Origin of the sequence: Nocardiopsis sp. MG754419, assembly GCF_018207095.1 — a bacterium.
Taxonomy (GTDB): Bacteria; Actinomycetota; Actinomycetes; order Streptosporangiales; family Streptosporangiaceae; genus Nocardiopsis.
On sequence record NZ_QOCZ01000003.1, the window covers coordinates 1 to 57,671 of the forward strand.

Consider the following 57,671-nt stretch of genomic DNA (forward strand, 5'->3'; position numbering starts at 1 on the left):
TCGCTGAAACGTCGCAGCGTCGGATACTCGAACAGCGTGGTGGGCACCAGGTCCAGACCCAGTTCCTCGTTCACCTGCGCGACCAGTTGGCTGATGATGAGCGAGTCCAGACCGTACTCGGTGAGCTCCACATCCGCTTCGAGGTCGGAGGGGTCGACCTTGAGCAGGGCGCACACGCGGTCGAGCACCACCCCCCGCACGGTCTCCACCAGGTCGGCCGTGCCGTGGACGGGTTCCATGGCCGTGGTGGGCGGCTCCGCCGCTCCCCCGGCCGCCGACGGCTCGGTCGGCTCCCCGTCGGCGCCCCGTGCCCGGAGATCCTGGAGCAGGCCCAGGGCCTCGTCCTGCTCCACGCGCCCCTCCCTGATCAGCCGGTGGAGTTCGTCCAGGGATTCGATGCGGTCACTCATGACAGGCTCCTCTTGAACTCTGCGGCGCTCAGGTCGCCCGCGCCGACGGCTTCGAAGAGCTGCAGCAGGCGGGCCTCGTCGTCGTCCTCCTCCGGTGCCAGCGGCTCACCGACCGTGCGCAGGGTCAGTCCGCGCAGTCGGACGCACACCGTGCCGTCATCGGCGCAGACGTCGACGTCGGTCCGGCGCAGGGCACCGGGGTTGTCGTCGGCGTTGAACCGGACCACGGCCCACGCGGTCCTCGGGATCGCGCTCAGTATCCGGACCTCGGCGACCGTGTAGGGCAGAGCCGCCCCGGTGGTCGTCTCCTGGTCGAGGAACAGTCCGGTGGTCGCCTGCAACGCGGCGTCCAGGACGGACGGGTTGAGCACCACCGTGTCGGGCTGTTCGGCCGCGGCCGGGGTGCGCAGCCGCGCCATCGCCATGCGGGAGCCGGTGTACAGACGCTCCACGCCGCGCAGCGCCGGGCCGTAGCTCATGCCGAACCCGGTGAAGCGGGCGTAGCAGTCGGCGCCGTCCAGCTCGATCCCGTCGCACGCCGCGCGGGCCGCCTCGAGGTCCCACCGTTCGGGCGTCGTGGTGCGCCGACGGAGCTGACCTCGGGCGATCTCCGTCCGCTCGCCGTCGTGCTCGGTGTAGACCGAGTAGTTCATGCCGTCGTCCTCACGGGCGCGCAGGGCCACGTGGACGTCGGTCTCCGTGTCGACCACGAGCGGGCGTCGCCAGGAGGCGAGGCGCACCGACCACTCCGCGGCCTCGCCCCCGGCGGCCAGGACGGCCGCCGCCCGGGCCAACTCCAGGGAGGCCACCGCGGGCAGCACCGGAACGCCGGTCCCCCCGGAGGCCGTGTACCCGGGGCCGGGCCGCCAGTCGGCCACCACGGACATCACGCCGTCCTGCACCCGGTGGTCGGTCAGGAACGGCTCACGACCGGTGAAGCGGACGGTGAACCTGGTCTCCTCCAGGTCGGAGGTGTTGCGGTGCAGCATCGGGTGGAGCGGACGCTGACCGGTGACCGGCGTGGTGGTGTCGACCCAGTAACGGCGCAGACGGAACGGGTAGGTCGGCAGCGGGAGCCGGCGGTGCGCACGCCCCTCGTGGAGCCCGCTCCAGTCCACGTCGGCCCCGCGGACCCACGCCTCCAGCAGCGCGTGGAGGGATTCCGGGGAGGTCGGCTCCGCCTCGGGGGCCGCGGGGGGTTCGGTGTCCCGCGCCACCCGACCGGTGATGACCCGCGCGGCGTCGCCTCGCAGCCAGGAGTCCAGGGCCCCCCGAAGATCGGTGACGTCCCGGGCGAGCACCGCGAGGCGTTCGGCCATCGGCGTGCGTCCGGTCTGGGTCGTGCGGGCGATGTCCGCCAGGTCGGTGTCGCCGAGTTCGCCCCGGTCGAGGGTGTCCACCCAGTGCCGGACGAGTTCCCGCAGCACCTCGGGGTGGGCCGCCGAGAGGACCACCGGCACCGGATCCGTCACCGGATCCCCCGGGGTCGGGCGCGGGACGTACTCCTCCAGCACGACGTGGGCGTTCACGCCGCCGAAGCCGAACGAGCTCACCCCCGCGCGCCGCGGCAGCTCGCGGCCGTCCGCGTCCCGCGGCGCCCGCCAGTCCTGCAACTCCCGGACCAGGTACAGGGGGCTGCCGGTGAGGTCGATGTAGGGGTTGACGGTGTCACAGTGCAGGCTCGGCACCAGCTTCCGGTGCTTCATCTGCAACAGCACCTTGATCACACCGGCCACGCCCGCGGCCAACTCCAGATGTCCGATGTTGGTCTTCACCGAACCGACGCCGACATGAGCCGTCTCGACCTCGGCGCCGACCTCCGCGTACATCTCCGCGAAGGCCTTCTTCAACCCGTTGATCTCCACCGGGTCACCGAGCCTGGTTCCGGTACCGTGCGCCTCGACGTAGCCGACGGTGCGCGGGTCCACACCGGCCTGTGTGTAGGCGTCGCGCAGCAGGGACGCCTGGGCCTTGGGGTTGGGCGCGGTGAGCGAGCTCGCGCGCCCACCGTGGTTCTCCGAGGTCCCACGGATCAGACCGTAGACGTGGTCGCCGTCGCGCTCGGCGTCGGCGAGCCGCTTGAGCACGACCACTCCGACCCCCTCACCCCGGGCGTAACCGTCGGCGCCGTCGGAGAAGGTCTTGCACTTGCCCTCGGGGCTGAGCATCCCCGCCTTGGAGATACTGATGTGCCCGTCGACGCTGACGATCGTGTTGACCCCGGCGGCGATCGCCATGTCCGAGGCCCCCGAGCGCAGCAGGTGCACGGCCCGGTGCATCGCCACCAGGGCGCTGGAGCAGGCGGTGTCCACCGGTTCGCTCGGTCCGTGCAGGTCCAGGAAGAAGCTGGTGCGGTTGGGCCCCATCGCCGGGGACGCCCCGGTGATGTCATAACCCTCGATCGCCGGGCTGTAGCGGGTGACGAGGGTGCTGTACCCGGTGCTGGTGGTGCCGGCGATCAGGGCGGTGTCGGTGCCCGCCACGTCCTCGGCCGCGTAACCGGCGTCCTCCAGCGCCTTCCACGTGTGCAGCATGAGCAGGCGCTGCTGCGGATCCATCAGTTCCGCTTCCTTGGGCGAGAGGTCGAAGAACTTCGGGTCGAAGTCTCCGACACCGTCCATGAACCCGCCCGCGATGACGTTCGAGGCGTTGCGGTCCTTGACCGGGTCCCCGTAGTACGCCCGCCAGTCCCAGCGGTCGGCCGGGACCTGCCGCGTGCAGTCGCGGCCGTCGCGGAGGTGACCCCAGTACTCGTCGAGACCGTCGGCCTGGGGGAAGCGGGCGCTGATACCGACGATGGCGATCGGCTCGCCGCCGGAGGAGGACGGCGCGGCGCCGAGGGACGACTCGGAGGCCTCCGAGGCCTCCGGCTCCCGGCCGGGCACGGTCGTCTCGGCCGTGGGGCGGGGCTCCTGCCGCGGGGCGGCGGCGGCGGCGGAGACACCGTACTCGTCCAACAACAGGTCCGCGATCTCGCCGAGGGTCGGGTGTTCGAAGAACACCGTCGGCACCAACCGCAGCCCGTACAGGGTGTTGAGTTCGTCGGCGAACCCTGTCAGCGACAGCGAGTCGAACCCGTAGCGGGTGAACTCGGCCGCGGCGGTGATCCGCGACGCTGGCACGTCCAGGAGCGTGGAGACGCGGCCGGTCAGTTCGGCCAACAGTGCCCTACGGCGGTCCTCCCTGGACGGGCCGGGGTCCGTCTCCGCGGTGTCCGCGGTCTCCGGTCCGGGTGTGGGGCGTGCCGCCGCCGACCCGGACTCCGGTCGAGAGGGTATGAGGTGGTCCATGGCCTCTTCAAGGGTCGGGTGATGGGTGAAGGTGAACGGGGAGAGGTCCCTGCCGAACTCGGCGCCGACGGCATCGGCGAGGGCGGTCAGGGAGGGGAGGTCGAAGCCGTACTCGGTGAGCTCCACGGCCGGGTCGATCTCCGCGGTCGGAACACCGCACACGGCGGCGGCGTGCTCACGGACCCGCCACAGCAGGGACGCCCGGTCGTGCGCGGACATCGGATCGGGCCGACCCGGATCCGTGCCCGTCGCTTCCGTGGGGTCCGGCGACGGACCGACAGGCCGGACCGGTCGTGACTCCGCGTCCTCCGGTGTCGTGTCCCCCGGTCGGGTCCCGTCCGCCGTGGACAGCAGGGTCGAGGTGACGCGGGCGCGGTCGCCGTAGATCACGGACACACGCGTCTCACCGGTGGCGTAGGCCCGCAGCAGGGCCTCGACGCCGATCCCATCGGGCATCGGCACCATGCCGACGGACCGGTGCATGCGCTCACCGGTGGCGGTGTCCACGCCCATGCCGCCGCTCTCCCACAACGGCCAGGCGATCTCCAGCGTGCGGCCGCTGCGTCGCCCGGCGCGCACCGCCTCCGCGCGGTACTCCGCGTAGTCGCCGAGGAACGCGTGGGCCGCCGCGTAGTCGGCCTGGCCCGGGTTGCCGAGAGCGGACAGCGAGGAGAACGCGAGGAAGCAGTCCAGGTCGAGATCGGCCGTGGCCTCGTCGAGGTGGATCGTGCCGGCGACCTTGGCCGCGAAGACCGCCCTCAGGTCGGCCGCGGTCTTGGTGGCGAGATAACCGTCGCGAAGCGTCCCGGCCGCGTGCACGACACCGTCCAGGCGGCCGTGCCGCTCGACGATCGTGCGCACGGTGTCCTCGACGTCGGCGCGCACGCTCACGTCCAGTACGCGGTACGTCGCCGACGCACCGGCCCGGGTCAGTTCCGCCAACAGCGCGCGATGCTCGTCGGACTCGTCCGACCGGCCGCACAGCACCAGCGTCGCGCCCGGGGCTCGGGAGGCGATATGGCGGGCGAAGACGGCCCCGAGGCCGCCCGCTCCCCCGGTGACGAGATAGACGCCGCCGGACCGCCAGGGCTCCTCCTGCTCCCGGGGATCCGTCGCGACCTCGGTCCGTTCCGGAACGAGTCGGCGTCCCCCCTCGTGGCGGACGAACGCGTCGTCGTGGCTCGCGGCGTCGTAGCGCAGCCAGGTGTCCAACCGCGCGACGTCCGTCCCGGGTTCGACCTCGACCAGCTGGGTCACCAGCTTCGGGTGTTCCATCCGGGCGGTGCGCAGCAGTCCGCTCAGCCCGGAGAACGGCCGCTCGCACACGACCTGCACGAGGACCCGACCGTCGCGTGTGGCCCGGACGGCGCCCTGGATGTGGGCCAGCAGTGCCTCGGCGGCGGCCGTGAACCGCTCGCCGGGTCCGTCGCCCCGGTCCTGGAGCACAGAGCACGGCACGCCGAGCGCCGCGGCCAGCGCGTCGGGGTCCACGCCGGTCACACCGGCGAGCAGCACGTCGTGCCGGACGGGGGTCCCGGGGCGCACGACCGGTTCCGCCTCGCGCAGGCCGTTCCGGGCGAGCACGAGTTCCGGGCCGGCCTCCAGCACCCTGGCGCTGAGGCCGAGCAACCTCACGCACACCGTCCCCTCGTCGTCACAGAGGTCGATGTCGGTGCGCCGTACCCGACCGCCGGGGTCCTGGGACGAGGGCCGGGCCACCGCCCACCCCGTGGCCGGGGCCGGGGCGAAGAACCGGAGTTCCTCCAACACGAACGGCAGCGCCGCGGCGGTCTCGCCGGACGAGAGTCCGAGCGTGGTCTGCACCGCCGCGTCGAGCATCGCCGGGTGCAACCTCCACTCGGCTCCGTCGCGCGCGGCGTCCGGCAGCTCCAGTCGGGCGACGGCGAGGCCGTCACCGACGAAGAGCTCCGCGACACCGCGCATAGCCGGGCCGTAGTGGACGCCCATACGGTCGAAGTCCCGGTAGAGCCGCCGATGGTCGACCGTCCGGTCGCAGGCGGCGCGCAGCGCGGCGAGGTCCCGGGGCTCCGGTCGTTGCGCGGGCGTGGGATCGATCCGGCCGTGCGCGTGCACGCCGACCTCGGAAGCGATCTCATAGCGTGTGCCGTCGTCCTGCCGCACCAGGACGGCCTCCAACGCGGTGCGCTCGTGGACGCGCGCCGGCCGGGACCACACGACATCGCGCAGCCGCGCGCAGTCCCCCAGTGCCAGGGCCGTCTCCAGGTAGGCCACGCCCGGCAGCACGGCCTCGCCCCGCACCCGGTGGTCGTCGAGGAAGAACTCCCGACCGGTCAGCTCCACCCGCCTGCGGTCCTCGGCCACCGGGGTTCCGGACAGCACGGACGGCGACGGTGCCGACCAGTAACGCTCGTGCGCGAAGGCGTAACCGGGCAACGGGGTCACGCCGAACCCGGTGCCGAACAGCGGGACGAAGCGGATCTCGGTTCCGGCGGTGAAGAGCCCGGCCAGTTCCAGCAGGCCGTCCCGGTCCGGGGCACCGGCGACCAGGCCGGCGGCGCGGTCGGCCGCGACCGGATCGGGGCGGTGGTCCACGGACGCGCCGGTGACCACCAGCTCGGGCGCCTCTCCGCTCAGCGCGCGGATCAGTTCGGCGCGGTCGCGCACGACGCACGCGAACCGGTGCGAGCAGTGCCGCCGACCGGTGGCCAGCGTGAACGCGACGTCGCCCAGGTCCGTCTCCGGGTGTGCGCGCAGGTGGTCCAGCAGACGGCGCACCTGGGCCTCTCGGGAACGGTCGTCCTGCCCGGACACCACGATCAGCCACGCCTCCCTGGGCGCGTGCCCTCGGACGGGCGCGGGCGCCTGCTCGAACACGGCGTGCACGTTGGTGCCCGACGCGCCGAACGAGCTCACCGCGGCCCGCCGCGGAGCGGCGAAGGCCGGCCAGTCCCGCAGTTCGGTGTTGACGTAGAACGGGCCGTCGTCCAGCGCGATCGCCGGGTTCGCCGCCTCGAAGTGCAGCGACGGCGGCAGCTGTCCGTGCTCCAGCGCCAGCAGGACCTTGAGCACACTGGCCACGCCGGCCGCGAACTGCGTGTGCCCGATGTTCGTCTTGATCGAGCCCAACGCGGTCGTCCCGACCGGAGCGTCGCCGAAGGCCGTCCGCAACGCCGAGAACTCGATCGGGTCACCGAGCGCGGTCCCCGTGCCGTGCGCCTCGACGAGGCCGATCCCCGCGGGATCGATCCCCGCACGTTCATGGGTCCGCCGTAGCAACCGCGCCTGCGAGCGCGCGCTCGGTGCGGTGAGCCCGTTGGTCGTGCCGTCCTGGTTGGTGCCGGAGGCGCGCAGGACACCGTGGATGTGGTCACCGTCGCGCACCGCGTCGGCCACGCGCTTGAGCACCACGACCCCGGAGCCCTCTCCGGGCACGAAACCGTCCGCGGCGGCGTCGAACGTGTGGCAGCGACCGGTCGGCGAGAGCATGCCCGCGCGGTGCGCCGCCCGGTAGAACGCCGGGCTGGACTGCACGAAGACACCCCCCGCCAACGCCATGTCGGTCTCTCCGTCGCGCAGGTCCCGCGCGGCCTGGTGGATCGCCATCAACGAGCTGGAGCACGCCGTGTCCACCGAGAGGGCGGGGCCCTGGAGATCGAGGAAGTAGCTGATCCGGGAGGCGATGACCGAGGAGATGTTGCCCCACAGCGTCTGCGGCGGCGCGTCCTCACCCAGCAGCTGCTGATAGTCGCTCGGCGCCCCGGCCGCGTAGACCCCGACACCGCGGCCGTCGAGGCGTTCGCCGGCGTAGCCGGCGTCCTCCAGCGCGTGCCAGCATTCCTCCAGGAAGATCCGCTGCTGCGGGTCGGTGCAGGCGGCCTCCTTGCCGGACATCCGGAAGAACCAGGCGTCGAAGCGCGCGATGTCGTCCAGGAGACTGCCCTGCGGCCTCCTCTCCCCGAACGTGTCCGTGAGGTCCCAGCGGGTCACGTCGTCGACCAGGTCGTCGCCGTCGGCGAGGTGGCGCCACAGCGCACCCGCGTCCGGGGAGTCGGCGAAACGCGCCGCCAGACCGACGACGGCGATGGCGTCGTCCTCGCCGGCCCCGCCGGCGGGGTCGGCCGGGTCCGCGGCGGTGGGCGTCACGGGGTCGGTGGATCCGTCCGACGGTTCCTGCGTCCGCACCGGGGTGCGGTCGGTTCCCGTGGCGGCCTCAGTGACCGGTTCCGGACCGGCCGCATCCGTCGTGGCCGGGAGCACCTGCTCGCCGTACTCCTCCAGCAGGTGCGCGGTGATCCGGCGCAGGGTGCTGTGCTCGAACAGCGCCGTGTTCGCCAGCTCCACGCCCAAGGCCGTGTTGAGGGCCCCCACCAGACGCACGCTGAGGACGGAGTCGACGCCGAAGTCGGAGAACGAGGCCTCCGGGTCGATCTCGTCGGGTTCGATCATCAGGACCCGGGACAGCTCGTCGAGGACGCGCTCCTCCAGCCCGGCGCGCGAGGTGGCGTCGTCCACGGCCCGGTGGGCGGAGGGCGGGGCGACCGAGCCCGAATCGGTACTGGTCGCCGACCGCGGCTCACCCGACACGGGCGTCCGCGCCACGGGGGCGTCCGGGGTCGGGGCGGAGGCGCCCCAGCGGGGTCGTCCGGTGGGCCAGTACCTCTTGCGCTGGAAGGGAGTGGCCGGCAACGGCACCCGGCGCACGTCCCTTCCGGCGAACAACGGGGCGAAGTCCACGTTCTCCCCCGCCAGGTAGCGGGCCGCGATCCCGCCCGGCTCCGTGCCGTGGGCGGGCCACTCCTCCAGGCGCCGCACCAGTTCCTCGTGCGAGGAGGCCGTGACCACCGCGCGGTGGGCGTAGTGCTCCCGACCCACCGCGAGGGTGTGGCTCACGTCGGCGAGGGCGATCTCGGGTGTGCGCCGCAGGTGTTCGGCCAGGTCCGTGACGCGCTGTCGGAGGGCTTCGGGCCCTCGCGCGGACAACGGGAACACGTGCTCGGCCTCGGCGGTGTCGGGCCGGGTGCGGGCCGGTGGCCCCTCGACCACGAGGTGCGCGTTGGTCCCGCTGAACCCGAAGGCGCTCACCGCGGCGACCCTGCCACCGAGGTGGTTCGGTCGCCACTCGGCCAGACGCGTGTTCACCGTGAACGGGCTGCCCTCCAGGCGGATCGCCGGGTTCAACCGGTGGAAGTGCAACGACGGGGGGATCTGCTCGTGACGCAGGGACAGCACGGCCTTGAGCAGTCCCGCCACCCCGGCGGCGGAGGTGGTGTGCCCGAGGTTGGTCTTGATCGACCCCAACGCGCAGGATCCGGGCGGGCCCGCCTGCCCGAAGGCGGCGACGAGCGCCTGGCACTCGATCGGGTCGCCGAGCCGGGTGCCGGTTCCGTGCGCCTCGACCATGCCGATCTCGGCCGGGTCGATGTCGAAGTCCTCGTGGACCTGACGGATCAGGCGCTCCTGGGAGAGGGCGCTCGGGGCGGTGATGCCGTTGCTGGCGCCGTCCTGGTTGACCGCGCTGCCGCGGATGACCGCGTGCACGTGGTCCCCGTCGGCGATCGCGTCGGAGAGCCGCTTGAGCACCACGACGCCCACGCCCTCGCCGGGGACGAAACCGTCGGCGTCCGCGTCGAACGTGCGGCAGCGGCCGGTCGGCGACAGCATGCCGCCGCGGTCGGCCGCCAGGTGGGTCTCGGGGGTGGTCTGTACGCTCACCCCTCCCGCCAGGGCCAGCTCGGTCTCACCGCTCCTCAGGCTCTGGCAGGCCAGGTGCACCGCGACCAGCGAGCTGGAGCAGGCGGTGTCCACGGAGACCGCCGGCCCCTGGAGGTCGAGGTGGTAGGCGATGCGCGCGGGCACGACCGAGGGCGCGTTGCCCCAGGCGGCCTGGGCGGGCGGCGGCCCGTCGAACCAACGGTCGTAGTCGCCCCCGGTGCAACCGACGTACACGCCGCAGCGGCTTCCGCTCAGCGACGGCCCGGCGTGACCGGCGTTCTCCAACGCGCTCCAGGCCTGCTCCAGGAAGAGGCGCTGTTGCGGGTCGGTGTAGGTGGCCTCCAGCCCGGTGAGGTTGAACAGGCGGGCGTCGAACTCGTCGATGCCGTCGAGGAAGCTCCCGGAACGGCAGGACAGCTCGTCCTCACCGACCTCGGACAGGTCCCAGCGTTCGATCGGCCCGACCATGTCGTCACCGTCGGCCAGGTGGCGCCACAACGCGTCGAGGTCCGGCGAACCGGCGAAGCGGCCGCTCATCCCGATGATCGCGATCGGCTCGTCGCCGCCGCCGTCGCGCACCGGAGCGGACCCGGCCCCCGCCGCCGGCACGGGGTCCGATGCCCCGGCACCGGGTGCGGCCCCGCTCGACGGTTCCGCGGCGCGCGGCGCGCGGGCGCCGTGCGCGGCGACCAGGTGCTCGGCGAGCCGTCGGACGCTGCGGTGGTCGAAGATCACCGTGGTGAGCACGTCCACGCCGAGCACTGTGTTGAGGCGCTGCACGAACGACGCGCCCACGATGGAGTCGAGCCCGTAGTCGGCGAAGGCCTGTTCCGGATCGATGCGTCGGGGCGAGACGCGCAAGGCCGCGGCGAGCTCGGTCAGCACCACGTCCGCGACCGACGCCGCGGGGACCTCGTCCACGGTCTCCTCACGGACCGTGTCCACGGGGGCCTCCTCGGCCGGTACCCGCGGACCGCGCGCCAGGCCGTCACTGTGACCGGTCACGATCTGCTGCCCCAGCGCGAGGGCGTCGGCGGCCGGCTCCGTGATGTGGGTGAAGCCCTCCTGGCGGAGCACCCGCCGCCAGCTTCGTGGCGACAACGCGGGCGAGCCGGGCACACGTAGTTCGGGGTCGTCGTGGAGCCACCAGCCGTCCAGAAGACCGAAGGTGAGGTGGTTGATCAGGTAGAACCCGGTGATCTCGTTGAGGGCCAGCAGTCCTCCGCCCCCCAGCAGGGCCTTCGCCCCGCGCAGGGTCGGCCGGATGTTCTCCGTCGCGTGCAGCACGTTCGCCGCGATGACCACGTCGAAGGACCCCACGTCGAGCCCCTGGTCCTGCGGCGCCCGTGCGGCGTCGAAGACCCGGTAGGACAGGTACGGTCGCCGCTGCCCGAAGGTGTCCTGTGCGTTCTGGAGGAAGGCCTGGGACAGGTCGGTGAAGCAGTACTCCGCGACGTCGAGGCCCACTCTCTCCAACCGCTCCAGTACCGGCACGGTGGTACCGCCGGTACCCGCACCGATCTCCAGCACGCGCAGGGCGGCGTCGGGTGCGGCCTCGCGACGGGCGCGCAGGAAGGCGGTGACCTGTTCGGCGAGCACGGCGTTGAAGTGCTCGGCGACCCGGTTGGCGCGGTAGACGCCCTCGACACGCTCGAACGAGCCGTTCGGGAAGAGCACGTCGGTCGCCGTCACGCGTCCGCCGATCACCTCGCCGAGGACCGGCAGGGTGTGCCCGAGTAGGCGCAGCGGCTCGGTCAGGTCCGGGTCGGCCTCCTGCACGCGGGCCACCTGGTCGGCCCAGGCCGCGCGCAGGGGTTCGGGGTCGGCCGGGACGTCCGGACTCCACCGTCCGTTCTCGACGAGTCCGTGCTCGGTCAGTACCCGGAACGTGGTCGCGTGCCACTCCGTGAGGTGGGCCTCGGGTGCCTGGCCGGGGTCGATCCCGGCGGCGCGCAACTCGGCCGCCAGACGCCTGCACAGGAACGCCTCGACCTCGGCCGGGAGCGTGCCCTCGTGCACGGCGGCGAGCTCGGCGGGCACCGGGACCTCGACGGCGTTCACCGGAGCGGCCACGAGCTCCGCCCGCGGTTCCAGGACCTCCTCGGTGAGTGTGCCCTCGACCGGCAGGGGGCGACCGAGTCGCATGAACCCGACCTGGTCCAAAGGCCCGGCCAAGAGCCGTCGGATCGCGCCCATCGCGCCCGCCGGATCGATCGGGGCCAGACCCATCTCCGTGACGGCCTGGAGCAGGTCGTCGGGCACGTTGCCCCAATAGCCCCAGTTGACGACCTTCACCGGGATGTCGAGTTCGGCCGCCAGTTGCGCCGCACGGGCGTCCTCGAACGCGCAGGCCGCGGAATAGTGCGCCTGGTCGGCGTTGCGGATGAAGCTCACCAGCGACGACACCAACAGGATGAACCCGGGGGTGCTCCGGGCGAAGACGTCGGCGAAGTGCACGCAGGGATCGACCTTCGCGCCGAGCGTCGCCTCCACCTCCGTCTCGGTCATCTCCGCGAGGGGCGTGTGGCTGAAGACCATCGCGAGGTGGAAGACCCCGTCGATACGGCCGTGCCGACGGATCGTCTCGTCGCGCATCGCGGCGAGCGCGTCGGCGTCCGAGGCGTCGGCCGAGAGGTAGGCGGGAACGCGACCCGCGTCCGCGCACCCCGCCGCCTTCGCCCGGATGTGCTCGTCCTCGGGGCGACGACCGACCCACACCACGTGGGCGCCGACCTCGCGGATCAGGTACTCGGTGAGCATGACCCCGAGGTCCCCCGCACCGCCGATGAGGACGTAGACGCCGTCACGGCGCAGCACGGGCTCCGGCTCCGGAGTGGGCGCGACGGGGATCAGCCGCCGTCGCAGGTACTGCCCGCCGCGGCGCGCGAACGGGTGGACCCGGCGATCGGCGGGCAACGCGAAGAGCTCCCTCGGGACGAACGGTTCGCCGTCCGCGAGGTCGACGGCGCGCAGGCGCCAGTGCGGCTGTTCCTTGGCCAGGCCACCGATCAGACCGTGGAGTGAGGCCTGGACCGGGTCGACCGGCTCGTCCGGGTCCGGGGCGAAGGCACCGGAGGTCACCAACGTGATCCCCCACCGCTGTTCGCCGCCGCCGAGGGTGGTCAGCGCACGCAGCACGCGGAACATCCGGAGTGTGACCTCCCGCTGCGCGGCGATGCGGTCCGCCGCGCTCTCGGGCCAGTCACCGGGGAAGCGCAGGACCACGTGGTCGAACGGCGCGAGCGCGGCGAGTTCCTCACGGACCCGCTCGACCGAGGCGGCGTCCGTGCGCAGTTCCCGCGTGTTCGCGTGGCTCTCCCGCGTCGCGGCGAGCATCGCGTCGTCCAGCCCGATCGCCACGACACGGGCGTCCTCGGCCGGGAACGGGCGACCGCGCAACAGCTGCGCGGGCTCCCACACCGGGTGCAGTGTCACGTCGCCGGCCGGGATCTCGTGGGACGCGGCGGCCCGCGGCCCTCCGTCCCGAGGGGCCGGGCCGGACCGCTGCGGGGCGGCGTCACCGGGGCGCCGGTCCACGGTCACGACGGCGGGCGGGGTCTGCTCCGGGGTCCGGCGCGCCGCCGTCGAGGAGACGGCGGTCCCCGGTGTCGAGGTCGCACCGTCGTGGCCCACCACGGGGTCGGGGACCTCGTCGAGGAGGTCGGTGTACCAGTAGCGCTCACGGGCGAACGGGTACGTGGGAAGGGCGATCCGGCGCGGCCGGGGCCCGTCCTCGTGCGCCCGCGCCCAGTCGACGGTCGCGCCGCTCGTCCAGGCTTCGGCCACACCGGAGAGCTTGCCGCGTCGGAGCCACAGGACCAGCGTGTCCTGGAGGTCCGCGTCGGTGACGAAGGACCCCGCCGTGCTGCTCGTCACGGTGCCGCGGGAGGCGCCCGCGGGCAGGGCGCGCCCCTCCGCACACGCGTCCAGTGCCTCGATCGACGCGGCCAGGTCCCCGACGACCACAGCGAAACGTTCCCGCATCGGTTCCCGACCGACCTGGAGCGTGTGGGCGATGTCGGCCAGGTCGGCGTCGGAGAGGTCCCCGCCGCGCAGGTGGTCCCGCAACCGGGCCGCGTGTGCGCGCAGGCGGTCGGTGTCCAGGGCCGAAAGGACCAGGAGGAACGGTCCCTCCGGTCGGGCTGTGGCTTCCGGCTCGGTGTGCTCCTCGACCAGCAGGTGGGCGTTGGAACCGCCCGCTCCGAAGGCCGACAACGCGCCGACCCGGGGGCGACCGTCGACCCGGGGCCAGTCGCGGCCCTCGCGGTCGAGCACGAACGGCGTGTGCGCCCAGTCGATCTCCGGGTTGGACCGTTCGGCGTGCAACGACGGCACCACCCGCCCGTGGCGGATCTGGAGCAGCAGCTTGCTGAGGCCGGCGATGCCGGCGGCGGACTCCAGGTGGCCGAGGTTGGACTTGGCCGAACCGATCCCGCAGAATTCGCGCTCCTCGGTGAACGCTCCGAAGGCCTGGGTCAGGCCGGCGATCTCGATCGGGTCGCCGAGGGGGGTTCCGGTGCCGTGGGCCTCGACGTATCCGATGCGTCGGGGGTCCACGTCGGACCTGCGCCAGGCGGCGCGGATCACCGAGGCCTGGGCCTGCGGATGGGGCACGGTGAAGCCGTGGGTGCGTCCGCCGTGGTTGAGCGCGGTACCGCGGATCACTCCGAGGACGCGGTCCCCGTCGGCGAGGGCGTCGGACAGGGGTCGCAAGAGCACGGCGCCCACACCCTCGCCCGGCACGTACCCGTCTCCGTCCGCGCCGAAGCTGCGGCAGCGACCGTCGCTGGAGGCGAACCCGCTCTCCCCGATCATGAGGTACTTGCCCGGGTGCAGCGAGAGGTTCACGCCACCGGCCAGGGCCGCCCCGCACTCACCACGCTCGATCGCCGCGCAGGCGTGGTGGATCGCGGTCAGCGAGGACGCGCACATCGTGTCCACGGTGAGGCTCGGTCCCGTCGCGTCGAAGAAGTACGACACCTGATTGGCGATCGACGCGAGGCTTCCGGGAACGACGACGGGCCGACCGAGCGCGGTGCTCTCCGCGCCGTAGAGCTGGTACTCGGAGTACATCGCGCCCACGTACACCCCGATGTCGCCGGCGTCCTCGCCGACGCGGGCGCCGGCGGCCGACTTCAGTCCGTCACGGGTGTAGCCGGCGTCCTCCAACGTGGCGTGCGCGGTCTGGAGGAACAGCCGTTCCTGCGGGTCCATCTTGGACGCCGCGGCCGGCGAGATGCCGAAGAACAGCGGATCGAACTCGTCGACGCCGTCCAGGAACCCGCCCCACTTGCTGTAGGTCCGGCCCTTCACGCCGCGTCGCGGGTGGTAGAAGCGGTCGTGGTCCCAGCGGTCGGTGGGGATCTCGGTGACGCAGTCGCGCCCCCGGACCAGGTTGTCCCAGAACGCGTCGAGGTCGCGGGCGCCGGGGTAACGTCCGGCCATGCCGACGATCGCGATGGCCATGCCACCGTCGTCGGTCCGGGCCGCCGTGGACGGGTCCACGGCGTTCTCCGGCGCGCTCACGATGGGTTCCGCGCTCGGTCCGGTGCGCTCGGGCGCGGGCCGCCGCGGTTCCGCGACCGGGCCCACCACCGCGGCCAGGGTCTCCGGCTCGGTGTCCAGGAAGTGGCGCACGAGACCGGTGATGTCGCGCACTTGGAAGAACAGCGTGCCGCCCACGTTGTCGAACACCCGCCGCACGGCGTCGGTCAGCTGCACGACCAGGATCGAGTCGATGCCGTAGCGGTCGAACGACACGTCCGCCCGCACCTCGGCGACGGGCAGTTGCAGCACCTCGGCGACCATGGCGCGGAAGTAGTCACAGGCCGCGTCGAACAGACGTTCACCGCCGTCGGCGGTCGGGCCGTCGGTTCGCGGTGCCGCCGTGGGAGCGGGAGCGGTCTCCGCCGCGGACGTCTGGGTCGCGTCGGCCTCGGGCAGTGACCCTCGGAGCTTCGACGTCCCGTCCGGCCGCGGCTGTCGCACCACGCCGTCGCTCTCCGCGACGAACACCTGTTGGCCCAGGTCCTCGGCGCCCTCGGCGACGGCGAACCCGGAGCGGAACCCGACCTCCGACAGCGCCCGCAGCCAGTTCTGCGAGGTCAGACCGGGAGAACCGGCGATCCGCAGCGCGGGGTCGTCGTACAACCACCAGCCGTCGAGCAGGCCGAAGGTGAGGTGGCTGAACACGATGTTGTCGCTGAGCTCGTTGAGCAGCAGGAGGGCGTGCGGTTTCGCCGCGGCCTTCGCGTTGCGCAGCGTGCGACGGATGTTGCGGGTGGCGTGCAGGACGTTCGTGGCCACCACGACGTCGAACGAGCCGGGTTCGAGGTCCTGTTCGGCCAACGGCTTCTCGGCGTTGAACAGGCGCCCGTCGAGATACGGCGCGATGTCGGAGTACTCCCGACGTGCGTGGAGCAGGAAGGCCTTGGAGATGTCGGTGTAGGCGTAGGTCTCGATGTGCTCGGCCCACGGGGCCAGCCGCCGGAACAGCACCGCGCTGGTGCCTCCGGTCCCGGCACCGATCTCCAGGATGCGCAGGCGTGCGGCGGGGTCCTCGGTGAGACGCCGCCGCACGTGGTCGACCAACGTGTCCGCCAGGACCTCGTTGAAGTGGTCCGCGACCGGGTTGTTCTTGTAGACGCTCTCCACCAGGGCGGTCGAGGAGTTCGGGAACATCACGTCGGTGGCGGGGCGGTGGCCGGTGAGGATGTCCGGCAGGGCGCGCAGCGTCGTGTCGACCAGGTGCGCCTGGGCCTTCTTGGCCTCCTGGGCGTCCCACCTCGACCGTGCGCGTTCCCACTCCAGCCAGGCCTCCTCCAACGGAACCGGAGCGGTGTCCACGCTGCGGTAGTGACCGTCCTCCGCGACGAGGTGGCCGCCGTCGGCGAGCACCGACAGGGTGTGCTCCATCCAGCGTTGGTAGCGGTCCTCGATGGAGCACACGGCGCGCCACTCCCGGGCCGTGGCGGAGCGGGCGTCGGCGAACAACCCCATCGACCGCAGCAGCGCCCAGGTGATCCGCAGCAGTGCGTCGTGCATGGAGGCCGCGTGGCCGTCGGCCACGGAACGCACCCGAGCGATCTCCTCGGCACGGTCCGGCCGCTCCGCCCACAGGGAGGCGATGAGGGACGGCGCGGTCACGGGCGGGTGCGTCAGGGCGTCCTCGCCGTAGATCCCGTCGATACTGCTCGCGTCCGTCGCCTTGAGCACGGCCAGCTGCCGGTACGGCGAGGCGAGCAGCGCGTCGAAGGCGGCCATGCCCTCGTCGGAACCGATCGAGCCGATCCCCAGCCGGGCCATGCGTTGCCGGTACCCGTCCGCGGTGACGACCCCGACCCCGGCCCAGTACCCCCAGTTCACGACCTTGACCGGGCAGTCCAGTCGGGAGTCCAGCAGTTCGGCGAAGGCGTCGGCGTAGGTGCAACCGGCGGCGTAGTTGGCCTGGCCCGGCGCCTTGAAGAAGGCCTGCATGGAGGAGAAGAAGCCGACGAAGTCCAGCGGCTGTCCCGCGAACACGTCGCCGATGTTCCGGGCGATCGCGGCCTTGGCCGTGTAGGTGGTCCGGAACCCCTCTTCGCTCATGCGGGCGAGCGTCCGGTCCCCGAGAACGATCGCAGTGTGCAGCACGCCCCGGATCGGCCCATGGTCACGGACGATCTCGTCGCGGGCGCGACGCAGCGCCTCGGGGTCGGTCGCGTCGGCCTGCACGTAACCCGGTCGCGGACCGGTGATGGAGTCCTGCTTGGCGGCGATGTCGGCGTCGTGCGGGCGGCGCCCGATCCAGACGACGCGGGCGTCGTGCCGGCGTGCGACGTGCTCGGTCCACACGGTGCCGATCCCACCAGCACCGCCGATGGCGACGAGCACCCCGCGCGGACGGGGCGGCGCGGCCACGGTACCGGGGTCGGGCACCTCCAGCAGGCGCTGGCGGTACCACTCACCGCGCCGCAGACCGAGGGTCTCACCGCGCGGGTCGGCCGGCAGCGCCAACAGCTCCCGCCAGGGCACCGGGCCGTCGATGTCGGCGCCCCGCACCGACCAGTGCGGGTACTCCTTCGCGACGGTGCCGATGAGACCGTGCGCACCGGCGTGCGCGGGGACGCAGGTCTCGTCTCCGGGGAGCATCCGCCCGCGACGGGTGACCACGGTCAGGGACAGTTCCCGGGCGTCCGCGCCGGTGGCGAGCAACGTCTTGACCAGAGCGAACAGCCCGAACAGGGCGTCGTCGGTGTGCGCGTGGGGGGCGACCCAGACGACGTGGTCGACGTCCTCCCCGACCTGGTCGGTGTGGTCCTGGAACCGGGTGCCGGGGTGCAGTCGACGGAGCTCGGTGCGCTCGTCCTCCGATCCGCCGATCACGAGGAGGCGGCCGGTCTCCGGGGCGGGGCGCGGGTCGGGGTCGGTCGGAAGCGCGTCCCAGACCGGCGCGAGCAGCGCGGTGCCGGGAGCGCCCGCCGTGTCGTCGGATCCGTCGGTGGCGCGAGCGCTTCGGGAGGTGTAGCCGCGCAGGCTCACGCTCGGCCTCCCCTGCTCGTCGTAGAGGTCGATGTCGACCCTGGCCGCCTCCGAGTCCGGCCGATACCCCTCGGACCAGCGAAGATGCGCCCACATCCGTGAGGTCGTCGGCCTGAGCACGTCGACGCGGTCGAGCGCGAACGGCAGTGCGGGGGCGTCCGCGGAGTCGTCGAGTCCACCGTTCTCGTCGCCGTACAGGCCGACGACGGCCTGGATGGCGCTGTCCACCATGGCCGGGTGCAACGCGTGATCATCGGTCCCGGTCCCCTCGGGGAGCACCAGTCCCGCCAGGACCTCGCCGTCCCCCACGTCCAGGGTGTCGATGGCCCGGAGCCGGTGACCGTGGCGGATGCCGACGGCCTCCAGGGACGTGTGCACCTGCCGGCGGGTGAGACGGCGCCGTGTGCAGCGGTTCCGCACCGTCTCCAGGGCCTCGGCGTCCACCGGTGCGACGGCCTCGACCCTGCCCTGGGCGTGGAGTTCGTCGCCGTCGCGCAGCACACGGAACTCCGCTCCCGCCCGCACGACGGTCAGCTCGGCGCCGTCCTCCCCCACCGGGAACGGTGCCGGCCAGACCACGTCGCGCAGACCGAGGGGCGTGAAGTCCGGGCCGGCCGTCCGCCGGGCGAACTCCAGCGAGAGCACGGCGGGCAACACGGCGCGGCCACCGACATGGTGGTCGGCGAGGAAGTACTCCTCCCCACTGAGCTGGATCCGCAGAGCGGTCTCCTGCCCACCAGGGTTCGCCACGGAGGCGGTGTCCGCGGCACCGGGGACGACCGCCGCCGCGGGACGCCGCGTGGCCGGATCGGTGTGGACCCAGTAGCGCTGCCGCTCGAACGGGTAGGTCGGCAGCGGCACCTGGAAGCGGACCTCGTGCGGGAAACCGTCGGCGAACTCGGTGACCTCGCCGTGCACGTAGGCGCGGGCCAGCGTGTCCGGGCCCGACGGACGGCGGTCGGACGGGCTCGGGTCGGCGACGGTCGCGCCCTCCAGCACCGACGGGTCGGAGCCCCCGTCCAGCCAGGAACGCAGGTGGGCGGAGAGCTCTCGCAGGTCGGAGGCGACCACGGCCAGCCGATACGGGAAGTGGGAGCGGCCGGCCGCGAGGCTGTACGCGACGGCTCCCGCCGACGCCTCGGGTTCCCGGTCGAGGTGGGCCGACAGCCGCGTGACGACCTCGCGGCGTGCCTGCGGGGTGCGTCCGGAGAGCAGGAACGCGTAGGGGCCGCCCGGGTCGGCGACGCGTGCGCGCGTGTGCTCCTCCACCACCACGTGCGCGTTGGTGCCGCTCGCCCCGAAGGAGCTCACCGCCGCACGGCGCGGGCCGTGGGCGGGCGTCTCCCAGGCGACCGGCGAGGTCGGCACGGTGAAGGGACCGCCCTCCAACGCCACCCGCGGGTTGGCCCGCTCGAAGTGCAGGGACGGCGGGATGCGCCGGTGCCGCAACGCCAACAGCGACTTGATGACGCCGGCGATCCCGGCCGCGAACTGGGTGTGCCCGATGTTGGTCTTGATCGACCCCAGGAAGGCCGAGCCCTGCGGTGCGCCCTCGAACGCGCGGGTCAGGGCGCGGAACTCGATCGGGTCGCCCAGTGGCGTGCCGGTGCCGTGCGCCTCCAGCAGTTGGATGCCCCCCGGCTCGATGCCGCCCTCGGCGTACACCTCCTTGAGCAGGCGTTCCTGGGAGACGGCGCTCGGTGCCGTGAGTCCGTTGGTCGTGCCGTCCTGATTGATCCCGGAGGCGCGCACCACACCGTAGACGTGGTCCCCGTCCCGTTCGGCGTCGGCGAGCCGCTTGAGCAGCACCGCTCCGGCGCCCTCCCCGGGCACGAAGCCGTCAGCGCTCTCGTCGAAGCTGGAGCATCGGCCGGAGGAGGACAGCATCCCGGCCCGGCTCGCCGACCGGTACAGCCGCGGGGTGGCCTGGACGAACACTCCCCCGGCGATCGCCATGTCGGCGGCTCCGGAGCGCAGGTCGCGGCAGGCCAGGTGGAGCGAGACCAGCGAGCTGGAGCACGAGGTGTCGGTGGCCAGGGCGGGACCCCGGAGGTCGAGCTGGTAGGCGATCCGGGAGGCCACGATGGAGCCCATGGCGCCCCACAGGGCCTGGGCGGGCGCGTCGGCGTCGTGCAGGTCGTGGTAGTCCCCGGCGTAGCACCCGACGTACACGCCGCAGTTCCGGTCGCGCAGCCGTTCACCGGTGTACCCGGCGTCCTCCAGTGCGTTCCAGCACTGCTCCAGGAAGACGCGCTGCTGCGGGTCCATGTACGTGGCCTCGACACCGGAGATCCCGAAGAAGACCGGGTCGAACCGGTCGATGTCGCGGATGAAGCTGCCCGAGCGGCAGTCCACGTCGGGGGCGAGCTCCCACCGTGTCACGGGTTCGACCAGGTCGTGGCCGGCCACGAGGTGGTCCCACAGTGCCTGGGGGTCCTCGGCGTCGGAGTAGCGGGCCGCCATTCCGACCACGGCGATGGCGTCGTCCTCGGCGTCGGGTGTCTTCGCGGAGGTGGCCGCCGTGGACGGTGCCGCCGGTGCCGCCGGTGCCGGTACGTGCAGCGTGTCGCCGTAGGTCCGGCTGATGAACGTCCGCAGGCGGTCGATGGTGCCGTGGTCGAAGAGGTCCGTGGTCTCCAGGGCGGTGCCCAGCGCGGCGTTGACGGTGTGCACCAGGTTGACGCCGAGGATCGAGTCCAGGCCGTAGTCCGCGAAGGGTCGGCGGCGCTCGATCTCGGCCGCCGGCATCTGGAGGGCCTCCCCCAGGGCCTCGAACAGGAGCCGCTCGACCTCGTCCGGGCCGATCGTGGTCGTGGCCGCCGGAGCGGCGGGGACCTCGGGGACGTCGGTGGCCTCGGCGCCGAACGGGTCGAACCAGAAACGCCGGCCCGCGAACGGGTAGCCGGGCAGGTGCACCCGCGGGCGGGGGCCCTCGTCGGTGCGCAGGCGTTCCCAGTCCAGGGGCATGCCCTTGGCCCAGAACGCGGCGAGCTCGTGCAGTTCTCCCTGCGCGGCCCACCGGTCCACCAGCGCGCGCAGCTCCTCCTTCTCCTCCAGCGCGGCCAGGGCCTCGCGGGTGGCCCTGACCCGCCCACGGTGCCAGGGGGCCTCGTCGTCGGGGGAGGCGAGGAAGCGGTGGAGCTGTTCGCGCCACTCGGCGGGGGTGGAGGCGATGAAGCACAGGCGTTCGTCCATCGCCTCACGCCCCTCCTGCAGGGTGGCGGCGACGGCCGGCAGGTCGATGTCCGTGGCGGCGCCGAGCCAGGCGGCCATCCGATCGACCCGCGCGTGGAGGTCGTGCGAGGTGCGGGCGGACAGCGGCAGCAGCAACGGACGCTCGGTGGGCGCGGGCACGGCGCTCCCGCCGCCCTCGTACTCGGCGAGGATCACGTGGGCGTTGGCACCGCCCGCGCCGAAGGAGGAGACGCCGGCCCGGCGCGGCCCGCCATCGGACGGCCGCGTCCAGGAGGCGCCCGACGTCCGCAACGCGAACGGACCGGCCTCGAAGTCGATGTCGGGGTTGGGCCGCTCCGCGTGCAGGGTGGGCGCGAACTCTCCGTGCTGGAGCTGCAGCACCACCTTGGTCAGACCCGCGATACCGGCGGCGGCCTCCAGATGGCCGATGTTCGACTTGACCGACCCGAGCGAGCAACGGTCGTGCCGGCGGGTGCCCGCATCCGGTCCGAAGACCTGGGTCAACCCGTCGATCTCGATGGGGTCCCCGAGCCGGGTCCCCGTGCCATGGGCCTCGATGTAGCCGATGTCGTCGGGTGCGAGACCCGCGTGGTCCAGGGCCTGACGGACGAGTGCGGCCTGCGCGCGGGGGTTGGGCACCGTGTACCCGTTACCGCGTCCGCCGTGGTTGATGGCGGAACCGAGGATCACCGCGCGAATGGGGTCGCCGTCGGCCTCGGCCCGTGACAGCGGCTTCAGCAGCACCGTGCCGACACCCTCGCCGGGCACGAAACCGTCCCCGCCCTCGCCGAAGCTGCGGCAGTGCTCGCCGCCGGAGAGCATGCGGGAGCGGCACAGCTCGACGTAGGTCGAGGGATGGAGGTACAGGTTCACGCCGCCGGCGATGGCCAGCTCGCACGCACCGCTGCGCAGGTGCTCGCACGCCACGTGCAGGGCGGTCAGCGAGGCCGAGCACATGGTGTCGATCGGCATGCTCGGACCGCGCAGGTCCAGCAGGTACGACACCCGGTTGGCCAGCGACGCGAAGGACGTACGCGGGGAGGCGGGAACACCCGTCGTCCGTTGCGGTCGGTGCCGGTCGAACCCGGTCTTGGTGATCCCGGCGAAGACGCCGACCCGGGAGTCGTGCTGTTCGGCGATCCGCCGACGCGTGTAACCGGCGTCCTCCAGGACCGACCACGCGCTCTCGATGAAGAGCCGTTCCTGGGGGTCCATGTCCGCGGCCTCGCGCGGTGCGATGCCGAAGAACTCGGCGTCGAAGTCGGCGAAACCGTCCAGGAAGGCGCCCCACTTGCTGTAGCTGGCCCCCTCCAGCGCGGCGCGCTGCGCGTCCGGTTCCCAGAAGCCGTCCAGCGACCACCGTTCGGCGGGGATCTCCCCGACGCTCTCGCGGCCCGCGCGCAGGTTCTCCCAGAAGTGCTCGACCGTGGGGGCGCCCGGGTAACGTCCGGTCAGCCCGATGATGGCGATGGGCTCGTCCGCGCTCTCCGACTCCGGGCGCGGGCGCGTCGTCGTCACCGCGTGGTCGCCCCGGTCGACGGCGGGGCGCGCCGGTGCGCCGGTGTCGGCCGTCTCGCTCGCCAGCCAGGACCGGCAGCCCTCCGGATGCCGCTCCGCGAGGTGTCCGGCCACGTCGTTCAGGGTCGGGTACTGGTAGAACAGGGTCTTCGGCAGGGCACCGAACCACTGGGCGAACCGCTGGTTGAGGCGTGTCACCGCCAACGAGTCGATCCCGAAGCCGTCGAGCGGGGCGGCCGCGTCGAGCCGGTCGGCGTCGAGCCTGACCGTGTCGGCGACCAACGTCTTGAGCCGGGGCAGGACCCGTGCGCGCAGTTCGTCGGTCCGCATCGCTTCCTCGTGCACGTGCTCTCCTCCGGTGCCGGTCCCCGCGGACCGGTCGTCCTCCTCGTCCCTGACCAGGACCTGGGGCGCGCCCAGCGCGAGCGCGTCGTGCAGGGCCCTCAGGGCGGTGTCCGTGTCCAGGGGCCGACCGAAACGCTCGGTGAGTGCGGGCAGTTCCTCGTCCGGAACGCTCATTCCGCCGTCCCGCCACAGCGGCCACCCGATGGCGACGCTCCGCCCCCGGCGTCGCCCCGCCGCGCACAGAGCGGCGCGGCGGGTCAGGTAGGCGTCGAGGAATCCGTTGGCGGCCGCGTAGTCGGCCTGTCCGGCGTTGCCCAGGGCCCCCGAACCGGACGAGAAGGCGACCAGGAAATCCAGGGGCAGGTCGCGGGCGGCGCGGTCCAGGTTCACCAGTCCGGCGGTCTTGGGCGCGAGGACCCGCTGCGCGTCCTGGTGGGACTTGCGGATGACGTAGTCGTCGCCGACCAGACCGGCGGCGTGCACGATCCCGTCGAGCCTGCCGTGCTCGGCGACGATCGAGGTGACCAGGTCCGCCACGGCCGCGGCGTCGGTGACGTCCACCCGGCGGTACTCGGTCCGCGTCCCGCTCCCGGGGTCGGACTCCGAACGTCCGCACAGGACGACGCGCGCTTCGGGGGCGTGCCGCAGGATGTCGGCGTGGAGGAGTCGGCCCAGACCGCCAGCCCCGCCACTGATGAGGTAGACCCCGTCGGACCTCCACCTGTGCGGGGCCGCGTCTTCGGGGGCCGGTTCCCACTCCCGTACCTGGCGCCTCGTTCCGTCGTAGCGCAGGTGGTCCGCGTCCTGCTCGGACTCCGCCCGCAGCACCTCGGCGAGTTCGGTGTCCGCGGGCGGATCGGTGAACTCGATGAGCTGGCCGCGCACGGCCGGGTTCTCCTGGGTCGCCGTGCGCAGCATGCCGAGCAGACCCGCGTAGCCGTGTCGGGTCGCCTCCCGGCAGACGACCTGGACACGGCAGGGGGCGCCGTCCGGTCGGTTCAGCAGCCGCTGGAGCTCCCCGAGCAGCCGGGTGGCCGCGTGCTCGTAGGCCGCCGCGGGCCCGTCGTCCCGGCTCTCCACCTCCGCCACGGAGACACCGGGCGAGAGGCGGCGCAGCCGGGCCGCGTCCATGCCGTCGATGTCACAGAGCACGACCAGTCGCCGGTCCTGGATCGGCGTCGTCGTCCGTCGTGCCGGCTCATCGCGCCATACGGGCACACGAAGGATGTTTCGACTCACTTTTTGCGGTCCGTTCGGGGTCACGGGGCGGAGGGCCCCCGGGTCCAGGGCAGAGGTGTGTGGGGGCTTCAGGGTCGGCCGAGCTGGTCGGGCTCGGCCCGACCTTCGAGGACGGCGTCGAGCACCTCCGTGTAGGCGTCGGTGTCGACGGCGGGCCCGTGCGCCGTGGGGGGCGCGGGGTCCGTGGGCCGATCGGCCGCCGGCACCCAGTAGCGATCCCGGGCGAAGGGGTAGCCGGGCAACCGCACGACCCGCCGCTCACCGGGGGTGTGCGCGGCCCGCCAATCGACGAAGGTGCCGGCGCACCACAGGGACGTCACCTCGTCGATCCGCCCCTCGCGCAGCGCGGACGCCACCCTCGGGTCCTGTTCCCGACCGCGCCGGACACCGGTGCCGCGGGAGCGGGAGAGACTCCCCCTGGACCACCCGTCCGGGCGGTCTCCCCGGAGGAAGCGTTCCAGGACGTCGATGACCTCCTCGACGTTTGCTGCGACGAAACCGAGGCGCTCCTCCATCGGATCCCGCCCCACCTGGAGCGTGAACGCCAGGTCCGCCGGGTCGGGGGCCCGTCCCTCCTCGCGCGCGACGCGCAGAGCGTCACGCAGGGCCTCGGCGGACGCGCGCAGCCGTTCGGTGTCGCGGGCGGAGAGCACCACGGCCTGCGGCCCGGCCGCTCCCCCGGCACGCACTGCGGGCGCGGGCGGCTCCTCCAGCACCAGGTGCGCGTTGACGCCACCGAAACCGAAGCTGCTCACACCGGCGCGCAGCGGCCACGCCCGGCCCTCCGCGTCGACCCGCGGCTCCCAGTGGCGCACCTCGCGCACCACTTCGAGTCCGCCGTCGGCGAGCGGGAGTCCGGGGTTGAGCCGCTCGCAGTGCAGGCTCGGCGGAAGCTCCCGGTGCCGCATGGCGAGCAGTACCTTCAGTACACCCGCCAGGCCGGCGGCGGCCTCCAGGTGGCCCATGTTGGACTTCACGGAGCCGAGCAGGACCGGCTGGTCCGGAACCCGCGTCGTCCCCCGCGCGGCGCGCAGGGAGCGATAGGCCTTGTCGATCGCGTTGACCTCGACCGGGTCGCCCAGCTGGGTGCCGGTGCCGTGCGCCTCGATGTACCCGACGCTGTCCGGGTCCGTCTCGCGCATGGCGTCCTGGATCAACTCCGCCTGCGCGTTGCCGTTGGGAGCGGTCAGGGAACCCGCGCGCCCACCGTGGTTCTCGGCGCTACCGCGCACCACGCCCCAGACGGCGTCGCCGTCCCGGAGCGCCTGTGCGAGCGGCTTGAGCAGAACCACGGCCACACCCTCGGAGCGCACGTAACCGTCGGCCTCGGCGGAGAAGGTCTTGCAGCGGCCGTCGGGGCTGAGCATGCCCGCCATCTGTGTGGCGGCGAAGGTGTCGACGCTCAGCAGCAGGTTGACCCCGCCCGCGATGGCCATCGAACAACGACCCGCGCGGATGCTCTCCACGGCACGGTGCACCGCGATGAGCGAGCTGGAACAGGCGGTGTCGATCGGTTCGCTCGGTCCGTGCACGTCCAGGACGTAGGAGATCCGGTTGGCCAGCATCGAGTGCGCGTTGCCGGTGGCGGTGAACCCGTCGGGGGCCACACCGCTGGCGTTGAGCAGTTGGTGGTAGTCGTGGCCCGAGACACCGAAGTAGACGCCGGTGTTCTCCGGAAGGCGACCGGGGGCGTACGCCCCGTTCTCCAGGGCGGCCCACACCGTCTCCAGCGCCAGGCGGTGTTGCGGGTCCATCAGTTCGGCTTCGAGACGCGACAGGTGGAAGAACTCCGCGTCGAAGCGGTCCACGTCCGCGATGCGTCCGGCGAACTTCGGGAAGTCCGCCCCGGCGACGACGTCCGCGTAGGGACCGTCGAACCGGTCTCCGGGGAAGGCGTCGATCAGGTCGTCTCCGGAACGCAGGCGGCGCCAGAGTTGGTCCGTGTCCTCGGCTCCGGGGAAGCGCCCGGCGACGCCCACGATGGCGATGGCGTCCGTGGAATCCGGTTCCGTCCCTTCACCGGAGGCCCGCCCGACGTGGTCCTCGGACGAGGCCGCAGCGGCGACCGTCGGCGTGGAGGGATCCGGCAGGGGCCCGGCCGCGGGCGTGGGCAGGGCACCGACGGGGGCGGAGGAGATCTCCGCACCGGTGGCGGCGCCGACGACGCCCGGGGTCGGGGCGGCCCCGCCCTCGGCACCCGGGAGCCGCAGCCGATCACCGTGACGCTCTTCGAGGTACTCGGTGAGGGTGCGGATGTTCGGGCACTCGAAGAAGACCGCCGGGGAGAGGTCCACGCCGAGGGTCCCGCCCAGCTCCTCGGCGAGCCCGGCCAACGCGATGGACTCGAAACCGAAGGCGTGGAAGTCGGTGTCGGTATCGATCTCGGCGACGTCGAACTTCAGCAGGTCGGCGACGGTCTCGCGGAGCAACGTGACGAGCCGGGCACGGTCGACGGCGCCCTCCTCGCCTGCGGTCGCGGCATCGGTCTCGGACCTGGACCCGGCTTCGATCCGGGACCCGGTATCGGTCACGACCACGGGCCCGGTGACGACCGGTTCCGTGGCGCCCCGCACGGTGCCGGAGGCGGCGGTCCCGTCGGACGCCGCGACCATGGCCGTGGACAACGGCACGGGCCCCCGCCCCGGCTCGCTCGGCAGGGACGGCGCGAGCGCGTCGGCCGTGAACTCGGCGCGCTCGATCAGGCCCAGTGCGTGACCGGCGGCGTCGTGGAAGAGCGCCCTGAAGGTGGTGTCGGAGGTGCGCTCCAGCACGATGGTCCGGGCGCGCTCCCATTGATGTCCGGCGACGGAGTCCGCACGCGCCATGGAGACCTCCGCCAGGCCGGTCGCGTGCTGGACCCCCTGGATCAGCCCGGCCAGCACCCACGCAGGGATGTGCACGTTCCGCTTGTGCGGGTCCTGGCACATCGCGGGTTCGGCGATCCGCACGAGCAGACGGTGTCCGTCGATCAGTGCGACGCCGTCCACCACCGTGGAGTACGGGCGAGGGTCCACGCCCATCTCGTCGAGCCGCGCGCGGAAGGCGTCCCGGTCGAGGCTCGTCGGTCCCTCCGTCCACTCCGGGGGGAGGGCCGCGGCGGAGAGCGGCGCCGCCGAGACGACGACGTCGGTGGTGAACCTCAGCGTCCCCTCGTCCACGTGCCACAGTTCGGCACGGGGCTCACCCGAGGCGTCCGTGCCCAGCCGCCATTCGAGTGCGCACACCTGGTCCGCGGGCGCGGGCAGCCGGGCCCACCGCGGGTTCCGCAGGCTCAGCGGTCCTTCGATCCCGGCCAGTCGGACGAACGCCAGCGCGCCGTCGAGCAGGGCGACGGTGACGAAACGACGCTTGCGGCCGACGGAGTACACGTAGTCGAGCAGGTCGTCGCCGCGCGGTTCCAGGGCGTAGCGCACACCGTGCACGTCCGAACGGTTCGTGCCCACCCACGGATGGGCCCTGCCACTCAGGGACAGCGGCGCCGACACACTCGGAGCGTCCTCGAACTCGGGGTACCAGCAGCGCACCTTCTCGAACGGGTACGCCGGCAGCGCCACCTTGGCCGGGCGGTGCCCCAGGGGCCAGAGTCGGTCCCAGTCCACGGCGGCACCCTCCACCCAGTACCGGGCGAGGTCGGAGAGCCGGTTCTCCGTCAGGGCCTGATCGAGGCCGGCGGCGTCGACGCTGCGCCGCTGCCGCAGCGTGCTCGGTGTGAATCCGACGCCCTCGGGCAGCGCGGACGTGTCCGCCGTCCACTCCCTCCCGGCCAGGTCGTCCAGGAGGTTCCGCGCCTCGGCGATGTCGTCGGCGACGAAGGCCAGGCGGCACGGCAGTTCGTTCTTGCCGGTCTGCGTCGCGTAGGCGAGCGCGTCCAGACCGACCCCGGTCTCGCGCACGAACCGCGCCGTGTCGCGCAGCACCGTGCCCAGGGTCTGGGGTGTCATGGCGGAGAGGACCACCAACCGGGGTAGACCGCTCTCCGGCGCCGCGACGATCCGGCCGTCGTGTTCCTCGACGATGAGGTGCACGTTGACGCCACCCGCACCGATCGAGGTGACGCCCGCCCGGCGCGGCACCGTCTCCCCGTCGATCACCGGTCGGCGCCAGTCGGCGCGCTCCCGCTGGACCACGAACGGTGTCTTCTCGAAATCGATGGCGGGGCTGAGTGTCTCCGAGTGCAAAGACGGGGCCAGAGTGCGGTGGCGGAGCTGGAGCAGCACCTTGGTCAGGCCCACCATGCCGGCGCCGGACAGCAGGTGCGCCACGTTCGACTTGACCGAGCCGATCGCGCAGTAACCCAGGTCGTCGGTGTCGCGGCCGAAGGCCACGCTCGCGCCCTTGATCTCGATCGGGTCGCCGAGCGAGGTGGCCGAACCGTGCCCCTCCAGGTAGCTGATCGTGCGGGCGTTCACCGAGGCGTCGTCCAACGCCTTCTCGATGGCGCGTCCCTGCTGCCGGGGGTTGGGAACGGTGAACCCGTTGCGCACCCCGGCGTTGGTCATGCCACTGCCCTTGATCACGCCGTAGACGTGGTCTCCGTCGGCGACCGCCTCCTCCAGCGGCTTCAGTACGAGCGTGCCCACGCCCTCGCCGAGGATCGTGCCATCGGCGCCGAGGCCGTAACTGCGCACGACATCAGCGGACTTGGTGGTGAAGTGCGCCTGGGACGTGGCGATCAGGTCGAAGGGGTGCAGCATCAGGTTGATACCGCCCACGACGACCATGCGGCACTCACCGTCGCGCAGCAGGCGCAGGGCCTGGTGCACACAGGCCGAGGAGCTGGAGCACATCGTGTCGAGGAACATCGAGGGCCCGGTGAAGCCGTAGTGGTACGACAGCATGTTGGCCATGACGCCGATCTCGCTGCCGCTCGTCGGGGCGCCCCGCATCAACATGTTCTGGAAGCCGTACAGCGAGTAGCTGTTGTTCATCGAACTCACGAGCACGCCGACGTCGCTGTCGTAACGGCGTCGCAGGGTCTCCCGTGAGTAGCCCGCGTCCTCCAGGGCCGTCACGCCCGACTGGAGGAACAGCCGGACCTCCGGCGCCAACAGCTCCGCGTCGCGCTGGGAGATGTTGAAGTAGCGCGGGTCGAACGCCTCCACGTCCCGCAGGAACGTACCGGTCCGCACGACCGTCTTGCCCTGGACGTCGCGCTCGTCGAAGTAGAGGTCACTGTGCCGCCACCGGGACTCGGGAACGGTCTCGAAACCGTGCCGACCCTCGCTGAGCAGCTCCCAGAACTCCTCCAGGGTGTCGGCGCCCGGGTAGCGGCCGGCCATGCCGACGACCGCGACGTCGCCGCGCGCCGGGGCCCGCTCTCCGAAGGGCTCTCCGGCGACCGGCCGGGGGACGGAGGTGGTCACGGCGGTCTCCACGTCGCTCGCGGGGGTCGCGGGTGTCGCGGGAGACTCGGGGGTCGCTGGGGTCACCGGGCCGAGGGCCGCCGGGGCGGCGGCCGGGGCGGGCCGAGGGTCCGGCGGCGGTGCGGCCTGGGCGTCCTGGGCGTCCGCCGCGGACTCCGCCGGGGCGAAGAGGTCGAGCAACCGGTCGCGGTGCTCGGTGACGAAGTACTCCGCCACCCCCTGCAGGTCGACGTACTCGAAGAAGAGCGTCTTGGGCAGGGACCCGAACGTGTCCTCCAGTTTGCTCGTGAGGTCGACGATGGAGATCGAGTCGATGCCGTAGGTCTCCAGCTTCTCCTCGACCTGGATCTGTTCCGGGTCCTGGAGGGTGACCTGGGCGAACTGTTCCCTCAAGAAGTCCTGGGTCCGGGCGGTGAGTTCCTCCTCCCCGAGGACGGGCGCACCGTGGTGCTCCCGTCGCGGTGTCGGGGCCGGCGCGGGCTCCTCGGGCCGCTCCAGGCCGGCGTACACGCGCAGCTTGGGCTCCTCGCCGAAGAGCGCGACGCGACGGACGGGCGAGTCGGTGCGCAGCGCGCGCTCCAGCACGCCCAGACCCACGTCGCTGGGCAGGGGCACGGTGCCGGTGCGCTTGCGCAGGTAGGCGAGGCTCGCCTCGTCCATGCGCATGCCACCGTCCTCCCAGAGCGGCCAGTCGACCACCCGGGTCACACCCCCGGTCTCCTCGCGATGAACGGCGAAGGCGTCGAGGAAGGCGTTGGCCGCCGCGTAGTCGGCCTGCGCCGCGTTGCCGAACGCGCCCGCCACGGAACCGAACAGCAACAGGAAGTCCAGGCCGATCTCGCTCGTGGCGGCGTCGATGTGCGTGACACCGTCCACCTTCGGCGCGAGCACGGCGGCCGTGCCTTCCAGCGGTTTGCTCGCGATGAAGCCGTCGTCGAGCACTCCGGCCGCGTGGAACACACCATCGAGCCGACCGTGGTCCGCCCGGATCGCGTCCACGGTGGCCCCGACGCCGTCGGCGTCGGTGACGTCCGTCGGTCGGTAGGTCACCGTGCCCCGGGACAGCCGGCCGCGGAGCACCTCGACGTCCGGGCTCTGCGGCGACCGACCGCTGACGATGACGGTCGCACCGTGGTTCCGGCACAGCCACTCGGCCAGCACGAGGCCGATCCCTCCCGAGCCACCGGTGATCCAGTAGACGCCCTCCTCGCGGAGCAGACTCGTCCCGGTTCCGGTCTCGGCCACCTCGACGGTCTCGTGGCGCAGGCGACGGCCCTCGTCGGTGTAGGCGACCTCCGTGTCCTCTTCGGCGCCCGCCTCCAGACGCAGGACGCGCTCGAAACGCTCGGCATCCCGGGGGTGGCCGTCCTCGAGGAGGACGACCTTGCCCTGGAACGACGGGTCCTCCTGATGCGCGGTCTTGAGCAACGCGGCGATGGGCTCGTGGACCGGGGAATCGGGGGAACCCCGCAGGATGAGGATGACGCGGCGCGCCCGCCCGAGCAGTCGGCGCACCCACAGGTAGGAGCTCTCGAAGAGACCCTTCATCGCGTCCGCGTCGTTCACGTCCTTCGGGGCCGTGACGTGCTCGACCTCCATGCCCAGTCGGGTCGCGCTCGTCTCGGCCAACTCCTGGTCCAGCACCGCGTTGAGCACCGTGACGGGGGCGTCGGGCGTCGAGACGGCAGGCACCGGAACGGGTTCCCAGACACGGGTGACCTCCAGGAGTTCACCCTCCCGCCTCTGACCCGCGGCCTGGGCCGTGGGCAGCTCCCGCGACGTGTAACCGGTGAGCCGCACGCACAGTCGACCGGTGGTGTCGATCAGGTCGAGATCGAGCGCGGTACGGCCCGTGCCCGCGTTCTCCGTGGGCCGCAGCCACGCCCACATCGTGGCGGTGGTGGCCCCGTGCACCGTGAGGCCGTCCAAGGCGAACGGGACGGCGGGCGTGGCGGGGGTGCGCCAACCGCCCTCGTCCGCGCCCAGCGCGAGAGCCGCGACCAGGGCGCTGTCGAGGATCGCCGGTTGCACCGTCAGGTCCGCCGGCGCCTCGCCGGGCAACCGCACCTGCGCCAGCACACCGTCGGCACCGCTGTGGACGGTGTGCAGGGCCCGCAGCGCCGGGCCATGCTCGATTCCGCTGGCCCGCAGCGCGGCGTATCCCGCGTCGGTGTCGACGCGCACGGGGTGACGGTCCGCGAGCTCCGCGAGGTCGATCGCCTCCGGGACGGCCTCGGTGTACTCGACACGACCGCTGGTGTAGGCCGCCCCCTCACCGTCGACGATCGCGTAGTCGTACCCCTCGCCGACGGCGGTCAGCCTCAGGCGCGGGGTCAGGGGCGCGTCCCGTACGAGCAGGGGTCGGATCCACACCACGTTGCGCAGGCGCGGGGCCGCCCCGGCCCTGGCTCGGGCGACGTCGGGCCGACCGGCGGCGGTGGTGACCAGATCCAACGCCACGACACCGGGCACGACCAGTGATCCGTTGACGCTGTGATCGCGGACGAAACCCTGTCCGGCGTCGAAGTGCAGGGGGAAGGTCCAGCCATCGCCCTCGGCCTCCTGCGCGCCCAGAACCGGGGGGGTCGTGCTCTCGGGCTCCTGTGGCGCCGTGGTCTCGACGGCGTTCCTCGCCTGCTGCGCGGTGGGCTCGAACCAGTGCCGGGTCCGCGCGAAGACGTAGCCGGGAAGGTGCACGCGGCGACCGGCCTCCGGCCACTGTGCCCAGTCCAACGGCATGCCCTTGGTCCAGGCGGCGGCGAACTTCTCCAGGCTGCCCTTCTCCAACCAGCGGGTGGCCAGTTCCGCCAGGTCCTCCGCGTCGAGTCCGTCGCCCGTGGCGCCGTCGGCCCGACCGCGCAGGCACCCCTCGGGCGGCTTTCCGCCGTCGACGAAGGCCTCCAGGCGGTCCGCCCACTCCCCGATGTCACCGGCGCGGAAGACCACCCGCTCCCGCATCGGCACCCGACCCTCGCGGAGCGTGTGCGCGATGTCGGCGAGGTCGGGCACGTCCCCGAGGTCGATGTGGGTCCGCGCCCAGGAGGCCAACCCACCGCACAGTTCGAGGAGCCGCTCCTCGTTCTCGGCCGACACCGGGAGCCACTGCTCGCCGGACCGTTCCGGCGCGTGGGCCGCGACCGGCGTGCCGGCCTCGAGCACGACGTGCGCGTTGGTCCCGCCGAAGCCGAAGGAGCTGACCCCGGCCCGCAGCGGCGCGTCCTCGTCCGTCTCCCAGTCGCTGAGGCGGTCCACGACGTACAAGGGGCTGCCGTCGAGGTCGATCAGGGGGTTGAGCTCACTGAAGTTGACCGTGGCCGGCAGCTGCGCGTGGCGCATCGCGAGGATCACCTTGAGCATCCCCGCCACACCGGCGGCGCCCTCCAGGTGACCGATGTTGGTCTTCACCGAACCGACGCCGCAGCGGTGCTCCCGTTCCCGCTCGGCTCCGTCCTCGTCCAGTTCCGCGAACGCCCGCTTGAGTCCGCTGATCTCGATGGGGTCGCCGACCGGGGTGCCCGGACCGTGGGTCTCGATGTAGGACACCGAGTGGGCGTCGATCCCCGACCGGCGGTAGATGCCGGTGATCAGGTCGGCCTGGGCCGCGGGGTTGGTGACCGTGAGGGAACTGGTGCGGCCGCCGTGGTTGCTGCCGATGCCCTTGATCACCGCGTACACGGCGTCGCCGTCCCGGCGCGCGTCCTCGGCGCGTTTGAGCATGACCATGCCGCCGCCCTCGCCGCGCACGTACCCGTTGGCCTTGGCGTCGAAGGCACGGCACAGGCCGTCGGGGGAGAGCATGCCCGCCTTGGCGAAGGCGATGAAGTGCCGGGGCGACCAGGTCAGGTTCACCCCTCCGGCGAGCGCGGCGTCGCAGTCACCGGACTGCAACGCCTGCACCGCCTGCTGGACCGCCACGAGAGAACTGGAGCACGCCGTGTCGTTGACCACGCTGGGGCCGTGGAAGTCGAAGTGGTGGGACACCCGGTTGGCGATGATCGCGTAGGCGGCGCCGGTCGGGTAGTAGGCGTCGATCTCGTCGACCTGCTGTTCGATGAGCTCGGCGTAGTCCCAGTGGCACACACCCATGAAGACCCCGGTGCGGGATCCCGCGAGACGGTCGGCCCGGTAACCGGCGTCCTCCAGCGCGTGCCAGCCCAACTCCAGGGCCATACGCTGCTGCGGGTCCATGGACCGCGCCTCGCGCGGGGAGATCTGGAAGAACTCCGCGTCGAAGCAGTCGGCGTCGTCGACGAAGCCGCCCCACACGCTGTTGGTCTTGTTGAACTCGCGACGCGGATGACCGAGATGGTCCTCCTTGCGCCAACGGCGCTCCGGGACCTCACTGATCAGCGAGCGGCCCGCGGCCAGGTGGTCCCAGAACTCGTCGGGGGTACGCGCTCCGGGCAACCGCAGGGACAGGCCGACGACGGCGACATCCTGACCGTCGTCACCGGCACCGTGGGAATTCTTCATGGCGGGGATTCCGTCCTAGGCCGAGAGGGCGTCGCTGCGCCGGTCGACGACGTGCATGGGAACATCGAGCGGGTCTCGGCGGCGTGCGTGACCTCGCACGAACCAGTGGTGGAGCCAGATCGTGGACGCCAGGAAGACGAAGGTCTGGTTCTCCTTGGTGCCGATCCGCTCCGGGCGGCTGTCGAAGATGCGATCGGTGAACCGCCGGACGAAACGCGGGTCGAGCACACCGATCTCGTCGAGCGTGTCCGCGTCCGTCAGCAGATCGCGGTAGTCCGAGTTCGATCGCACGAAGGCGGCGCTGTCGGGGGCCCGGTACGGGAACTTCCCCTTCTCGATGATGCGGGCCGGCAACACGTCGGCGTAGGCGCGCTTGAGCAGGTACTTCTCGTCGTACTCGTCCCCGAAACGCTGGTTGACGGAGGTCGCCAGACGCACCACCGCGGGGTCCAGGAAGGGACAGCGGTTCTCCACTCCGTGGGCCAGCGCCATCCGCTCCCCTTGGGTGGACAACAGGTAGCCGCTGAGGAGCGTGCGGAACTCCAGCCACTGTGCCTTCTGCACGGCGGAGAGTTCGGCGTAACCGGACTCCTCGGCGACGAGTTCCTGGAGTGCGGCGAAGGGATCGCCCGCGTCCTTGAGCAGGCGCGTCGCGAACCGGCCGTTCTGGAAGCGCATCTGGTGCGAGAACAGGCCGGGCAGCCGCTCCTCGGTGAACTGCTGGTACAGCCCCAGCATCCTGCGTTGGCCGTCCTCGCCGTTGAAGTGGCCGAGATAGGGGTAGAGCCGACCGAGTCTGCTCATGCGCTCGTCGTCGTCCAGGTCGTTCCACTCGGACAGCAGCCGGGTGTCCTTGAAGATGCCGTAGCCCAGGAAAGCCTCGTCCGCGCCCTCTCCGCTGAGGACGACCTTGATGCCCTGGCTCCGGACGTGTTCGGCCAGCAGGTACATCGGGACGAAGGCCGTGCGGAAGACCGGGACCTCCGCGTGCCGGACCGCCTCGGGGAAGGCCTCCACGACGTCGGAGTCCGACACCCGCAGGGCGGAATGGTCGACCCCCAGGTGGGAGGCCAACGCGTTCTGCTCCGCCGACTCGTCGAACTCCGCGTCCTCGAACTGCAGGGAGAAGGTGCGCAGGGGGACGTCGGACCGTCGCGCCACGAGGTGCGCCAGGATCGACGAATCCAGACCTCCCGAGGCGTAGACGCCCACCTCGACGTCGCTGCGGAGCCGCACGTCGACGGCGGCGTCGAGTTCCGCCCGCACCAGCTCGACGGCCTCCTCCTCGGTCGCGGGCGGCGCTCCCCCGACGAGGTCGAGTGCGGCCCAGCGTCTCCGTTCGGCCCTGGTCCCGTCGATCGTCAGGTACTCCCCCATCGGCAACTGCTCGATGTCGCGGAATCCGCTCTGCCCCGGGAGCGGTGTCCACGTGGCGAACATCGAGGCCAGCTGCGGCGCGTCGAAGGAGAACCGAAAACCCGGGTAGGCCAGGAAGGCCTTCATCTCGGAGGCGAAGAGCCACCCGCCCTCGTGACGTGCCACGAACAGCGGACGCTTGCCGTACCGGTCGCGCGCCAGGTGCAGTTCGCCGGTGACGGAGTCGAACAGACTGAAGGCGAACGCACCGTTGAATCGTTTCAAGCACGCTGCGCCCCAGGCGGCCCAGGCCAGGAGGACGACCTCCGTGTCGGACCGTGTCCGGAAGGCGAATCCCAGGCGCGTCAGCTCCGAACGCAGTTCCCGGTAATTGTAGAGCTCACCGTTGTAACAGAGCCAGTATCGACCGTCGGGACTTCCCATCGGCTGCGATCCGGTGGAAAGGTCGATGATGCTCAGCCGCACCGTCCCCATGGCCATCCGGTCGTCGAGAAAACACCCGGCTTCGTCAGGGCCGCGGTGCTCGATCTGGGCGAGCATGTCCTGGACCACGTCGGGGTATTTCAGGGCGGGAAGAGGGCTCGCGTAGAAGCCGGCTATGCCGCACATGGCTCACCCGTTCTCGCTGGTACGGGAACGGGCGGATTCGACGAAACCGACGATGCCCGACAACGAGACCATGACGTTTCCGAGCAGCGCCTCCTCACCGAGTTTCACATCGTATTCCTGTTCGATGTGCCCGATGAGCGTGATGTAGCCGAACGAGTCGATGACCCCGGCCTTGAACAGGTCGCTGTCCTCGGTGATCTCCGAGTCGAACTCGAACATGAACTGTTCTTCCATGTACTGCTTGAGTTCCTGCTCCATGGCGCTCCTTATTCTCCTTCTGACTCGGGATGCCGAACCAATGACGAACCAGCACCTCGGCGTGTTCTCGCCGTGCGCACATGATGTTTCAGGAGGTACTAGGTGACGGACATCCGGGGAGCGATGATCCGAGCGAGATCGGCCCAGTGGGATCGGATGAAGAAGTGGCCGCCGGGGAACACGTGGGTCTCCAGCGGCTTCTGGGTCTCGCGTTGCCAGGCGTCGACGTCCGCATTCGGCAGATCCTCGTCCTCACCGACGAAGACCGTGACGGGCAGGTCCATGGGTTCGTGTGAGCGGTGCTCGTAGGAACCCAGGATGGTGAAGTCGGCGCGCAGGATGGGCTCGTAGAAGGCCTTCATGTCCTCGTACTTCAGAAGTTCGGCGGGTACACCGCCCAAGCGGCGCAGGTGTTCCCAGAAGGCGTCCGACTCCAGGGTCCATGTCAGGTACTCACGGCTCCTGACCGAGGGACCGCTCGCCCCCGACACGAAGAGGTGGAGCGGCGCGGGCAGCCCCTCTTCCCTCAGGCGACGGCACAGCAGGTACACGAGCCCGGCACCGAGACTGTGACCGTAGAGCGCGTACGGCGCGTCGAGGCGTTCTCTGATCTGCGTCAGCATGTCCTCGACCACCGCCTCGGGCGAGGTCAGCAAAGGCTCCGAGACCCGACTCCCCCGGCCCGGCCGTTCGAGCGTGAGGACCTCCAGGTCCGGGCACTCCTCGGCCAGCGCCGCGTAGGAGCGCTCGTCACCGCCGGCGTAGGCCGCACAGAACAGGCGCGGTCGTGGCCGGGACCCTCCGTCCGGGCCTCGATCGGGCGTGGTCGACTGATCGATGTGGTCGAGCATGCGGGTCAATACGCTCCCGTTTCCCACTTCTCTGCACTTGTCGACGGTTGTTCGCGCCAACATGTAGCGGACACTCTCCACCCATCGCACCGAGCCGCATATCTGCTCGCTCAGTGTTTCCGCGACAGCGTCCCCGGAATAAGGTCTCGCCGTGAGATTGGCGATCACCGTACCAGTCGGAGATCGGAACCTGAACCCTTTGAGAAAAGCTGTGAATTCATCACGCGCCGGCACCATGAGCCGCGAGTGGAACGCGGCGGAGACCTTCAGTCGAGCGACCCGGACACGGCGTTCCTCCAACAACCGCCGAGCACGATCGATATCCTCACCGGGGCCGGAGAGCACGGTCTGCGCGTCGGTGTTGTAGTTGGCCACGTCGAGGCCGGACAGATCCTCCTCCAGGAGGAAGGCGTCCAGCTCCCGCCCCGTGATCCCGACGACGGCGAGCATCGCGCCGTCCCGGGACCGTGCCATCAGCTCACCACGCTTGACCACCAGCTTGAGCCCGGTCTCGAAGTCGAAGACACCCGCGGCGTGCAGGGCGTTGTACTCACCGAGGCTGTGCCCGAGCAGGTAGTCGCCCGACGGCTCGCCACGCTCCAGTGAGTCCTCGTAGGAGAGGGCGTTGACGACATAGATCGCGGGTTGCGTGTAACGCGTGTCGTCGAGCAGACCCCGCGGGTCCTCCAGACACAACTCACGCAGGTCGTAACCTAGGACTTCGTTCGCCGATTCGACCCTTGCGGGGAATCGGTCGAACAGACCCGCTCCCATGCCTTTCATCTGGGAGCCTTGCCCGGGAAAGAGTACGGAATAACCACTCTCGAAGATGTCAGACTCCGCAGCGCATCAATGGTCTGACGCCGGATCCGGTCCGGCGCTCCGGGCTCGTGCGGAAACTCCGCACGGAATATCTTGGATATTCACTTCGGCTCCGCGGCCGACGGATTCCCAATACGGGACATCTCGCCAGCGCGTGCACTCACGGTAGCAAGGCGCTCTCGAAACCCGCAAACGACGATGGACCCCCACAAGAGACCCAAAAAGACATAACGCAAAAACGTTACAAGACTGACAAACCAGACACCAGGCGCATGGAAGCAGGAAACAACCCCCCTTCTCGCGGGACCCGGCAAGCCCGCTCGAACCCCCGTTAATACCCCCGGGGGGCATACGAACGCCGGCGGGTGGCCGACTGGTATGGGTGCCCTACATCCCGACCTCGGACGGGCGTGGAGCGCTGACCGGGTACGCGGTACCCATGAGCACGCCGTGCCCGCCCGGGTGGGCTTTTCCCACATGCGCGACGGCGGGCCGGCATGGGACGGAAACACCTCTCGACGGGGTGCGCGACCGATGCGCTTCGAGGGGTACCAAACCTCGGGGGCCAGTGCGGTAGATCACATGCACGAATTTCCAGCCGTGGAGGTCACCGCGGGTGACCCGCACGAGGGGCGCCACGCGACGGCGCGGGCGGAGCCGGGACCGTTCGCCCTGTTCACGCAGGTGTGACGGTGACGTGTGGGCGCGGCGGCACACCGTGCCGCCGGGGCAACGGCGTCCGGTGAGGCGTCACCGAGCACCGGGGGTGCCGTGTTCTCGGGAGGACACGGCCTCGACGCCTCCGGTGGGGAGGCCGGGCGGTGCGCGACACCGCCCGGCCTCCCGCCCGGGGTCAGTGACCCCGCGTGCCCGTGTCCGCCGCGTCCTCGGGCAGGATGCGGCGGAGCCCCCCGTGTCCGCCGCGCGGCTTCCACTCACGCGGATAACCGACGGAGACCTCGTGGAAGGGCACCCCGTCATAGACGGTGGTGCGCGGAATGTGCAGATGCCCGTAGACGGCGGCGCGGGCCCGGTAGCGCACGTGCCAGTCGGCGGTGCGCTCGGTGCCGCACCACTGGGCGAACTCCGGGTAGTACATGATCCTGGTGGGTTCGCGCACCAGCGGCCAGTGGCTGACCAGCACGGTGGGCAGGTCCGGGTCGATCTCCGCGAGCCGCGCCTCGGTCGCGGCCACGCGCGCGGCGCACCACGCGGCCCGGTCGGGGTAGGGGTCCGGGTGCAGCATCACCTCGTCGGTGCAGACGATGCCGTTTTCATAGGCCTTGGCCAGACTCTCCCGGGGCGTGGACGTGCCCGGCGCGAGGAAGCTGTAGTCGTACAGAAGGAACAGGGGCGCGATGACGACCGGGCCACCGGCGCCCCGCCACACGGGGAAGGGGTCCTCAGGCGTGACGACGCCCAGCCGGCGACAGGCCTCCACCAGATGGAGATAGCGCTCCTCCCCGCGCAGGCGCAGGGGGTCGTTGCGGTGCGTCCACAGTTCGTGGTTACCGGGAACCCAGATGACCTTGGCGAAGCGCTCGGCCAGTGTGCCCAGGGCCTTCTCGATGTCCGTACTGATCTCGCCCACGTCGCCGGCGACGATCAGCCAGTCCTGCGACGTCGACGGGGTCAGCTCGTCGAGGATCGTGCGGTTGTCGGCGTGGGAGAGGTGGAGATCGCTGATCGCCAGCAGACTTCCGGTGGGTTCGTGGCGGGGGCTCATACCCCGGACCCTACTCAACCCGTCCGGGCGGCCAGGATCCGTCGCGGTCCCCGCGTCGCAGGGCCCCGGGATGGCGGGACACCCCCGCGGGAGGGGCGCCCGACCGCTCCGGGAGCGGCCCTCCGCGCACCCTTCCCGTCTTTTCTCGCGCGCACGCGCGTGCGCGCGAGAAGGCCGGTCACGGTCACCTCTCCCCGGGCGGGATGTCCTCGGCGACCACGGCCGGGACACGGAAAGGACGGGATCGGGGCAGAGGGCACGCCCGGGGCCGGGGCAACGACCGCGCCGGTTCAGCGCACGTGGAACGAGACCGTCGTGACGACGATCTTGGGGCGCTCGTGTAGCGCGTGCCGGAGCCGGAACGCCATCCGATCGTGGAGGAGCCGGTGCCACAGGCGCGCGGGCACCACTTCGGGCAGGATCACCGTGATCGTCAGTCCGGGCCGCTGCTCGTGCAACGCCTCGATGTAGTTCACCAACGGGGCGATGATCGTCCGGTAGGGGCTCACCACCACTTCCAACGGAAGGTGGTCCCCCCAGTGCGTCCAGTACCTCCGCATCCGCTCCGCCTCCTCCTCCGACGGGCTGAGGTGCACGGCCAGCACCGGCTGCTGGAGCGAGGCGGCGTAGGCCAGAGCCCGGATGTTGGCCAGGTCCAGGGTCTCGACGGGGACCACCGAGAGGTGGTGGATCTCCTCGGGGGTCTCCTCTTCCTCCGCTTCCGTCTCCTCTTCTCCCTCCTCCGTCTCCTCCTCGGCCCGCTCCCTCACCGGCTTCATCTCGACCGGACGCCAGGGCTCGGTGGTCTGCCGCACGGGTGAACGACGGATCACCCGGACGTTGCCTCCGGGCAGGGAGACGGTGTGCGGCCGCAGCCGGAGCGCGCGTCCGACGGCGTCGTAGTGGACGCGGATGCGCAGGGCCAGGAGGACGAAGGCCGCCACCGCCAGAAGCGCCACCCACGCGCCGGAGGTGAACTTGGCGATGGCCGCGGTGACGAACACCGCTGCGCACAGGACCGCCCCCGTGGCGTTGAAGGCGAGGCTCGTGCGCCAGTGCCGGGAGCGTGAGCGCCACCAGTGCACCACCATGCCGGTCTGGGACAGCGTGAAGGCGAGGAAGACCCCGACGGCGTACAGGGGGATGAGCGCGGTGGTGCTGCCTCCGAAGAAGACGAAGATCAGGGCGGCCGCGACGGAGAGCAGGAGGATGCCGTTGCTGTAGGCCAGGCGATCCCCCATCCGGGTGAACACGCGTGGGGCGTAGTGGTCGCGGGCCAGCAACGACAACACCCGGGGAAACCCGTTGTAGGCCGTGTTCGCGGCCAGGAGAAGGATCGCCGCCGTGCTGGCCTGGACGAGGACGTACATCGCACCGGTGCCGAAGGAGTGCCGGGCCAACTGGGAGAGCACGGTCTCCCCCGGGGCCGGGATCGTGCCGGTGACCAGGACCAGGGCCATGATCCCGCCGAACAGCGCCAGCAGTGTGAGGATCACCCAGGTCAGTGAGGCGCGCGCGTTCCGCCACTCGACGGGACGGAACACCGGAACGGCGTTGGTGATGGCCTCGATCCCTGTCAGGGCGGTCGCCCCCGAGGCGAAGGCGCGCATGACGAGGAACAGGGTGACACCCGTGACGGCGTCGATCCGTGGTGGGGGCGCCGGCGGGAAACCGGCCAGTGCCGCCCGGACGAGCCCGACGACGATCACCGCGCCCACACAGAAGACGAAGACGTAGGTGGGTGCGGCGAAGAGGACGCCCGCTTGGCGCACCCCGCGCAGGTTCCCGGCGAGGAGAAGGGCGATGACACCCAACCCGATGGGCACGGTCGCTCCGCTGAGCGCGGGCAGCGCGGAGGTGATCGCCGCGATGCCCGCGGCGATCGAGACGGCCACGGTGAGGACGTAGTCCACGATGAGGCCGCCAGCGGCCAGCAGACCCGGCATCCGGCCGAGGTTGTCGCCGGCGACGACGTAGGAACCTCCCCCGTTGGGGTAGGCGCGGATGGTCTGCCGGTAGGACAGGCCCACGGCCAGCATCATGAACATGATGGCGAGGGCGAGGGGCAGGGACAGGGTCAGCCCCGCCACACCGCCGATGACGAGGATGGTGAGCATCGCCTCGGGACCGTAGGCGACCGAGGACAGGGCGTCCGAGGACAGCACGGGGAGGGCGACGAGTTTGCGCATGCGTTCCCGGACCAGGGCGGTGCTCTTCAACGCCGGCCCCAGGAGCACCCGTCTGGCCCGGTAACCCGCCCGGCCCAGCGGGGAGGAGGTCATGTCGGCGGCCTGCGAGGCCTCGGTGGTCTGGGGTCCGCTGCCGAGGTCGGCGACGGTGACGAAGCGTTCGTAGCGGGGCTGGTGGACCTGGTGGCGTGCCGGGTAGCTGCCCACGTGCGGGTCGACGGGGAGGGCGACGCGCCAGTTCTGTGGTGCTCCGGCGGCGCGACGCCACTGTTCTCCGACCGTGTGCAGTGTCGCGAGTTGTTCGGCGGTGAGCTCGGGAAGCGGGTCGCTCGGGTCGGGTGGGCGATGGGCGCGTTCCTGCGTCATACGGCCCAGTGTTCTCGGACCGGCCCGTCGGTCCGGGGACGACGACGTGTTGGGGGTGTCCTCTCATAGCCCCGATATCAGGACAAGTCGATGGTCGAGCGCGGTCAAGGGCCGTGACGTGGTGGTCCGGGCCCGGAGCGGTCCCGGTGTCCTCGTCCACACCGGCGCGATGCGCTCGCGACAGGGCACGGGCGCGGGGTCCCGCCTTCGGGTGGTCCCCCGCCATCGACGGTCGAAACCTCGTGCGGCCCACGGCCGCGCCCGCCCGACCGTACGACGTCATCGCCGGCATGGCGTCCACCGGTCGGAAGGGTCGGATCCGGGGCGGGGCGCAACCACGGTGTAGGTGGGGAGTAAAGCGGACCGTCCATGATGGGCAGCGTCGAGTAATCGACGCACCACCCATCCCTCTGGAGAAAGGAGATCGCATGTCGATGGAGGCCGACCTTTCCAACAGCCTCGGCGACCTGCCGGTCGAGGAGTTCAGCACCAGCAGCCGCGGCGTCGTCGGTTACGGCACCGACCAGCCCGGTGGCATCGAGTCGCTCGGCTCGTCGCTCGCCATGATGGAGATCGGCGCCTCCGGTGGCGGGGAATGCTGCAGCTGCTGCAGCTGCTGCCCCTGCTGCTGCTGCAGCTGATCCCCTTGAGCCGCACGGTCGGCGGCCCCCGTGTTCCGGGGCCCGTCACCGCCCGAGGCCACTGAGGGTGCCCTCGACGGGTCCGTCCCGTCGAGGGTCGGGTCGGCCCACCGGCGTCGCCGGTGGGCCGATTCGTGTGTGCGCACTTTCATTGCCATATGGGAGCGCTCCCATAATGACGACTCCGGGCCCTTTCTCGCCGAAGCGAGCACACGCGAAGCGACCCTTACCTATGCCCCGAAAAAACCACAGAAACCCAAAAAACAAACGCAACCACGGTGTAGGTGGGCTGTAAGTCGGCCCGGTAATGATGGGCAGGCGCCGATGACCACCCGTCACGGCGCATCACCCCACGAGAGGTAAGAGGTTCCCGTGTCGATCAACACCGACCTTTCCAACAGCCTCGGCGACCTGCCCGTCGAAGAGTTCAGCACCAGTAACGAGGGCGTTCTGGGCTTCGGCTCCAACCAGCCCGGTGGCATCGAGTCCCTCGGCTCGACGCTGGCCATGATGGAGATCGGCGCCTCCGGTGGCGACGGTTGCTGCAGCTGCTGCAGCTGCTGCCCCTGCTGCTGCTGCAGCTGATCCAGCGAGATGGCCCTGGCGCGGTCACACGCGCCAGGACCATCTGTCGCCCCTGCGAGAGAAAGAAGAGAAGGGCGCGGATGCGACCGAAGCTTCGGCCGGACGTCTACTATGTACCAACAGCAGACGGGGCCTTCATCATCGATAGCGCGCGGTCGGTGACCCTGCGCGGCGGGTCGATCTACAACTGGGTGGAACGGCTCGCGCCGCGGTTGGACGGGTCCGTGCTACTCGACGACCTGACCACCGGTTTGCAGCCGGCCCACGAGAAAATGGTCCGTGACCTGGTGACGTTGCTCGAACGCAACGGCTTCGTCCGCGACGTGGGCGACGACCTGCCGCACGGACTGACCGAGGCCGAGATCGAGCGCTACCAGGCCGAGATCGCCTACGTCGACTTCCGCTGCGACTCCGGCCTCTCCCGCTTCGAGCGCTGGCGCGGTACCCGCCTGGTGATCGTGGGCGGCGCGCCTCTGGCCGACGCCGCCGCGCGCGCCGCGTGGAACCTGGGCTGCCGCCGGGTCGAGGTGGTCGACCCGAGCGATGACACCGCCGCCCGCGCCGGTCGCGCCGACGACATCGAGGCGCTGCGCGAGGAGGACCCGGACCGCGAACTGGTCGAGACGCCGGCCGGCGATCTGGTCACGAGCGTCACCGCCGCGGACTTCGTGGTCGTGCTGTCCGAGGACCCCGCGCTGATCGACACCGTCGCCGACGCCTGCACCGCGCCCCTGCTGCCGGTGCTGGTCTCCCGCGACAAGGCCTGGGTGGGACCGATCCCCGGCGGTGCATCGACGTGGGCCGACGCCAAGGTCCGCCTCACCGACACCGGTGACCTGCCCGCGGGCCCGTCGACCTGGCTGATCGGCCCGGCCACGGGCGTACCGGCCAACACCGCGCTCTTCTCCGTGTTCCGCAGTGTCACCGGCGCCTACCCGGAGCCGGTGGCCGGCGAGGTGGAGCGCATCGACCTGGAGACCCTGGAGTCCCAGACCGGTCGCGTGCAGCCCGTGGGGCGCCCCGCCGAGCCCGAGTCGCTGCAGCCGCCCCAGGTCATCGACAGCGAGGACTTCTCGCTGGCCGCGGCGGAGCTCTTCGACCAGATCGCCGGACCGCTCCTGGACATCGAGGAACACCACGAGCAGCTTCCGCTGCGCGTGGCCGCGGCCCGTCTGGCCCGCGACGGCGAGGTGAGCCAGGTCCTCGGTGTGGCCGACGCCTTCACCGAGGCACGCCACGACGCCACGCTGGCCGCGCTCGGTCGCCTCGCGGCCTCGCACCCGTCCAGTGGCCCGGCGCGTGACCTCGTCAGCGACGAGGCCGGCCCGACCGTCGCTCCGGTCGGCATCCGTGACGCGTACGTTCCCGGCATCGGCTCCGCGCTGAGCCGGGAGACCGCGCTGGCGCAGGCCGTCCTCGACTTCGCGACGGAGCGGGCGGTGCCGGTCCCGGCGCAGGCCCCGCTCATCGAGCACGAGAACCTTCCCGAAGCCGTCGGCGGGCAGCTGCACCGTCTCACGCTGCTGGCGGGCGAGCCGGTGCGTATGTTCCGGATCGACGCCGACCTGCCGACCGTTCTGGTCGCCGTGGGCGAGCGTCCCCTGGCGCGGGCCGCCGGTCTCGACCTCGCGTCCGCGATGGGTCTGGCCCTCCAGCGCGCCACGATCGTCGAACAGTGCGGTCAGGACACGCTGACGATGGCGCCCGTTCCGGAGAGCGTGCCCGAACCGGACGGCTCGGCCGCCCCGGTGACCGGTCACCTGCTCACCGTCGACGACGTCATCAAGCTGCTCGCCTCGCGCGGTCTGCGTCTGGGCCTCGTCGAACTCGACGGCGACCCGGTGCTGCGGTCGGCCACGCCCTACCTGTTCAGGGTGGTGGAACTGTGACCGAGCTGCAGACGAGCGCCCCGAGCACGACCGGTGCCGGGGCCCTGGCCGAGGCGATCCGCGCCGCGGTGCCACCGGAGTACACGGTGGTCGTCGGCGAGGCCGGCGAACTGCCGGAGATCCCCGCCGGCGACGGTCCGGTCCTGCCGGTCATCGCCCGCCGGGACCGGATGTACATCGGTCCGGTGATGCGCGCCGACCGTCCGGGCTGCAACGAGTGCCTGGAGTCGCGGCTGCTGCTGGCGCGCGAGTTCCCCGAGCCCATGGCCGAACTCGACCGCCGTGACCCGAAGATCATCCGGGGGTGGGCGCCGCCGTCGCTGACCACCCTGCACATCCGTTACGCCGCCGACATGGCGACCAAACTGGTGGACCTGGACCAGAAGGTGAGCGGCCACGACCCGTTGCCGCTCATGGTGGTCCAGCTGCTCGGCCTCGGCGCCCGCAAGGCGCAGATGCTGCCGGACCCCCTGTGCCCGGTGTGCGGCTCCCTGCCCGAGGACAATCCGGAGGACACCGAGGACCTGCGGCCGAGCCCGTCCGTGTCCCACTCCCCCGGTTCGCTCCGGACGAAGTCGCTGGTGGACGACGAGACCTTCCTGCCGACCTACGTCGACCGGGACGTCGGCCTCGTCCGCACCCTGTTCAAGTACGGCCTCGGCGTGTTCCCGAACCTGTCCGCGCCCCTCGGTCTGCGCAACTCGACCGACGTCGAGCAGGGCATCGGGCGTACCCCCTCCTACCGGGAGTCGGGGACCGCCGCGGCCGCGGAGGCGGTCGAGCGGTGGGGCGGTATGAGCCCCTCCGGTCACCGCAGCGTGGTCCGCGGTACCTTCGCCGAACTCCCCCAGGCGCTCGACCTGCGCCGGCTCGGTATGCACGACGAGCACCGGTACGACGACCCGGACTTCCGGCTCCCCCGTTGGACCGAGGACTCCGAGGTGGACTGGGTCTGGGGTCGGTCGCTGACCAAGGACGAGCCGGTCCTGGTGCCGGAGTCCTACGCCTACTACCGCACCCGGTTGGTGCGCCCGAGCATCACCAAGTACCTGTACGAGGTGTCGAACGGGTGCGCGGTCGGCGGCTCGATGCCGGAGACGATCCTGCACGGGCTGATGGAGGTCATCGAGCGGGACGCGTTCCTGATGACCTGGTACTCGCGTCGTCCCCCGAACAAGATCGACCTCTCCACCGCGAAGGGCTCCACGGTTCCGCTCCTGCGGGAGCGCATCGAACGCCACACCGGTTACACGGTCCACGCCTGGGACACCACGACCGAGCACGGCATTCCCAGTGTCTGGATCGGCGTCGTCGACGAGCAGGAGCGGGACGACCACGCCCGCTTCCTGTGCGCCGCCGCGTCGCACTTCAACATGGAGGAGGCCGTGGGCGCGGGGCTGCTCGAACTCGCCCCGATCATCGCCCAGCACGAGGACGAGCCCCAGGAGGTGCGGGACCACGCCCTGCGGATGGTCTCCGACGGCGACCTGTGCCAGTCGATGCTGCACCACAGCCAGCTGAACGGCCGTCCCGAGGCGCAGCACCGGCTCGCCTTCCTGCACGAAGGCGGGACGACCGGGATCGCCGACCCGCACCCGATGCTGAGCACCGGTGAGCCGACCGACCTGGAGCAGCTGCTGCGCTCCACGATCGACCGGCTCGCGGAGCACGGCCTCGAGGTGATCGTGGTCGACCAGACGACCCCCGAGCACCGCGCCGGTGGGCTGTTCTGCGTGAAGGTGATCGTGCCGGGGATGCTCCCGATGACCTTCGGACACAAGTTCCGTCGGGTCAACGGGATCGACCGGGTGTTCAAGGCCGCGGCGGCGCAGGGGTACGACGACGTCAACCCCGACCCGCACCCGTTCCCATGACGTACAAGGAACCGATGACGACCGCTGTACCGACGCCCGTGACCGACGGTGCGGATCCGGCCCTGGTGCGCGAGTACCTGTACGACGTGCACTACCGGTGGCAGGCGATCTTCGCGGAGGGGCAGGGCGGGCTCGACGATCCCGACCGCCCTCCGCTGTTCACCCGGCCGGAGTCGCCGCGACGCAGGTACGCGCTTCCCTCCAGGCCCCGGCACCGTATCGGTCCGCTCGGAGCGGCGTTGCGCGAGGAGTCCTCGCCAGAGGGGGCCCGGCTCGCGCCGGGCCCCCCGGCCTCTCCCGACCCCGCCCTGCTGGGAGAACTGCTCTTCTACGGCTACGGGTTCTCCCGTGTCGACCAGGGACCGCAGGTGGAGTGGCCGTGGCACCGGACGGTGGCCTCGGCGCGCTGTTTCTACCCGGTCGAGATGGCGGTGTGGTCGGCCGACGCACCCGAGGGTGTGCACCGGTACGACGCCGCCCACCACGAACTCTCCGAGCTGCGCGACGACGTCGGCGCCCGTGATCTGGCCGCGGCGGCCGCCGCGGACCTCGACGGAGCCCGCACGGTGCTCGTCCTGACGGCGCGGCTCGGCAAGGTGGCGTTCCGCTACCGCAACTACGCCTACCGCCTGGTCACCCAGGAGGCGGGGCTGATCGCCGGCAACCTGCTGGTCGTGGCCTCCGCCCTGGGCCTGCGCGGACAGCTGCGGCTGCGCTTCCTCGACGAGGCGCTCGCGCGACTGCTGGCCCTGCCCGAGGACGACTCCGAGGCGGTCCTGGCGGTCGTCCCCCTGTGGGACGCCGAGGAGGCGCCGGAGGCACCCGGACACCGACCGGCCGTGCCGGACACCCGCGGCTCCGCCCCCGTTCCGGTGGCGGGCGGCAACGGCATCGACCCGGTGCTGAGCGCCCGTGCCCTGGCCGTGGAGCGGGCCTCCTGGCTGCGCGCACCCGAGGAGCTGGCCCCGGTCGATGCCGGCACCCGCACCCCCTTCCGGGGCGCGGAACCGGTCGCGGTCGCCGGCGACGTGCCGCTGACCCCGCTGCGGCGGGCGAGCTCCACGGACACCGGTCTCGCGGTCGTGCGTCGCGACTCGGGCCCCGACGTCTTCCTTCCCACCGCGCGTCCGTTGCCGTTGGGTGTGGTCTCCGACGTCCTGCTGGACGCGGTCCGCCCCCTGCGCAGCGACCTGTGGCATGACGCCTCCCCGCCCGAGGTGGGCGTGCACGCGATCGCCGGGTCCGTGACCGACCTGCCGCGGGGGCACTACCGCCTCGTGGACGGGGCGCTGCGCCCCGTGAGCAACGGCGACCTGCGGCCCCGGCTGCAGGAGATGGACGTCTGGCGCACGGAGATCAACGCGAAGACCGCACCGCTGCTGGCCGTGGTCACCGCGGACGCCGAACGCCTCCTCGAACACCACCCGCGTCGGGCGTTCCGGGCGACCCAGGCACTGACCGGCCTGGTGACGCAGCGGATCTCCCTGGCCGCGGCGGCGCACGGGTTGTCCGCGCGGGTCACCAACAGCTACGACGCCGACGAGTTCGCCGCGCTGCTGGGGCTCGACCTCGAACGGGAGATACCGGTGTTCCTTCTGGTCCTGGGTTATCCCAACGCGCCGTGGCACCTGGCGACGAGGGTGCGCCCATGACGGTGGCACGCGTCGCGGGGCTGCCCAGCCACAGTGCCAGGGTCGGCCACCTGCCCGACACGGTCCGCCACCTCGACGAACTCCGTGACCTGCGACGTGAACTGCGCAGGCGCGGCGACGAGCTGGCGGACATGATCTATCCGGCGATCGGCGGTTGCGAGGACCGCGACGCCCGCAGGGCTCTGCTGGCCTGCCGCCGCGCGGTCCACAACGGGCGGGCGCCGCGACCGCTGCCGGAAAGTGCGCTCAAACGACTGCCGACGACGGCCCGCGCGCTCCTCGACCGGCTGCGCTCCGACCACGAGGCGTGGGAGCAGGGGTGGACGCGGGCACGGGAGGCGTTCCGCGACGAGCGTTCGGCGGCGGAGCACCGACTCGCCGAGATCGTGTCCGACGAGGATTTCCGACGTGCTCTGGCGATGGCCAGTGACGCGCTCTTCCCCGACGTCGAGGCCTGGTTGTCCGGTCCCCTGGGGGCACCGGAACACCTGAACACCCGACGGCGGGTCGTCGCGTACGTCCTGCGCACCGCGCTGAAGACCAGTCCGTTCTCCACCCTGACCACGGCGGGGCTGCTCGACGACGCCGCTCCGGGATCCGCCGGTGCGGACTCCTCGACGTCCGTGGCCCAGGTCCCGGCGCCGGAGCGTCTGTCCCGGCACCTGGAGCTCAACGCGGAGATCGAGTTCCTGCTGGAACGCCTGTTGGTGACGCGGCACGGACCGCTGGTCCTGCGGGCCAACCCGACCCTCACCGTTGTGGGCGAGCGGCTCCTGGTCGTGCACTCGGACGGTCGGTGCGTCGGGGTCCCGGCCCGCCCCTGGGTCCTGCGGCTCGCCGAGGCGGCGGCCACGGGGGCCGCTCCCGGCGACCTCTTCCGGGTGCTCACCGACGAGTTCGGCGCGCCCGACGCCGAGGCCGGGACGATGATCGAGCGGTTGGTCTCGGCCGGTCTGCTGCAGGCCGACTTCGGCGTGCCCGACCAGGCGTCGGAACGTCTGGGCACCATCGCCGACCGGCTGGCGCTGCCCGAGCACTCCCCCATCCGCCGGGTGTCCTCCACGACCAGGGAGGTGGCCGAGGCCGCCGACCCGAAGGACCGTTGGCTCTCGCTGGGCCGGCTGCGCGCCGCGACCGGTGAGGCGTTGACGGAGGCCGGTGGGGACGAGTCGCTGATCCCCGGAAAGTACCTCTGCTACGAGGACGTCCTTCCGGGATGGTCCACCCCGCCGGCGACCCCGGACTGGACGGCGCTCGACACCGACCTGCGGCGGATCCGACACCTGGTGTCGGTGTTCGACGGTGCGCTTCCGGGCCGTCTGGCCATCGCCGGTCTGCTCGAACGCCGGTTCGGAGCCGGGGCGGCGATCACCCCGGTGGAGGCCTGGCTGGCCTGGAACGAGGAGACCACCGGCGGCGGCGACGGCGCACCGGGGACCGACCCCGGTGACCTCCAGGCCCTGCGCGACAACCCCTTCCACCTGGCCGACACCGGCCTGCACCGGGTGGCGGAACTGCGCCACCTGCAGACCGACCTGCTCGGCTTGTTGGTCCCGCCGGACGGTGTCACCGACACCTTCGAGGCCGACACCCGGGCCCTGGACCGGCTGCTCTCCGACCTGCCGGGATGGCTGCCCCGGAACCACCCCACCAGCCTCTACCTCCAGCCGCTGGCCGACGGTTCGGTGGCCTTCAACTCGGCCGCACCCGGGTACGGGTCGGCCGACGCCCGGCTGCGACGTCGGTCGACCGGCGCGTCGTCCGGGGAGCGGTCCCGCGGTCCGCTGCTGGTCGAGGTGACGGGGCTGTTCCGCAGCTCGCTCAACCGGGTGGCGCCGCTGGCCTCCCACGAACTGCTGTGGCCGGGCTGTGTTCCCGGGGCACCGCCGGAGCGACAGGTCCGCCCCGCCGACCTGGAGATCCGTCTGGACCCGGAGACCGGCATGCCGGGCCTGTGGTGGCGGCCCGCCGACCGACGGATCGAACTGGTCCACCGCGGCACCATGGCGCGTTGCTGGCTGCCCCCGGTCCTGCGCTTCCTACTGGACCTGGCGACACCGCTGTCCGAGGCGTGGGCCCTGGTCGGACGGGCGCGGGAACTGTACTCGAACCCGAAGCCGTCCGAGGTGGCCGTTCTGCCCCGGTTGCGCGTCGGCTCGGTCCTGATGGAGCGCCGAAGCTGGATCGTGCCCCGTGAGGAGTTCGACCAGAAGGGTACCGACGACTTCGACCGCTTCGTCGGGGTCCGCGAACGGGCCCAGGAGTTGGGTCTGCCGGACATGGTGTTCGCCCGGGCCGCCGACACCGGCGCGAGCTCGGCCCAGATCATGGAGAAGGCCAAGGACCGCAAGCCGCGTCCGCTCGACCTGTGCTCCTGGTGGGGCGTGGAGGAGCTCTCCCGCATGGCGCGCGGTCGCGAACTGCTCCTGTTCCAGGAGGCGGCGCCGGACGTGTTCGGCCCCGACCGGGTCGTGGAGTACGCCGTCGAGGTACCGGGGGATGGATCATGAGCTGGATCACGGCGCACTGCTACTACCACCAGGACCCGGCCGTGGTGATCACGTCCGTGGTCGCACCCACCATGCGGGAGATGGGCGACCGGGTTCCGCGCTGGTTCTACGTCCGGTACTGGGCCGGTGGACCCCACGTGAGGTTCCGGCTGTGGGTCCCGGACGCCGAGGACCGGGCCACCGCGCGCGGGCACATCGAGGATCGCTTCGCGGAGTTGGTCGCGCGGCACCCCTCGCGCACGCCCGCGGACCCGGCCGACTACGCCCGTCTGGCCGGGCTGATCGGTCACGCGGACGACGACGGGGGCGGTGACCTGCTCCCGGACAACACCCTGACCTGGGATTCCTACCGACCAGAGACCGAGATGTACGGCGGTCCCGAGGCGATGGCGCACGTGGAGGAGTTCTTCACCGCGTCGAGTCGGGACGCCCTGGCCTACGTGGGCACCGACACCGATCCGATCGCTCGGGCGGTGTGGTGCATGGCCGGTGGTCTGGCCACGGTCGGGGACGCCGACTGGACCGCCCGGTTCGCCGACCACATGGTCCGGGGATGGCTCGGCGAGCAGATCGGCCCCCAGTGGCAGGCGGTCGTGGACCAGGCCTGGCAGCGCTCCGGTGACCGGGTGCGACGGCTGGTCCGGCACGCTCTGACGGCCGAACCGGCCGGGACCGACGACCGGTGGCTGACGGCCTGCCACCGACTCCAGCGAGGGCTGGGAGAGCTGTCCGAGCAAGGCCGGTTGCGTCCGCCCGCCGACATGCGACCGCACGACATCGAGCACCTCGACCGGGGGATCATCACGCTCTCCGCGTTGCACATGCACAACAACCGACTCGGTGTCCACATGGAACGGGAGGCACTCGCCATGGAACTGCTCAGGTTGGCCTTGGTCGACTTCGTGTCGGTCGCGCCATGACGGCCACCCGGCGACTCCGCGTCGCCTATCACGACCAGGATCCGGCGCCCCTGCTGCGCGAGGGCGTCCGACCGCTGTTGGCCGAACTCGCCGACGCCGGCCTGCCCACGTTCTGGACGCGTCACTGGCGCCGCGGTCCGCACCTGCGGATCGTGGTCGACGCCGACGAGGCGACGTGGGAGCGGGTCGTGCGCCCCGCCGCCGAGCGGCACCTGCGGGCGGCCCTGGAGACGCACCCCTCGACGACGGTGCTCGATCCGGACCTGCTCCGCGAGCCGCACCGGCAGCTGGCCGAGCGCGAACGGGAGTTCGGTCCACTGGAGCCCCTGCAGGCCGACAACACCATCGAGGAGGAGCCGCACGACCCCCGGCTGCACGTCCTCGGAACGCCCGACGCGGTGGACCTGTTCGAGGGCTTCTCCCAGCGGACGGGCGATCAGGCACTACGGATGGCGATCGGCGAGGGCCCCTCGCCCAGCACACACGTCGTCGACCTCATGCTGGTGATCGCCCAGGAGGTGGGGGGCTACATCGAGCGGGGGTTCGTCTCGTACCGCTCGCACGCGGAGTCCTACATCATGGGATCCGCCGACCCGGACGGCATCCGCGCCGTCTTCGACGAGCGCTCCGCCCGCCTGCGCGACCCCCTCGTGCAACGGGTACGGGCCCACGTCGACCGACCGGGCGAACACATGGACGCGCTCACCACGTCGGTGGGCCGGGAACTCGTGCGGGCCGCCGCCGACGCCGACCCCCTGCTCGCCGACGGCCGCCTGGACCTGGACGGGCCGACCGCGTCGGAGGGCCCCGGAGAGGCCACGACCGCCGAACGGACCCGGCACAGCGCCTTCCACCGTGCCCTGCGCGACTCCGGCGACTTCGAGCGCACCCTGCGCGAGGCTCCGTGGTTCCTGCGGTACCGGGTGGCGCTGAACCTGCTGTACCTGCACCTGGCCCGGATCGGTGTCCGGCCGGTGGACCGATTCCTCTACTGCCACGTCGTCGCGGACGCCGTGGAACAGGCCCGTGGGGTGGACGCGGTGGCGATGGTGGCCGCGGGCAAGACCGATCTCGTAGGAGGGCAGTCATGAGTACGGCCGATCACACGATCGAGACCGACGCCGGTCGGGAGACCGTCTCGGCGTATCTGGCGGACCGTGAGCTGCCACAGGTGTCGGGCGCCTATCAGCTCTACCCGACCAGGGCGGGCCGGCCCGGCATCGCCGAGCACCCGCTGCCCCGACCCTCGCGCCACCCCGACGGCCCGGTCGACCGGATCTCCCGGATGCTGGCGACCGGCAACGGTCTGGCGCGGCACCGGTTCCTCACCGTCTCGGGGGCTCGGGCGTTCCTGCCCACGGGCGCGCCCGGCTGGGGCTTCGACGAACAGCACGTGATGACCACCCTTCTGCGGTTGGTCGCCAGTGGCGGTGCGGCCTATCCGGTCGACCTGTGGCTGCTGTCGGCGGGGACACCAGGGCTGCCCACCGGCGCGCACCGCTACAACCCGGTGCATCACGCGTTGACCCAGATCACCGACGAGGACCCCCGTCCCCGTCTGGCGCGCGCCCTCGGCGGCCCGGTCTCCGACCTGACGATCGTGCTGACGACCCGGTTGGAGCGCACGACGGGACGGTACGGCAAGTTCGCGCACCGTCTGCACCTGCTGGACACCGGTCACACGCTGACCCAGCTGTTGGTCGCCGGCAAGACCCTCGACTGGGAGTGCACCCCGCGGCTGTCGTTCGTGGACGACGAGATCGAACACCTCATGGAACTCGGCGACGAGACCGAGATCGCGTTCGCCGTGCTCAGCGTGGGTCCGACCCACGACGTGACGCCCGCGAGCGATCCGGCTCCGTCCCGCGTGCCGACGGTCCCGGACCGCTACCCGCAGGAGGTGTTGGGGGCCGTCCGGCGTTCGGAGCCCGGCGAGGAGCTGAACTTCGGCGAGATCACCCTGCCCGGGGACCCGGTCCGGGCGATGCTGCGCAGGCGCAGTCCGGTCGGCGGGTTCGTGGCACCGGCACCGACCATGGAGGCGTTGGAGCCGGTGGCCGCGGCGGTGGACGCGGTACTGGCGCCGCTCGGCGGCCACTGCATGCTGGTCCCGCCGAAGGATCCCAGGGTGGCGACCAAGATCGGAGCGCCGGGCCACCGGCTCAACCTGTCACTGGCCGGGGTGCTGGTGCCGGTGCTGGACCTGCCCGCCCTGGTCGAGAAGCACGGCCCCGGAGCCTTCCGTGCGGGTGCGGTCGCCATCGGCGCGTCCCTCCAGGCGGGGGCCCTGATCGCGGCGGATCGCGGTCTCGGCACCTTCCCCCTGTGCGCCTACGACGGGCCGGGGATCGAGCAGTCGCTGGGGCTGCCCGAGGCCTCCACCATGTGCGTGGCCCCGATCGGTGTGGCGGCCCACGTCGGCGCCGGCCTGGAGGTCCCCCTGTAGCGGGGGCGGCCCCATCGAGGGCGTGACACGGGTCGGGCCCGGCGGGATTACTCCTGCCGGGCCCGACGCACGTCCGCACCCCGGTTCGGGTGGCGGTGGGGTCGCGGGCGTGGGGTCGCCAGGCACGGACCGCCTCGCCGACGTCCCGAAGGTCCCCGCCCCGTCGGACACCCGAACACGAGGAACAGAACAAGGGTGGCCCCCGACCGGGGGCCACCCTTGTTCGAGCTTCCTACGCGCCCTCGAAGAGCGCGCGCACGTGCTCCCGGGTCCGCGGCCTCAGCGGCTCGGACCAGGCACGCCACGTCTGTTCGGTGAGCTCCTCGGCGGAGTCGGTGAGACCCAACTCCTCGATCTCGGTGGGGAAACCCCACCGACGCAGCAGCGTGACCAAGGCGTCGGCCGCCTCAGCGGGGGTCGTCGAGGGTCCGGAGCAGCCGAGCGCACGACCTCCCAGTTCGGCGAGCCGATCCGCGTGACCGGCGGTCTTGTCGCCGTCGACGACGAGCCGCGCCCACCGGGTGAGCAGGACACCGAGCGCCGGTCCCTTGCGCAGGCCCTGCGCGGTCAGCGTGTTGACCGGGTACCAGATCCAGAACGAGTGCTGGTGGCGCCCGATCTGGTGCACCGTGAAGGTGCTGACGCTCGCGGCCAGCGCGATCGTTCCACGCGCCTCCAGGTCGCCGCCGTCCGCGATGGCCCGGTCACCGGCCGGGATCACGGCCTTGATCTGGCCGATCGCGACCTCGTCCACCAGCGGTGTGGTGGGCAGGTCCGACACCATCGGCACCAGGAGACGGGCGACCGTCTCCAGCGCGCCCTCGGCGGTCAGCTCGGAGGGGAGCGACGTGTGCAGCTCGGGGTCGATCACGGCCACGCGGGGGAAGAGCGACCAGTGGACGAGGAACCGGCGGTCCGGCCCGTCCGCCAGGCTGGCCTTGGCGTTGACCTCGCTTCCGGTGGCCGCGGTGGTGGGCACCGCCACCACCGGCAGAGCCGGGTGCGCCGCGGCCGCGGGGAGGACGAACCCACCACCGGGCTGCCAGTCGGTGAGCAACCGGGGGAACACCGCGGCGGCGGCGGCCGCCTTGGCGAGGTCCATGATCGTTCCGCCGCCGATCGCGCAGACCGAGCGGACACCGGCCTCCCGGAATCGACCCGCGAGCTCCATCGCCTCCTGCCGGGTCGGCGTGGTGGCGGCGCGACGGACCACGATCTCCGGTGCGAGACGCTCCAGCAGCGCGGCGAGGGCGGGCACGGCGGACAGGGCGTGCTCGTCGACGACGACCGCGGCCGGGCGACCGATCCGCTCGACCTCCATGGGCACGTCGCTCAACCGGCCCGGGCCGAAGTCGATACGGGTGGGGACCCACCAGTGGGGGTTGACCCCGATGTTCGTCTCGGTCATCGCGATCGCACCGCCCGGAGCGCGCCGCTCAGTCGGGCCGCGATCTCGTCCACCTCGTCATCGGTGATGGTCAGCGGTGGGAACAGCAGGAGGCTGCGGCGGCTCGGATGCACCAGGAGTCCGTTCTGTTGACACAGATGGCCGATCATCGCCACGTCCATCTGGGAGAGCGGGGCGCGGGTCCGGGGGTCCCGCACGAGTTCGACGCCGAGGGCCAGGCCCTCGCCGCGGATCTCGCCGACGATGTCGAGTTCGAGGAGTCGGTCGAGGTGCCCGCGCAACCGGGCGCCGGCCTCGGCGGCCCGCTCGACCAGCTTCTCCTGCTCCATCACGTCGAGCACCGCCAGCGCGGCGGCGCACGCGGCGGGGTTGCCGGACTGGGTCTCGCCGTGTGAGAGGTAGGCACCCGCGTCCTCGTAGGCCTTGTACACCTCGGGCGGGAAGAGGGTGGCGGCGAGCGGCAGGTACCCGCTGGTGATGCCCTTGGACATGGTGACCACGTCGGGCCGGATCCCGGTCCGCTCGATCGCGAACATCGTGCCGGTGCGGCCGAACCCGGTCGCGACCTCGTCGACGATCAGGTGGGCCCCGACCCGCGAGGTGAACGCGGCGATCTCCTCCAGGAACCGGTCCGGAGGCACGAGCACCCCGCCCGAGCAGAGGATCGGCTCGATGATGACCGCCGCCACCTGGTCGCCCTCGGTGCGTTCGAGTTCGGCCAGGGCCTTGCGGCAGGTGTCCAGGTCGGGACCGAGTCCGCGTTCGGCGGCGAAGGTGTCGGGGAACGGCAGCAGCCGGTGTCCGCTGCGGTCGACGCCGTAGGCCTCCTGGTCGATGTCCTCGCCGGTGAGCGCCATCGCTCCGACACCCGTGCCGTGCCAGGAATGGGCGTCGAAGGAGACGACCAACCGGCGCTCGGGCTGTCCGATGAGGCTCCGGTAACGGCGCAGGACCTTGACCGCGGTCTCGTTGGCCGACGAACCGGACGAGGAGAAGTAGACCCGGCTGAAGTCGCCGGGCGCGATCTCCAACAGGCGCTCGGCGAGGGTGCGGGCGACGTCGTGGTCGTACCGGAACAACGTCCCGTAGGAGAATCGACGCAGCTGGTCGGTGATCGCGTCGACGATCACCGGGTGGTTCCAACCGCAGGTGACGTTCCAGAGGCCGGCGGTCGCGGACAGGTAGCTGTTGCCCGCCTCGTCGCGCACCCGAACGCCGTCACCCGCCACGAGGGTGGTTCCGCCGCGCTCGAACATGCTCATCGCGGTCATCGGCAGCCACAGCGGAGAGGGCGCCGGATCCTGCGGCACAGCGGTCCGGTCGGTAGCGTTCATCGCGCCCTTCTTCTCATGACTGCTGCGAGTGCCGACCAATCATGGCGAGGATCACTTACAGCTCGATTACGGCCCGCTTGCGTCAAACCGGCCATGGACCTAGATTCAACAAATATTGAACGTTTCCGTCAGCGATACCTAAGCCCCTCGAAATAGTGACAAGATGG

Annotated in this window: 19 protein-coding genes; 9 read left to right on the top strand and 10 right to left on the bottom strand. The window is 71.7% G+C overall.

Annotated elements, in window-relative coordinates; translation table 11 throughout:
- The 8 genes from DSY14_RS01205 to DSY14_RS01240 form a co-directional block, all read right to left on the bottom strand.
- Positions 1–410 (bottom strand): acyl carrier protein (locus DSY14_RS01205; protein WP_211714521.1); only part of this gene is annotated, 410 nt, incomplete at its 3' end.
- Positions 407–24,190: an SDR family NAD(P)-dependent oxidoreductase gene (locus DSY14_RS01210; protein ID WP_211714522.1), complete on the bottom strand. Its 23,784-nt coding sequence runs from the start codon at positions 24,188–24,190 to the stop codon at positions 407–409. The genes DSY14_RS01210 and DSY14_RS01205, both read right to left, overlap by 4 nt.
- A gap of 89 nt (positions 24,191–24,279) precedes the next feature.
- Complete coding sequence (locus DSY14_RS01215; RefSeq protein ID WP_211714523.1) at positions 24,280–34,047, bottom strand: SDR family NAD(P)-dependent oxidoreductase; 9,768 nt, start codon at positions 34,045–34,047, stop codon at positions 24,280–24,282.
- 15 nt (positions 34,048–34,062) lie between these two features.
- Positions 34,063–36,033, bottom strand: coding sequence for an asparagine synthase (glutamine-hydrolyzing) (gene asnB, locus DSY14_RS01220; RefSeq protein ID WP_211714524.1), 1,971 nt, complete (start codon positions 36,031–36,033; stop codon positions 34,063–34,065).
- Between the two features lie 3 nt (positions 36,034–36,036).
- Positions 36,037–36,291 (bottom strand): acyl carrier protein, encoded by a 255-nt coding sequence (locus tag DSY14_RS01225; RefSeq protein ID WP_211714525.1) that lies wholly within the window; start codon positions 36,289–36,291, stop codon positions 36,037–36,039.
- A gap of 98 nt (positions 36,292–36,389) precedes the next feature.
- A complete protein-coding gene (gene fabD / locus DSY14_RS29410; protein ID WP_307851099.1) occupies positions 36,390–37,973 on the bottom strand; it encodes an ACP S-malonyltransferase in 1,584 nt (527 codons plus the stop codon).
- Positions 37,974–38,817: 844 nt separating this feature from the next.
- The gene (locus DSY14_RS01235; RefSeq protein ID WP_211714527.1) at positions 38,818–39,690 is read right to left on the bottom strand and encodes a metallophosphoesterase; all 873 of its coding nucleotides are present in this window, start codon (positions 39,688–39,690) and stop codon (positions 38,818–38,820) included.
- Positions 39,691–39,980: 290 nt separating this feature from the next.
- A complete protein-coding gene (locus DSY14_RS01240) occupies positions 39,981–42,245 on the bottom strand; it encodes an APC family permease (RefSeq protein WP_211714528.1) in 2,265 nt (754 codons plus the stop codon).
- Positions 42,246–42,673: 428 nt separating this feature from the next.
- On the opposite strand from DSY14_RS01240, the gene DSY14_RS01245 reads away from it, so the two are divergent.
- From DSY14_RS01245 to DSY14_RS01285, 9 genes are all read left to right on the top strand, one after another.
- Positions 42,674–42,886, top strand: coding sequence for a hypothetical protein (locus tag DSY14_RS01245; RefSeq protein WP_211714529.1), 213 nt, complete (start codon positions 42,674–42,676; stop codon positions 42,884–42,886).
- A gap of 372 nt (positions 42,887–43,258) precedes the next feature.
- Positions 43,259–43,471 (top strand): hypothetical protein, encoded by a 213-nt coding sequence (locus DSY14_RS01250; protein WP_211714530.1) that lies wholly within the window; start codon positions 43,259–43,261, stop codon positions 43,469–43,471.
- A gap of 80 nt (positions 43,472–43,551) precedes the next feature.
- Positions 43,552–45,360, top strand: coding sequence for a hypothetical protein (locus DSY14_RS01255; RefSeq protein WP_211714531.1), 1,809 nt, complete (start codon positions 43,552–43,554; stop codon positions 45,358–45,360).
- On the top strand, positions 45,357–47,234 hold the full coding sequence (locus DSY14_RS01260) for a TOMM precursor leader peptide-binding protein (protein ID WP_211714532.1): 1,878 nt from the start codon (positions 45,357–45,359) through the stop codon (positions 47,232–47,234). Before DSY14_RS01255 ends, DSY14_RS01260 begins: the two co-directional genes overlap by 4 nt.
- A 14-nt stretch (positions 47,235–47,248) precedes the next feature.
- The gene (locus DSY14_RS01265; protein ID WP_249187146.1) at positions 47,249–48,886 is read left to right on the top strand and encodes a nitroreductase family protein; all 1,638 of its coding nucleotides are present in this window, start codon (positions 47,249–47,251) and stop codon (positions 48,884–48,886) included.
- The gene (locus DSY14_RS01270) at positions 48,883–51,396 is read left to right on the top strand and encodes a lantibiotic dehydratase (protein WP_211714534.1); all 2,514 of its coding nucleotides are present in this window, start codon (positions 48,883–48,885) and stop codon (positions 51,394–51,396) included. Before DSY14_RS01265 ends, DSY14_RS01270 begins: the two co-directional genes overlap by 4 nt.
- Positions 51,393–52,316: a thiopeptide-type bacteriocin biosynthesis protein gene (locus tag DSY14_RS01275; RefSeq protein WP_211714535.1), complete on the top strand. Its 924-nt coding sequence runs from the start codon at positions 51,393–51,395 to the stop codon at positions 52,314–52,316. The genes DSY14_RS01270 and DSY14_RS01275 overlap by 4 nt, the downstream gene beginning before the upstream one ends.
- Positions 52,313–53,407 (top strand): thiopeptide maturation pyridine synthase, encoded by a 1,095-nt coding sequence (locus DSY14_RS01280; RefSeq protein WP_211714536.1) that lies wholly within the window; start codon positions 52,313–52,315, stop codon positions 53,405–53,407. The genes DSY14_RS01275 and DSY14_RS01280 overlap by 4 nt, the downstream gene beginning before the upstream one ends.
- The gene (locus tag DSY14_RS01285) at positions 53,404–54,762 is read left to right on the top strand and encodes a SagB family peptide dehydrogenase (RefSeq protein WP_211714537.1); all 1,359 of its coding nucleotides are present in this window, start codon (positions 53,404–53,406) and stop codon (positions 54,760–54,762) included. Before DSY14_RS01280 ends, DSY14_RS01285 begins: the two co-directional genes overlap by 4 nt.
- A 232-nt stretch (positions 54,763–54,994) precedes the next feature.
- Here the strand turns inward: DSY14_RS01285 and DSY14_RS01290 are convergent, their stop codons facing one another.
- Complete coding sequence (locus DSY14_RS01290) at positions 54,995–56,170, bottom strand: iron-containing alcohol dehydrogenase (protein ID WP_211714538.1); 1,176 nt, start codon at positions 56,168–56,170, stop codon at positions 54,995–54,997.
- The gene (locus DSY14_RS01295) at positions 56,167–57,504 is read right to left on the bottom strand and encodes an aspartate aminotransferase family protein (protein WP_249187147.1); all 1,338 of its coding nucleotides are present in this window, start codon (positions 57,502–57,504) and stop codon (positions 56,167–56,169) included. Before DSY14_RS01295 ends, DSY14_RS01290 begins: the two co-directional genes overlap by 4 nt.
- Positions 57,505–57,671 lie beyond the last annotated feature (167 nt).

Bases quoted from the DNA above. Each gene is read 5' to 3' on its own strand.
- DSY14_RS01235 (WP_211714527.1), bottom strand. From the start codon at position 39,690: ATGAGCCCCCGCCACGAACCCACCGGAAGTCTGCTGGCGATCAGCGAT.
- DSY14_RS01285 (WP_211714537.1), top strand. From the start codon at position 53,404: ATGAGTACGGCCGATCACACGATCGAGACCGACGCCGGTCGGGAGACC.
- DSY14_RS01245 (WP_211714529.1), top strand. From the start codon at position 42,674: ATGTCGATGGAGGCCGACCTTTCCAACAGCCTCGGCGACCTGCCGGTC.
- DSY14_RS01265 (WP_249187146.1), top strand. From the start codon at position 47,249: ATGACGACCGCTGTACCGACGCCCGTGACCGACGGTGCGGATCCGGCC.
- DSY14_RS01295 (WP_249187147.1), bottom strand. From the start codon at position 57,504: ATGAACGCTACCGACCGGACCGCTGTGCCGCAGGATCCGGCGCCCTCT.
- DSY14_RS01275 (WP_211714535.1), top strand. From the start codon at position 51,393: ATGAGCTGGATCACGGCGCACTGCTACTACCACCAGGACCCGGCCGTG.
- asnB (WP_211714524.1), bottom strand. From the start codon at position 36,033: ATGTGCGGCATAGCCGGCTTCTACGCGAGCCCTCTTCCCGCCCTGAAA.
- DSY14_RS01255 (WP_211714531.1), top strand. From the start codon at position 43,552: ATGCGACCGAAGCTTCGGCCGGACGTCTACTATGTACCAACAGCAGAC.
- DSY14_RS01215 (WP_211714523.1), bottom strand. From the start codon at position 34,047: ATGAAGAATTCCCACGGTGCCGGTGACGACGGTCAGGATGTCGCCGTC.
- DSY14_RS01280 (WP_211714536.1), top strand. From the start codon at position 52,313: ATGACGGCCACCCGGCGACTCCGCGTCGCCTATCACGACCAGGATCCG.
- DSY14_RS01270 (WP_211714534.1), top strand. From the start codon at position 48,883: ATGACGGTGGCACGCGTCGCGGGGCTGCCCAGCCACAGTGCCAGGGTC.
- DSY14_RS01225 (WP_211714525.1), bottom strand. From the start codon at position 36,291: ATGGAGCAGGAACTCAAGCAGTACATGGAAGAACAGTTCATGTTCGAG.
- DSY14_RS01240 (WP_211714528.1), bottom strand. From the start codon at position 42,245: ATGACGCAGGAACGCGCCCATCGCCCACCCGACCCGAGCGACCCGCTT.
- DSY14_RS01290 (WP_211714538.1), bottom strand. From the start codon at position 56,170: ATGACCGAGACGAACATCGGGGTCAACCCCCACTGGTGGGTCCCCACC.